The 57,671-nt window shown below is 41.7% G+C and carries 59 protein-coding genes (1 of these 59 running past the window's edge); 58 read left to right on the top strand and 1 reads right to left on the bottom strand.

Annotation, left to right across the window (positions count from 1 at the left end; translation table 11 throughout):
- The 53 genes from fliI to V7654_RS00240 all read left to right on the top strand — a co-directional run.
- Positions 1-191: the final stretch of a flagellar protein export ATPase FliI gene (gene fliI / locus V7654_RS00500; protein ID WP_335427631.1), read on the top strand. 1,123 nt of this gene lie to the left of the window's left edge; only the last 191 of its 1,314 coding nucleotides appear in the window; its start codon lies beyond the left edge, outside the window; it ends in the stop codon at positions 189-191.
- Positions 192-199: 8 nt separating this feature from the next.
- Positions 200-646, top strand: coding sequence for a flagellar export protein FliJ (gene fliJ / locus V7654_RS00495; protein ID WP_335427629.1), 447 nt, complete (start codon positions 200-202; stop codon positions 644-646).
- A gap of 4 nt (positions 647-650) precedes the next feature.
- The gene (locus V7654_RS00490; RefSeq protein ID WP_335427627.1) at positions 651-1,256 is read left to right on the top strand and encodes a MotE family protein; all 606 of its coding nucleotides are present in this window, start codon (positions 651-653) and stop codon (positions 1,254-1,256) included.
- Positions 1,257-1,286: 30 nt separating this feature from the next.
- Positions 1,287-2,522 (top strand): flagellar hook-length control protein FliK, encoded by a 1,236-nt coding sequence (locus tag V7654_RS00485; RefSeq protein ID WP_335427626.1) that lies wholly within the window; start codon positions 1,287-1,289, stop codon positions 2,520-2,522.
- Between the two features lie 12 nt (positions 2,523-2,534).
- Positions 2,535-3,167: a flagellar hook assembly protein FlgD gene (gene flgD / locus V7654_RS00480; protein WP_335427625.1), complete on the top strand. Its 633-nt coding sequence runs from the start codon at positions 2,535-2,537 to the stop codon at positions 3,165-3,167.
- Positions 3,168-3,184: 17 nt separating this feature from the next.
- Entirely contained in the window at positions 3,185-3,574 is a 390-nt protein-coding gene (locus tag V7654_RS00475; protein ID WP_335427624.1) for a TIGR02530 family flagellar biosynthesis protein, read from the top strand.
- A 75-nt stretch (positions 3,575-3,649) separates the two neighbouring features.
- Entirely contained in the window at positions 3,650-4,840 is a 1,191-nt protein-coding gene (locus V7654_RS00470) for a flagellar hook protein FlgE (protein WP_335427623.1), read from the top strand.
- 54 nt (positions 4,841-4,894) lie between these two features.
- Complete coding sequence (locus tag V7654_RS00465; protein WP_335427621.1) at positions 4,895-5,116, top strand: flagellar FlbD family protein; 222 nt, start codon at positions 4,895-4,897, stop codon at positions 5,114-5,116.
- A complete protein-coding gene (fliL, locus tag V7654_RS00460; protein WP_335427620.1) occupies positions 5,106-5,534 on the top strand; it encodes a flagellar basal body-associated protein FliL in 429 nt (142 codons plus the stop codon). Before V7654_RS00465 ends, fliL begins: the two co-directional genes overlap by 11 nt.
- A gap of 42 nt (positions 5,535-5,576) precedes the next feature.
- The gene (fliM, locus tag V7654_RS00455; protein WP_335427618.1) at positions 5,577-6,578 is read left to right on the top strand and encodes a flagellar motor switch protein FliM; all 1,002 of its coding nucleotides are present in this window, start codon (positions 5,577-5,579) and stop codon (positions 6,576-6,578) included.
- Entirely contained in the window at positions 6,565-7,803 is a 1,239-nt protein-coding gene (gene fliY, locus V7654_RS00450; RefSeq protein ID WP_335427616.1) for a flagellar motor switch phosphatase FliY, read from the top strand. Before fliM ends, fliY begins: the two co-directional genes overlap by 14 nt.
- An 18-nt stretch (positions 7,804-7,821) precedes the next feature.
- The gene (locus V7654_RS00445; protein ID WP_335427613.1) at positions 7,822-8,184 is read left to right on the top strand and encodes a response regulator; all 363 of its coding nucleotides are present in this window, start codon (positions 7,822-7,824) and stop codon (positions 8,182-8,184) included.
- Between the two features lie 74 nt (positions 8,185-8,258).
- Positions 8,259-8,915 (top strand): flagellar biosynthetic protein FliO, encoded by a 657-nt coding sequence (locus V7654_RS00440; RefSeq protein WP_335427611.1) that lies wholly within the window; start codon positions 8,259-8,261, stop codon positions 8,913-8,915.
- Positions 8,908-9,573, top strand: coding sequence for a flagellar type III secretion system pore protein FliP (gene fliP, locus V7654_RS00435; protein ID WP_335427609.1), 666 nt, complete (start codon positions 8,908-8,910; stop codon positions 9,571-9,573). The genes V7654_RS00440 and fliP overlap by 8 nt, the downstream gene beginning before the upstream one ends.
- A 15-nt stretch (positions 9,574-9,588) precedes the next feature.
- On the top strand, positions 9,589-9,858 hold the full coding sequence (gene fliQ / locus V7654_RS00430; RefSeq protein ID WP_335427608.1) for a flagellar biosynthesis protein FliQ: 270 nt from the start codon (positions 9,589-9,591) through the stop codon (positions 9,856-9,858).
- 4 nt (positions 9,859-9,862) lie between these two features.
- Entirely contained in the window at positions 9,863-10,639 is a 777-nt protein-coding gene (gene fliR / locus V7654_RS00425; RefSeq protein ID WP_335427606.1) for a flagellar biosynthetic protein FliR, read from the top strand.
- A complete protein-coding gene (gene flhB / locus V7654_RS00420) occupies positions 10,640-11,725 on the top strand; it encodes a flagellar biosynthesis protein FlhB (protein WP_335427605.1) in 1,086 nt (361 codons plus the stop codon).
- A gap of 34 nt (positions 11,726-11,759) precedes the next feature.
- A complete protein-coding gene (gene flhA, locus V7654_RS00415) occupies positions 11,760-13,796 on the top strand; it encodes a flagellar biosynthesis protein FlhA (RefSeq protein WP_335427604.1) in 2,037 nt (678 codons plus the stop codon).
- Positions 13,793-14,974, top strand: coding sequence for a flagellar biosynthesis protein FlhF (gene flhF, locus V7654_RS00410; protein ID WP_335427602.1), 1,182 nt, complete (start codon positions 13,793-13,795; stop codon positions 14,972-14,974). The genes flhA and flhF overlap by 4 nt, the downstream gene beginning before the upstream one ends.
- Complete coding sequence (locus V7654_RS00405) at positions 14,967-15,833, top strand: MinD/ParA family protein (protein ID WP_335427601.1); 867 nt, start codon at positions 14,967-14,969, stop codon at positions 15,831-15,833. Before flhF ends, V7654_RS00405 begins: the two co-directional genes overlap by 8 nt.
- 8 nt (positions 15,834-15,841) lie before the next feature.
- A complete protein-coding gene (locus V7654_RS00400; protein ID WP_335427599.1) occupies positions 15,842-16,942 on the top strand; it encodes a protein-glutamate methylesterase/protein-glutamine glutaminase in 1,101 nt (366 codons plus the stop codon).
- Positions 16,943-16,961: 19 nt separating this feature from the next.
- Entirely contained in the window at positions 16,962-19,010 is a 2,049-nt protein-coding gene (locus tag V7654_RS00395; protein WP_335427597.1) for a chemotaxis protein CheA, read from the top strand.
- 52 nt (positions 19,011-19,062) lie between these two features.
- Positions 19,063-19,518, top strand: a complete 456-nt coding sequence (locus V7654_RS00390; RefSeq protein WP_335427596.1) for a chemotaxis protein CheW — start codon at positions 19,063-19,065, stop codon at positions 19,516-19,518.
- A gap of 19 nt (positions 19,519-19,537) precedes the next feature.
- Positions 19,538-20,179: a chemotaxis protein CheC gene (locus V7654_RS00385; RefSeq protein ID WP_335427595.1), complete on the top strand. Its 642-nt coding sequence runs from the start codon at positions 19,538-19,540 to the stop codon at positions 20,177-20,179.
- Positions 20,172-20,669: a chemotaxis protein CheD gene (locus tag V7654_RS00380; protein WP_335427594.1), complete on the top strand. Its 498-nt coding sequence runs from the start codon at positions 20,172-20,174 to the stop codon at positions 20,667-20,669. Before V7654_RS00385 ends, V7654_RS00380 begins: the two co-directional genes overlap by 8 nt.
- Before the next feature lie 151 nt (positions 20,670-20,820).
- Positions 20,821-21,579, top strand: coding sequence for a FliA/WhiG family RNA polymerase sigma factor (locus V7654_RS00375; RefSeq protein WP_438825236.1), 759 nt, complete (start codon positions 20,821-20,823; stop codon positions 21,577-21,579).
- A gap of 17 nt (positions 21,580-21,596) precedes the next feature.
- A complete protein-coding gene (locus tag V7654_RS00370) occupies positions 21,597-22,973 on the top strand; it encodes a FapA family protein (protein WP_335427590.1) in 1,377 nt (458 codons plus the stop codon).
- Between the two features lie 12 nt (positions 22,974-22,985).
- Complete coding sequence (locus V7654_RS00365; protein WP_335427589.1) at positions 22,986-23,300, top strand: hypothetical protein; 315 nt, start codon at positions 22,986-22,988, stop codon at positions 23,298-23,300.
- 9 nt (positions 23,301-23,309) lie between these two features.
- Entirely contained in the window at positions 23,310-23,897 is a 588-nt protein-coding gene (locus V7654_RS00360) for a hypothetical protein (protein ID WP_335427587.1), read from the top strand.
- Positions 23,898-24,047: 150 nt separating this feature from the next.
- Positions 24,048-24,758, top strand: coding sequence for a 30S ribosomal protein S2 (rpsB, locus tag V7654_RS00355; RefSeq protein ID WP_335427585.1), 711 nt, complete (start codon positions 24,048-24,050; stop codon positions 24,756-24,758).
- A gap of 184 nt (positions 24,759-24,942) precedes the next feature.
- Entirely contained in the window at positions 24,943-25,827 is an 885-nt protein-coding gene (gene tsf / locus V7654_RS00350; RefSeq protein ID WP_335427584.1) for a translation elongation factor Ts, read from the top strand.
- An 86-nt stretch (positions 25,828-25,913) separates the two neighbouring features.
- Positions 25,914-26,639, top strand: a complete 726-nt coding sequence (gene pyrH, locus V7654_RS00345) for a UMP kinase (RefSeq protein ID WP_335427582.1) — start codon at positions 25,914-25,916, stop codon at positions 26,637-26,639.
- On the top strand, positions 26,639-27,196 hold the full coding sequence (gene frr / locus V7654_RS00340) for a ribosome recycling factor (RefSeq protein WP_335374953.1): 558 nt from the start codon (positions 26,639-26,641) through the stop codon (positions 27,194-27,196). Before pyrH ends, frr begins: the two co-directional genes overlap by 1 nt.
- A gap of 454 nt (positions 27,197-27,650) precedes the next feature.
- Positions 27,651-28,427: an isoprenyl transferase gene (locus V7654_RS00335; RefSeq protein ID WP_335427581.1), complete on the top strand. Its 777-nt coding sequence runs from the start codon at positions 27,651-27,653 to the stop codon at positions 28,425-28,427.
- Between the two features lie 19 nt (positions 28,428-28,446).
- Positions 28,447-29,235: a phosphatidate cytidylyltransferase gene (locus V7654_RS00330; RefSeq protein WP_335427578.1), complete on the top strand. Its 789-nt coding sequence runs from the start codon at positions 28,447-28,449 to the stop codon at positions 29,233-29,235.
- Between the two features lie 291 nt (positions 29,236-29,526).
- On the top strand, positions 29,527-30,669 hold the full coding sequence (locus V7654_RS00325) for a 1-deoxy-D-xylulose-5-phosphate reductoisomerase (RefSeq protein ID WP_335427577.1): 1,143 nt from the start codon (positions 29,527-29,529) through the stop codon (positions 30,667-30,669).
- A 62-nt stretch (positions 30,670-30,731) separates the two neighbouring features.
- Positions 30,732-31,994: an RIP metalloprotease RseP gene (rseP, locus tag V7654_RS00320; protein WP_335427576.1), complete on the top strand. Its 1,263-nt coding sequence runs from the start codon at positions 30,732-30,734 to the stop codon at positions 31,992-31,994.
- 208 nt (positions 31,995-32,202) lie between these two features.
- Positions 32,203-33,906, top strand: coding sequence for a proline--tRNA ligase (locus V7654_RS00315; RefSeq protein ID WP_335427575.1), 1,704 nt, complete (start codon positions 32,203-32,205; stop codon positions 33,904-33,906).
- A gap of 196 nt (positions 33,907-34,102) precedes the next feature.
- Complete coding sequence (locus V7654_RS00310; RefSeq protein WP_335427574.1) at positions 34,103-38,428, top strand: PolC-type DNA polymerase III; 4,326 nt, start codon at positions 34,103-34,105, stop codon at positions 38,426-38,428.
- Positions 38,429-38,789: 361 nt separating this feature from the next.
- Positions 38,790-39,260, top strand: a complete 471-nt coding sequence (rimP, locus tag V7654_RS00305) for a ribosome maturation factor RimP (protein WP_335427573.1) — start codon at positions 38,790-38,792, stop codon at positions 39,258-39,260.
- Between the two features lie 70 nt (positions 39,261-39,330).
- Positions 39,331-40,440, top strand: a complete 1,110-nt coding sequence (nusA, locus tag V7654_RS00300) for a transcription termination factor NusA (protein WP_335427572.1) — start codon at positions 39,331-39,333, stop codon at positions 40,438-40,440.
- 15 nt (positions 40,441-40,455) lie between these two features.
- Positions 40,456-40,737, top strand: coding sequence for an RNase P modulator RnpM (gene rnpM / locus V7654_RS00295; protein WP_335427571.1), 282 nt, complete (start codon positions 40,456-40,458; stop codon positions 40,735-40,737).
- On the top strand, positions 40,737-41,039 hold the full coding sequence (locus tag V7654_RS00290) for a YlxQ family RNA-binding protein (RefSeq protein WP_335374944.1): 303 nt from the start codon (positions 40,737-40,739) through the stop codon (positions 41,037-41,039). Before rnpM ends, V7654_RS00290 begins: the two co-directional genes overlap by 1 nt.
- Positions 41,040-41,058: 19 nt before the next feature.
- Positions 41,059-43,377: a translation initiation factor IF-2 gene (gene infB, locus V7654_RS00285; RefSeq protein WP_335427570.1), complete on the top strand. Its 2,319-nt coding sequence runs from the start codon at positions 41,059-41,061 to the stop codon at positions 43,375-43,377.
- A complete protein-coding gene (locus V7654_RS00280) occupies positions 43,377-43,658 on the top strand; it encodes a DUF503 domain-containing protein (RefSeq protein WP_335427568.1) in 282 nt (93 codons plus the stop codon). Before infB ends, V7654_RS00280 begins: the two co-directional genes overlap by 1 nt.
- Positions 43,659-43,677: 19 nt before the next feature.
- On the top strand, positions 43,678-44,052 hold the full coding sequence (gene rbfA / locus V7654_RS00275; protein ID WP_335427566.1) for a 30S ribosome-binding factor RbfA: 375 nt from the start codon (positions 43,678-43,680) through the stop codon (positions 44,050-44,052).
- 180 nt (positions 44,053-44,232) lie between these two features.
- Positions 44,233-45,150, top strand: coding sequence for a tRNA pseudouridine(55) synthase TruB (truB, locus tag V7654_RS00270; protein WP_335427564.1), 918 nt, complete (start codon positions 44,233-44,235; stop codon positions 45,148-45,150).
- Positions 45,151-45,184: 34 nt separating this feature from the next.
- Positions 45,185-46,138: a bifunctional riboflavin kinase/FAD synthetase gene (ribF, locus tag V7654_RS00265; RefSeq protein ID WP_335427562.1), complete on the top strand. Its 954-nt coding sequence runs from the start codon at positions 45,185-45,187 to the stop codon at positions 46,136-46,138.
- A gap of 124 nt (positions 46,139-46,262) precedes the next feature.
- Complete coding sequence (gene rpsO, locus V7654_RS00260) at positions 46,263-46,532, top strand: 30S ribosomal protein S15 (protein ID WP_207498390.1); 270 nt, start codon at positions 46,263-46,265, stop codon at positions 46,530-46,532.
- Positions 46,533-46,856: 324 nt separating this feature from the next.
- Positions 46,857-48,971, top strand: a complete 2,115-nt coding sequence (pnp, locus tag V7654_RS00255; RefSeq protein ID WP_335427561.1) for a polyribonucleotide nucleotidyltransferase — start codon at positions 46,857-46,859, stop codon at positions 48,969-48,971.
- A 256-nt stretch (positions 48,972-49,227) separates the two neighbouring features.
- On the top strand, positions 49,228-50,190 hold the full coding sequence (locus tag V7654_RS00250) for a polysaccharide deacetylase family protein (RefSeq protein WP_335427559.1): 963 nt from the start codon (positions 49,228-49,230) through the stop codon (positions 50,188-50,190).
- Between the two features lie 85 nt (positions 50,191-50,275).
- On the top strand, positions 50,276-51,508 hold the full coding sequence (locus tag V7654_RS00245) for a M16 family metallopeptidase (RefSeq protein WP_335427557.1): 1,233 nt from the start codon (positions 50,276-50,278) through the stop codon (positions 51,506-51,508).
- A gap of 139 nt (positions 51,509-51,647) precedes the next feature.
- Positions 51,648-51,893 (top strand): YlmC/YmxH family sporulation protein, encoded by a 246-nt coding sequence (locus tag V7654_RS00240; protein WP_335427555.1) that lies wholly within the window; start codon positions 51,648-51,650, stop codon positions 51,891-51,893.
- 43 nt (positions 51,894-51,936) lie between these two features.
- Here V7654_RS00240 and V7654_RS00235 read toward each other — a convergent pair whose 3' ends face one another.
- Positions 51,937-52,113 (bottom strand): hypothetical protein, encoded by a 177-nt coding sequence (locus V7654_RS00235; RefSeq protein ID WP_335427553.1) that lies wholly within the window; start codon positions 52,111-52,113, stop codon positions 51,937-51,939.
- Positions 52,114-52,444: 331 nt separating this feature from the next.
- Here V7654_RS00235 and dpaA point away from each other — a divergent pair, with 331 nt between their 5' ends.
- From dpaA to dapA, 5 genes are all read left to right on the top strand, one after another.
- Positions 52,445-53,347 (top strand): dipicolinic acid synthetase subunit A, encoded by a 903-nt coding sequence (gene dpaA, locus V7654_RS00230; RefSeq protein WP_335427952.1) that lies wholly within the window; start codon positions 52,445-52,447, stop codon positions 53,345-53,347.
- Positions 53,344-53,940: a dipicolinate synthase subunit B gene (gene dpaB, locus V7654_RS00225; RefSeq protein WP_335427551.1), complete on the top strand. Its 597-nt coding sequence runs from the start codon at positions 53,344-53,346 to the stop codon at positions 53,938-53,940. The genes dpaA and dpaB overlap by 4 nt, the downstream gene beginning before the upstream one ends.
- 185 nt (positions 53,941-54,125) lie before the next feature.
- A complete protein-coding gene (gene asd / locus V7654_RS00220; protein ID WP_335427547.1) occupies positions 54,126-55,175 on the top strand; it encodes an aspartate-semialdehyde dehydrogenase in 1,050 nt (349 codons plus the stop codon).
- A 46-nt stretch (positions 55,176-55,221) separates the two neighbouring features.
- Positions 55,222-56,466: an aspartate kinase gene (gene dapG / locus V7654_RS00215; protein ID WP_335427546.1), complete on the top strand. Its 1,245-nt coding sequence runs from the start codon at positions 55,222-55,224 to the stop codon at positions 56,464-56,466.
- An 81-nt stretch (positions 56,467-56,547) separates the two neighbouring features.
- Positions 56,548-57,414, top strand: a complete 867-nt coding sequence (gene dapA / locus V7654_RS00210) for a 4-hydroxy-tetrahydrodipicolinate synthase (protein WP_335427542.1) — start codon at positions 56,548-56,550, stop codon at positions 57,412-57,414.
- Positions 57,415-57,671 lie beyond the last annotated feature (257 nt).

The raw sequence follows: 57,671 nt of genomic DNA, 5'->3' as shown, positions 1-57,671 counted from the left end.
TATTGAGTACATATATAAACTCTGAGGACCTGATCAATATTGGAGCCTATAAGAAAGGTTCTTCACCCGAAATTGATGAAGCAATCATGCGTTACCCTCAGATACTCAATTTTTTAAAACAAGGTACAAGTGAAAAAGTGTCCATCGATGAAAGTATTCAGGAACTGTTGCAATTAGTAAGGAAAGGTTGATGGGTTCTATGCAATATCACTATAAATTTGATAAAATCCTGTCACTAAAGTCCAGGGAAAAAGATGAAGCGCAGGTAGTTTACCAGGATTCAGTCAAGAAATTTGAGGAAGCGGCTGACCGGCTTTACCATCTCCTCAAGAAAAAAGAGGATCTGGAAAGCTATCAATCAGGAAGACTTGTCAGCGGGCTCCCAGTACAGGAAATTCGCCATCATCAACAGTTCATCGGAAACCTTGAAAAATCGATCGAACATTACCAAAAGGTCGTCATGAATGCCAGAAATATCATGAATTTTCAACAAATGCAGCTAATGGAAAAGAATGTAGAAGTGAAAAAGTACGAGAAGATCAAAGAAAAGGATCATCATCAATTCCTCGCCGAGGAAAAGTATGCCGAAAGCAGGATGATGGACGAGATCTCGATTCAGCAATATATGAACCGGGAAATTAGGTGATTTAATGGAAAAGAGTTTTGAGGAAAAAGAGGGCCAGCCTGTCAATCGGTTCCAATGGTTTTTGTTTGTGATTGCCATTCCGGCATTATTCGCAATTGTCGTTGCTTTAGTAGTCCTATCGTTTGCGGGTATAAATGTTTTTCAGACAGCAAGTGAACTGGGCGAAAAAATCCCGTTTGTTTCAAAAATGCTGAACGAAGACGAGCAGCCATCAGTGGAAGAATACGAGAAGAATATCATTAGCCTGGAAGCGGAAATACAGGACAATGAAGCCAAGATGGAACAGCTCGAAGCAAAGATTGAAAGCAAAGACATGGAAGCAGAGCGTTTGGAGCTTGAGAAGACACAGCTTGAAGCACAGATTGAAGAGCTGACGGCCATACAGGAAGACAATAAACGAGCATTCAAAGATATCGTAAAAACCTACGAAACGATGTCAGCAAAAAAAGCTGCTCCTATCATTGCTGAAATGGAAAATGAAGAAGCACTTAAAATTTTAACAAATATAAAAGCCGAATCACTTGCAGCAATCATGGAAAAGCTTCCTTCAGATGTAGCGGCAAAATATACAGAATTGCTGACCAATGAATCTAGCAAACAGATGCCTTAATCCAACCCAGAATTGAAAGGAGGTGAAAAAGTGGAAGTTGGAGCAATAGCAGTTAAACCAAATTCTCCTGTCCGCCCTTTGGATTCCAAAACTAGTAAGGGAAAGTTTTCGGAGGCGTTGTCTGATGTTCAATCAAGAGAACCTCAATCAGACAATATTACAAAAGAGTCAGCTAAATTAGATGAAAAAAGTGAGTTGTCCAACGAAACTAAGGAAACAGCAATGTTACTTCAGCAGGGGAATTTAATAGAACTTGAAGCTGGAATGGATATCCTAGAAGGAATGGATCCTGAGGATGCGGAAGCTCTGCTTGAAAAAATTCTCGAACAATTAGGAATAAGCAGCAGCCAATTAGATGTTTTTATTCAAAAGTGGACCAGTCATAGTCATGAAGAGGCACCAATTCAGGATGATCTAATACAGCAGTTTGCTAAATTACTTTCTGGAATAGCGGAGCTGCCTCAGAAGGATTTGGCAAATAAGCTTGATAAAAATGATCTGCAAATTTTAAAGGCATTAAAAATTCATGCCCTTTTCGTAAAAAATGCTCCTTCTACAGGAGAAAAAGTCACGATTGATTTAGACGGACTTCTCCATGGAATCGGTGAGAAATTAGGGAGCCAGACCGAACCGGGAAGGATGAAAACAGACTTTATCCAAATGAGGTTTACCCGTTTAGCTGCAGAGTTAAACATGGAAAACTCTCAAACTATCACATTAGATGTGAATTTTGATGCTGAAAGTCCAGTAGTACAAAAAGCAGAAAGCAATAGTAATCAATTTGGATTCCTTCCGCAAATTGGTAAATTAGAGCAACTGAGCATCATGCGGAATAACCCGGAAAAGATGGTTTCCGGCGAGCTTTTAATGAAGCAGTTTGAGTCCATTCTTTCTAAGTCTCAGTTCTTGAACACCGGAGGGACACAAAAGCTGTTCATTAAATTATTCCCTGAGCACCTTGGGAGTGTGAGGGTTGAACTGTTCCAGAAAGACCAGACTATGATAGCGCGGATCATTACAACGACTGGAACGGCCAAGGAGGCACTGGAATCTCAGGTGAATGGGCTTAAACAGGCATTCGCAGCTCAAAACATTTCAGTGGAAAGAATTGAAATATCTCAGCAGACCTCACAGCAGGAAAGATTTTTGAACAGAGATCCACATCAGCAGCATAGACAGCCGGACAGACAGGAGCAGGACAGCAAAGAAGATCAAGGAGATTTTAACCTCACTTTTGAGGAAGCGCTTCTTAATACAGAAGCATAGGAGGTTCTAAATATGGTAAATGGAATTAATTCTTCTTATTTACTTTCAAATCTTCAGAAGGAACGAAAGAGTTCAGGGTCTGATGTTTTAGGGAAAGACGATTTTTTAAAAATACTAATGACACAGCTCCAAAACCAGGATCCATTAAATCCTATGCAGGATAAAGATTTTGTCGCACAGATGGCTACTTTCTCAACCCTTGAGCAAATAACGAATATGGGCAAATCAATAGACCGGTTTGTACAGGCTGAAGAGCAAAACAGAATGATATCATACAGCCAATTTGCCGGAAAAGAAATTACCTGGCACAAGATTGAGGAGCAGGATGGTCAGGAGATTGTAAAAGAAGGTACAGGGAAGGTTGCTTCCGTACAATTTAAGGAGAACGATGTACTGTTCATCCTTGAGGATGGAACGACACTGGAACCGGGCAATATTTCACAGATTAATGAGCTTTCCCAAGAGAATCATATGCTGCAAGCAAGCATGCTGATCGGAAAGACAATTACTTACCTTGATGCCAATAAACAAGAGCAAAAAGCCGTGGTGCAATCTGTTTCATTTAAAAACGGCAAAACCTCATATGTAATGAACGATGAAAATGGTACTAGCATTGTATATTCACAAATAACAAAAATTCAATAATGTAGGGAAGTGATGTTATGGAAAAGGCGCAGTTTCGTCCAATCCAGTCACTGCCTGTTAGCAGGAGCCACCAAAAGCCAATTAACCCTAACCAGGCTTCCCAGATGCCATTTTCTTTACAGCTTCAGTCAGCAATCCAAAGTAACAACAGGCTCATCTTGAGCAAGCATGCAGAGGAAAGGCTGGCACAGCGAGGAATTGAAATCAGCCAGGAACGCTGGACAAAGATTGAAGATAAAGTGAGACAGGCAAAGGCGAAGGGTGTAAATGATTCACTTGTGCTCTTGAAGGACGCTGCTTTAATCGTCAGTGCAAAGAACAATACCGTCATTACAGCCATGGGGCGCCATGAAGCTGCTGACCAGATTTTTACTAATATTAATGGGACTATTGTTTTGGAAAATTAAATAGGCTGGACCTTTACGGAGGCCTGGGCTGTGGACCGACAGAAACAGCTCGCAAATTAGGAAGGAGTCAAAAAAATGCTTCGTTCAATGTACTCAGGAATCAGCGGAATGAAAAACTTTCAGACAAAGCTTGACGTAATTGGAAACAATATTGCCAATGTAAATACTTTCGGCTTTAAAAAGGGCCGTGTGACTTTTAAAGATACAATGAATCAGATGGTATCTGGTGCCAGTGCAGTGCAAAACAATCGTGGCGGAAGAAACGCTATGCAGGTAGGACTTGGTTCCACAATGGCAAGCATCGATACTGTCGATACACAAGCAAGCTTGCAAACGACAGGACGAGCTCTTGACCTCGCGATCACGGGCGATGGCTATTTCATTGTCAAACAAGGGCAACAAGAACTTTATACACGCGCTGGCAATTTCTATCTTGATGACTATGGAACACTTGTAACAGGCGATGGTTTGAAGGTGCAATCTTTAAATGACAAAGGCGCTCTTGAAGACATTACAGTTAACGTTAACGCCCTCCTGCCTGCTAAAACGACTACTGAACTTGTTATGAAGGGGAACTTGCCTAAGGATGCAAAAGGTGAATCAGAAACTTTGCAGCAAATTAAGGTAGTTGATGATAAGGGAGTTGAGCATGTCATTGATATGACGATTTCTCCAATTACGCCGGCATCCGGACAATGGAAGCTTTCTTTTGTGGATAAGTCGATAGAGCCAGCGACTACACAAACCCAGAACATTACCGTACCAACCAATACACCAATTCAAAACTTCAACCTGGTTGTAAACAACGGAAATGGAGTGGGTCAGAATTTATCGGTAAAAATCTCACTTGAAGATTTGACTATTGATGGCGGCAGCATGGATGCAAACGCATACCCTGACGGAAATACTCAAGGGTTGCTCGAAAGCTTCAATATTGGGTCAAGCGGGGAAATCAACGGGGTATACTCCAACGGATTAATCATGACGATTGGCCAATTAGCGCTTGCAAAGTTCAGCAACCCTTCAGGTCTTATCAAAGCAGGGAACAATACTTTCCAGGAATCGGTTAACTCAGGACAAAGGAATATTAATGTTCCTGGTGAAGGCCGCGGGACAATAGCTGCAGGTGCCCTTGAAATGTCAAATGTTGACCTTTCTGAGGAATTCACTGAGATGATTACTGCGCAGCGTGGTTTTCAGGCAAATACTAGAATCATCACTACGTCTGATGAAATCCTGCAGGAGCTTGTAAACCTTAAACGATAGATTAAGAGAGGAGCAGGGCTGAGAGCTTAATGCTTTTAGCCCCTGTGATTTATAGTGATAAAGGTAACGAAGTTAAATGGGAAAACGTTTAGAATTAATCCGCTATTGATTGAGACTATTGAATCCTTTCCTGATACGACTATCATGCTGACTAACGGCAGGAAATACGTAGTTAAGGAAAGCGAATCACAGGTTAGCGCTTTAATAAAGGGATTTTTTCAGATTGTCGGCCTTCTTGGAAGGCGTACTTTGGAGGCACATGAAAATGAAGAATAATAAACTTGTTATGATTATGCTGATCATGCTTGTAGCGATCATGCTGGTGGGAACGATTGCTTTTGTCGTTGTAATGAAACTGACTGGCGATGAAGGAAAAAAAGAACCAACGATCGATGAGGTTTTAGAAGCATCAGTTGATATTCCAGAAGTGACGACAAACCTGGCTTCAAATGATTTTATCAAAATATCTTTCAAAATTGAGACAGACAGTAAAAAAGCGAAAGAAGAATTGCAGAAGCGAGACTTTCAGGTAAGGAATCTCATCATTTATGAGTTGTCTGAAAAGAAATCTGAGGAACTGCAAGGTAAGGAAGGCAAGAAGAATCTGGAAGAAACTCTTAAGGCCAAATTAAACAGCTTGATGCAAGAAGGCAAAATAAAGAATGTGTATATTACAGGGTCTCTCCTCCAATAAGAACTTTAACTAACCAAACATACTGAAAATGGAGGTGAGGGTATGTCGGGAGAGGTATTATCACAAAGCGAAATAGACGCTCTGCTTTCTGCATTATCAACAGGTGAGATGGATGCAGATGAATTAAAGAAAGAGCAAGTCGAAAAGAGAGTCAAAGTTTACGATTTTAGAAGGGCGTTACGTTTTTCAAAAGACCAGATCCGCAGCCTCACAAGAATACATGAGAATTTTGCGAGATTGCTTACGACTTACTTCTCGGCGCAGCTACGGACATATGTCCAAATCAGTGTTGCATCGGCTGATCAGATTCCTTATGAAGAATTCATCAGGTCAATTCCGAAAATGACCATTTTGAATGTATTTGATGTTCCGCCTTTAGATGGCAGAATCCTGATGGAGGTAAATCCTAATATCGCATATGCGATGATGGACAGGATGCTAGGTGGGCGAGGTACAAGTCATAATAAAATTGACAATCTGACAGAGATCGAAACGAAAATCATGTCAAACATGTTTGAAAAAGCTTTTGAAAACTTCCAGGAGGCCTGGGGGTCAATATCTGAAATTGATCCGCAGCTGACAGAGTTTGAAGTGAATCCGCAATTTTTGCAGATGGTTTCTCCTAATGAAACAGTAGTAGTTATTTCACTTAATACGACAATAGGCGAAGCTAGCGGAATGATCAATATGTGTATCCCGCATGTGGTGCTTGAGCCGATTATGCCGATGCTATCTGTAAAGTATTGGATGCAAACAGATAAGAAGGAAGGCTTGCCAATAGAGTATGAAGTACTGCAAAAGGAAATCCATAAGGCGGATGTCCATATCATTGCAGAAATTGGCTCTTCCGAAATCTCCATCCAGGATTTCCTGATGTTTGATATAGGAGATGTAATTGAATTAAACCAGCAGATCGACCAGCCTATGATGATAAAAATCGGTGGAATTCCAAAATTCGTCGGGCAACCAGGAAAGATTAACAAAAAATTAGCCATTCAAGTGTTAGATACATTGAAGGGAGGAGACGATGATGGTGGGCGATGATATGTTATCACAAGATGAAATCGATGCGCTTTTAAGAGGAACTTCTGAAGAATTGAATGAAATAGAGGAAACAATTAATGTAGATGATTACTTCTCGTTTATGGAAAGAGATGCGCTAGGAGAGGTAGGAAATATTTCTTTCGGTAGCTCGGCTACAGCATTATCGACTTTACTGAATCAAAAGGTGGAAATTAACACTCCAACAGTAACTGTTGTACATAAGACAAAGCTTGAGGAAGAATTTCCAGATCCCTACGTAGCTGTTCAGGTGCATTATACGGAAGGTTTTATTGGCAGCAACATGCTTGTCATAGAGCGCCAGGATGCAGCAATTATTGCGGATTTAATGCTGGGTGGAGATGGCCTGAATCCGAAGGACTTGCTTGATGAGATCCAGATGAGCGCAGTACAGGAAGCGATGAACCAGATGATGGGATCTGCCGCAACCTCGATGTCAACTGTATTCAATAAAAGAGTCGATATATCACCACCAAATATTAACCTTCTTAACGTTGCAGAAGGAGAAGGAACGGAAACGATTCCTGAAGATGATATTTTAGTCAAGGTTTCTTTTTCTTTAAAGATTGGAAGTTTAATTGATTCGAATATTATGCAACTGCTGCCTGTCAAATTCGCGAAAAGCCTTGTTGATGAATTATTGAACCCTGGTTCTTCACAAGAAACGATCACGCAGCAAACCATGCCTGATGCACATGCAAATGTGTCCTCACAGCCAGAACTGCCAACCCAGCCGCAGCAGCAAGCACCTTACCAGCCACAGCCTGAACAGGTTTATTACCAGCAGCCTGTCCAGCAAGCTATGCCTGCTGAAGCATGGAGCCACCAGCAGCCTGTTCAAACCACTGGACCTCAGCATTTTGGCAGCGTGATGACCGGTGCTCAGCCAACTGTACAGCCAGCGGTTTTCTCAAGCTTTGAGACTTTCCAGCCGCAGCAAGCGGAAACGAAAAACCTTGATATGCTTCTGGATATTCCTTTACAGGTAACGGTTGAATTGGGAAGAACCAAACGGTCTGTAAAGGATATACTCGAACTTACTTCAGGATCGATTATCGAACTGGACAAGCTCGCTGGAGAGCCCGTCGATATCCTCGTTAACAATCGGCTGATCGCCCAGGGAGAAGTTGTGGTCATTGATGAGAATTTCGGAGTACGTGTAACAGATATTATCAGCCAGAGTGACAGAATCAAAAAATTGAGATAAAACACAGGAGGAACTTCAATGGCAAAGAGAATTTTAGTCGTGGACGATGCGGCTTTCATGAGAATGATGATCAAGGACATCTTAAGCAAGAATGGTTTTGAGGTCGTAGCTGAAGCAGCTGATGGGATGCAGGCACTTGAAAAATATAAGGAATTACAGCCGGATCTTGTAACGATGGATATAACGATGCCGGAAATGGATGGAATCACATCTTTAAAGGAAATCAAAAAAGTGAATCCAAACGCAAAGGTTATCATGTGTTCCGCTATGGGTCAGCAAGCGATGGTTATCGATGCGATCCAGGCGGGAGCGAAGGATTTTATTGTAAAACCGTTCCAGGCAGACCGAGTGATTGAAGCGATCTCAAAAGCATTAAGCTAATAATCTTTTAAGTTCCTAAATAGGGTCAAAAAATCTTAAGGTTATGAAAAGAGCCTACTTAGAGGGTGCGGCAAATGTTAAATTTAATACGAACTGCCTCAATAGTCCTTTTCCTATTAGCTGCTCTGTTGAGCCCGCTCAGCATGGCATATGCGGAGCAGCTAAATACAAGTGTAAAGGATTGCCTGGAAAAACCGGATTCTTGTGATGACGGCCAGGCAGACAAAACAAAGAATCAAGCAGAAGATACAGACACAAAAATAGGGGTTACATTTTTAGATTTTCTAAGAATGATTCTTGCCACCGCATTTGTAGCAGGGCTTTTATATTTCCTGCTTAAATTCATCAATAAAAAAAGCATGTCATACAAGAGCTCGCAGCTGGTAGAAAATCTTGGGGGGACAAGCCTTGGGGCTAACAGGTCAATCCAGATTGTCAAAGCAGGCAATAGGCTGCTCATTGTTGGTGTTGGTGAAAATATACAACTGTTAAAAGAAATTGACGATCCCGAGGAGTACAGTCAAGTCATCCAGGAATATAACAACAAAGTGGAACAGCTTGTACAGCCAAGCGATATTGTGACAAAGTTCCTTAAAAGAACGAATAAGGATGGCAGCAAGGAAAGTTCAACTTTTTCCGCCTTACTAAAGCATCAGCTGAATGACATGGCAAGCGGAAGAAAGAAAATGCTTGAAGAGATTCAAAAGAAAGGGTCAGAAAAAGATGAATGAGTTTATGGAGTTTTTCAACAGCAGCGCTCCTGAGAATGTATCAACTTCTGTAAAGCTGATGCTCCTTCTGACTGTACTTTCTCTTGCGCCAAGCATCTTGATTTTAATGACGAGTTTTACAAGGATCATTATCGTTCTTTCCTTTGTCAGAACGGCGCTTGCAACCCAGCAGATGCCGCCAAACCAAGTGTTGATTGGGTTAGCCTTATTCTTGTCATTCTTCATCATGGCCCCTACCTTCCAGGAAGTGAATGAACAGGCGCTGACACCATTGTTCAACGAAGAGATTAATTTGGAGCAAGCTTATGAAAAAGCATCCATTCCATTTAAAGAATTCATGAGCGCTCATACAAGACAGAAGGACCTTGCTTTATTTCTTGAGTATTCAAAGGCAGAACCTCCTAAATCAGTCGAAGACATACCATTGACTTCACTTGTTCCCGCCTTCGCGATTAGTGAAATCAAAACAGCTTTCCAAATAGGATTCATGATTTTCATCCCTTTTTTGGTCATTGATATGGTAGTAGCAAGTGTCCTGATGTCAATGGGAATGATGATGCTTCCGCCGGTAATGATTTCACTTCCATTTAAGATCCTTCTATTTGTAATGGTAGATGGTTGGTATTTAGTCGTGAAATCCTTATTACAAAGTTTTTAAGCAGGTGATTAATTAATGACTTCAGAAGCAGTCATCTCAATAGCTGAACGGGGAATCTATACGGTGCTGATGATTTCTGGCCCGTTGCTCGCACTTGCACTGGTAGTGGGCTTGATTGTCAGCATTTTTCAGGCAACAACACAAATCCAGGAACAGACATTGGCTTTTGTTCCAAAAATTGTTGCCGTATTGCTTGGCATCGTTTTTTTCGGTCCATGGATGCTCAGCTATATGCTCTCATATGCCAGCGAGATTTTCTCAAATTTGACCAGGTTTGTAGGATGAAGCCATGATTGATTTTATTCCTTCTTTTCCGGCATTTTTGCTTATTTTCGTCAGGGTCACATCATTTTTCTTGATGATGCCGTTGTTTTCATACAGAACGATTCCAGCTTCGCATAAAATCGGGCTGGGTTTCTTCCTTTCTATTATTATGTTTTCGTCTGTAGGAGCTCCTGAAATCGTAATAGACGGTACTTATTTTTTACTGATTATTAAAGAAGCCCTTGTTGGCTTGCTCATCGGTTTTATAGCTGCTCTGATGATGTCAGCAATACAAATTGCCGGTGGATTGATCGATTTCCAAATGGGCTTTGCAATCGCTAACGTCATTGATCCCCAGACGGGTGCCCAGAGCCCCTTGATGGGACAATATTTATATACAATCGCTCTGTTATTTTTGCTGACAGTTAATGGACATCACTTACTGATTGATGGTATTTTTTATAGCTATAATTTTATACCGATTGATCAGGTGATGATTCCTTTCGGTAATCAAAATATAGCCGAGTATATCATCCTGGCATTCAATAAAATGTTCATCATTGCATTCCAAATGTCTCTTCCTGTAGTCGGCAGCCTGTTCCTGGTGGACGTTGCTATGGGAATTGTAGCAAGGACCGTACCTCAGCTGAACATTTTCGTTGTCGGACTGCCTGTAAAAATAGGAGTCAGTTTTGTAGTCCTTATCGCGGTTATGGGTGTGCTGTTGATGGTCATTTCCGATCTGTTTGCTACCACACTGGCAACTATGAGAGGTTTGATGGAGTTAATTGGAGGAGCTTAAATGGATTTTTTAACATTGGATCTGCAGTTCTTTGCTGGCGAGAAAACTGAGAAAGCCACTCCTAAAAAGAAACAGGATGCTAGAAAAAAAGGACAGGTTGCTAAAAGTCAGGATGTCAACACTGCAGTTGTTCTTCTAGCAGTCTTTTTATTTTTGATGTTCTTTGGAAAAACGATGACTGAGAGGATGATTGGAGTTCTCCGTCATTCCTTGCAAAATTATATGCTTATGGATCTTACTGAAAAAAATATTGAATCGATATTGTTTGAAATCCTTGCTGAGCTCGCGATTTTTCTTGGCCCAGTGATGATGGTTGCTCTGGTAGCTGGGGTGGCTGCAAACTATGCACAGGTTGGCTTTATGTTTTCAACAGAAGCCATTCAAATGAAATTAGAGAAAATTAACCCGATCAGCGGATTTAAACGAATCTTTTCGATGAGGGCGATTGTCGAATTAATTAAGTCCATTCTTAAAATCAGCTTCATTGGTCTGATTGCCTTCTCGGTCCTATGGTCAAGGATGGATGAGGTTCTGCTGCTATCGAGCAAGAGTATGGCGACGGCACTGGGGACAATTGCCGGTCTGACTCTTCAAATGGGACTTTTTGCTTCCGGAGCATTGCTATTTTTATCATTAATGGATTATCTATACCAAAAATATGATTTTGAAAAAAGTATCCGCATGTCTAAACAGGACTTAAAGGATGAGTATAAGAACATCGAAGGAGATCCACTCATCAAATCAAAAATCAAACAAAGACAAAGAGAGATGGCAATGCGGCGGATGATGCAAGAGGTGCCCAAGGCAGATGTGGTCATTACGAATCCAACGCATTTTGCCATAGCCCTGAAATATGACGATCAGAAATCGGATGCGCCGATCGTTGTGGCAAAGGGTGTAGACTTCGTTGCCCAAAAAATTAAATTAATTGCCAAGGAAAATGAGATTGTCACCGTTGAAAACCGGCCGCTAGCAAGGGCGTTGTACAGCCAGACAGAAATCGGAGATGCCATTCCGGAAGAATTTTTCAAGGCAGTGGCTGAAATCCTCGCTTTCGTTTACCAGGCAAAAAATAAAGTACTGTAAGTTCTAGGTTATGCAGTGTTAGGAGAGAAGAAATATGTCAGCAAGAGATTTATCCGTCATATTTGGTGTCATTTTAATAGTGGCGATGTTAATTATTCCTTTTCCATCATGGCTATTAAGTATACTGATCATGATAAATATTTCCATCGCGCTTTTAGTGCTGTTGAACACAATGAATATGACGGAACCTCTGCAATTTTCTGTTTTTCCTTCATTGCTGTTAATTTTAACTTTATTCCGTTTGGGCCTGAACGTCTCGACGACACGTTCAATCCTTTCACATGGGGAAGCAGGTGGAGTAGTCGAGGTTTTCGGCTCGTTCGTAGTCGGAGGCAATGTAGTAGTCGGGATGGTTGTTTTCCTCATCTTGATCATTATCCAATTTATTGTGATCACGAAGGGTTCTGAACGTGTATCAGAGGTTGCAGCCAGGTTTACGCTCGATGCGATGCCAGGTAAGCAAATGAGTATTGATGCGGATTTGAATGCTGGAATGATTTCTGAGCAGCAGGCACGTGAACGGCGCGAAAAAGTAAGCCGAGAAGCTGACTTTTACGGGGCTATGGATGGTGCCAGCAAATTTGTAAAGGGTGACGCGATTGCCGGCATTATTATCGTGTTGATTAACTTAATCTTTGGAATAGTCATAGGAATGACTCAACAAGGATTAGCAATTGGTGAAGCGGCTCAAAGATATTCACTGCTGACTGTAGGGGACGGAATCGTAAGCCAAATTCCTGCGCTGTTGATTTCTACTGCAACAGGTATTGTTGTCACACGTGCAGCATCTGATGGAAACCTGGGGTTTGATATCACATCTCAGCTTACGGCATATCCAAAAATGCTATATGTAGCCGGTGGAACCATCTTTCTCCTAGGCTTATTCACTCCCATCTCTGACTTATTGACGATTCCTCTAGCGGCATTGATGGCAGTCGGAGGCTATACCTTCTCGCGTGTACCTGAACCTGATAAACAACAGCTTGAGGACATGGAAGAAGACATCCAGATGGATGAAATGAAGAGTCCGGAAAGTGTTGTCAACTTGCTGAATGTTGATCCAATCGAATTTGAATTTGGTTATGGTTTGATTCCGCTGGCAGATACAAATCAGGGAGGAGACTTGCTCGACAGGATTGTCATGATCAGAAGACAGCTCGCGATTGAGTTAGGTCTCGTTATACCCGTTGTCAGGATTCGCGACAATATCCAGCTCCAGCCGAATGAATACAGACTAAAAATCAAAGGTAATGAAATGGCCAGGGGTGAGTTGCTTCTAGACCATTATCTGGCGATGAGCCCGGGAATCGATGATGAATCCGTGGAAGGTATCGATACAATCGAGCCAAGCTTTGGACTGCCAGCAAAGTGGATTACCGAAGAAATGAAGGAACAGGCTGAAATATTTGGCTATACAGTAGTCGATCCACCATCGGTAGTTTCAACGCATATTACCGAGGTCATCAAAGCGAATGCGCATGAACTGCTTGGCAGACAGGAAACGAAGCAGCTGATTGATCATTTACGGGAAAGTTATCCAATCCTCGTGGAGGAAGCGACACCAAATCCATTGTCTGTCGGTGAGATCCAAAAGGTACTAGGAAAACTGCTTAGGGAAAACGTTTCAATCAGAAACCTTCCGATCATTTTCGAAACACTTGCTGATTATGGGAAGGTGACAACTGATACGGAGATTTTGGCAGAATATGTTCGCCAGGCACTTGCTAGACAGATAACTAACCAGTATTCAAGAGTGGGAGATACGCTGAAGGTCATTACACTGTCAGGCCGGGTGGAGAAATTAATTGCTGAAGGTGTTCAGCAAACCGAGCATGGCAATTATTTATCGCTTGACCCAGCTGTTTCGCAGGGAATACTAGAATCGGTGGCAAGTCAGGTGGAACAATTGAGCATTATGGAACAAACTCCAATCGTCCTCTGCTCTCCTGCAGTCAGGATGTACGTCCGCCAATTGACGGAAAGATATTTTTCGCAAATCCCAGTATTGTCTTATAACGAATTAGAAGCAAATGTTGAAGTCCAAAGTGTCGGAGTGGTGAATGTAGAATGAAAGTGAAAAAGTATACAGCTTCATCCATGCCCGAAGCAATGAAACAAGTTAGAGCGGAACTGGGAAGCGATGCGGTGATTTTAAATTCACGCGTCATCCAGACAGGCGGTTTCATGGGTTTTTTCAGTAAAAATAATATAGAAGTAATCGCGGCTATAGATCCTGATACAGAAATAAGCATGGAACCTGCTAAGCAGGAGAAGTCTCAGAGAGAACCTTTGATAAAAAAATCTTTAAAAGCCAATGAGCATCAGCCTGTTCTGCAGCAGGCAAATCCAGCAGTTCAGATTTCAAATGGAAATAGTGAGTTGATAAGAGAGATTGCACTGTTAAAGGAATTGCTGAAAAGTAAAAGTGCACAGCCTGATATACCGGTGTCTTTGCCTGAGCCGGTCAGCAGGCAGCTGCAGTACTTTAAAACTCAGGAGCTGGAGACAGAATTAATCGATGAGCTCTCGGCTACTCTTCTAGAAAGATGGTATTTAGGCGGGGCAGCTGCGAACACTGAAGAAATAAGAAAATGGAGTGCGGAAGCCGTCACTCAAAAGTTGGCTGACCAATCATTTGGAGGGATTTCTTTTCAAAAGAAATTCGTGAATGTAATCGGCCCAACTGGTGTGGGGAAAACGACGACTCTTGCAAAGATTGCAGCTGAATGTGTATTGAAGCATCAGAAAAAAGTAGCGTTTATCACGACCGATACATATCGGATTGCTGCAATTGAACAATTAAAAACATATGCAAAAATTCTCGATGTACCGATTGAAGTCTGCTATAACATCGATGACTTTCAGACAGCGACAAATAGGTTCAAGGAATATGATGTCGTTTTTATCGATACAGCCGGAAGGAACTTCAGAAATCAAAAATATGTCAGCGATTTAAAAAATGCGATTGATTTTAATAATGACATGGAAACCTTCCTTGTGCTTGCGTTAACTTCGAAACAAAGGGATATGGAAGAAATCCGAAACCAATTTTCGCTCATCCACATCGACAAATTCATTTTTACTAAATTAGATGAAACGTCTGTTTATGGAGCGATGCTGAATATGTCACAGAAGTTCTCGACCGGCATCGCCTATTTGACGAATGGCCAGGACGTGCCCGATGATCTGATAGAAGCAAATCCGGAAATCATCGTAAATACCATTCTTGGAGTCAGCAGCTATGAGTGACCAGGCAGAGAAACTAAGAGAACGGCTAAAACAAACAATCCCGGATAAGGAAGCGAAAACGCTAGCTGTTGTAAGTGGAAAGGGAGGGGTTGGCAAGTCCAACTTTTCACTGAATTTTTCAATATCCTTAGCCAGGAAAGGATATAAAGTGTTGTTATTTGACCTTGATATCGGGATGGGGAATATTGAGATTTTGATGGGAAGAAGCACTCATCTATCAATCGCCGATTTTCTTTCGGGAAAGTCTTCTCTGGAAGAAATTATTTTTCAGGGACCAGAAGGAATCGAATATATTTCCGGTGGTACAGGCTTAAGCCAGTTAATTAAAATGGATCATAATTCCGTAGATTATTTCACATCAAGCCTCGGAGAAGTCCTGAAAAAATATGATTATCTTATTTTTGATATGGGAGCAGGGTTGAATGAAGAAACGCTGTCAATCCTTCTATCAGTCAATGAAATCTTTGTTATTACTACAACAGAACCTACATCACTCATGGATGCCTATGCGACCATGAAATATATCCATATGGCTGATTCAACTTTACCATTTTATTTAGTTGTCAACAGGGCTGGATCCGTAAAGGAAGGAAATGAAACCCTTTCCCGGCTGGAGGATGTTTTAAAGAAGTTTCTCGGCCGATCAACTATTAAGCTAGGGATGCTTCCGGATGACAAAAGTGTTCATGAGGCGGTAAAAAGGCAAATTCCATTTGTATTGTTCAATGAACGGTCACAAGTTTCAAAGGGAATGGCCGCTATATTGGAAAAATATATGGACAAAGTGAGCTACAATGCCGAAAAGAGAGATAACAGAAGTTTTACAGCAAGATTAAAGCAATTCCTTTTCGAAAGGTAGTGGTCGAATTGGCAAAAATTAAGGTTCTCATCGTAGATGATTCGGCTTTCATGAGAAAGCTGATTAGCGACTTTCTATCTGAACATTCCAAGATTGATGTTATTGGCACTGCACGAAATGGAGAGGACGCAATAAAGAAATGGCGGACCTTATGTCCGGATGTTGTTACTCTAGATGTCGAAATGCCAATCATGAACGGATTGGAAGTTTTGAAGGTATTCATGAAGGAACAGCCGATACCTGTCGTCATGCTGTCTAGCACAACGATGGAAGGTGCGGATACGACCTTTCAGGCAATACAGGCTGGTGCAGTGGATTTCGTAGCAAAACCGTCCGGCTCCATTTCAATCGACCTACATAAAATCAAGGCGGAGCTGATTGAAAAGGTTCTCTCGGCCAGTAAAGCTAATCTGCGCAAAATAATGCATAATCACCAAGATAATATCTTTTCCTCTTCAAAGGAAACGAAAAAATTCATCACCTCTGAAAAAAAAGCGTCGGAAAAGCAGTCTATTAATGGAAGCAGACGTGATACCAATGCGAAAAAAATTGTCTGTATTGGTACTTCGACTGGTGGCCCAAGAGCTCTGCAGCAAGTGTTGACATCATTGCCAAAGGATTTTGGCTCACCGATCCTGGTTGTACAGCATATGCCTGCAGGTTTTACGAAGTCCCTGGCTAACAGGCTTGATTCCTTAAGTGAAATTAAAGTAAAGGAAGCGGAGGACGGTGAGCTGCTGCAAAAGGGAACAGCCTATATCGCTCCAGGCGGAATGCATCTTGAGGTAAAAAGTATTGGAACGAGCCTCGCTGTCAGTCTTGGGCAATCTGCTCCACGCAATGGGCATCGCCCCTCAGTGGACGTTCTGCTTGAGTCGGTTAGCAGCTTGAAGCATGTTTCAAAAATAACAGTCATCATGACGGGAATGGGATCGGACGGAGCCAAGGGTCTTATCGAAATGAAGAAAAACGGAAATGTAAAAGCGATTGCTGAATCACAGGAAACTTCTATTGTCTTTGGGATGCCAAAATCCGCTATTGCAACGAATTTGGTGGATGAAGTGGTGAATGTAGAAAATATAGCAGAATCAATCATGAATTATATTTAAGGCCGGGGGTGCGGAGCACATGGAATTAAATCAATATCTTGAAGTTTTTATTGAAGAAAGTAAAGAGCATTTGCAGTCCTGTAATGAACAATTATTAGAACTTGAAAAGAATCCTGAAGATTTGACGATCATTAATGAGATATTCAGATCAGCACATACCTTAAAAGGGATGTCAGCAACAATGGGTTATGAAGATTTGGCAAGCTTGACTCACCAAATGGAGAATGTTCTGGATGCAATCCGGAACAGCCGTCTGAAAACGAGCCCTGAACTACTTGATGTCATTTTCCTTGCGGTTGACCACCTTGAAGAGATGGTCCAATCGATTGCAGCAGGCGGAGACGGGAAAATGGACGTCGCTGAAGCTGTGGCCAAATTGAAATTGATTGAGATGGGTGAGCATCCTCTTACACATGCTAATGCAGAGGCTGCAGCAGCACTTGCTGTAGAAGCTCCATTGCATTCAAACTATGATGAATTTGAGCTTACGGTGCTGAAGCAATCAAAGGAGCAGGGTTTTGGCGTTTATGAGGTATCGATCGGGTTGCGTGAAGATTGTCTTTTAAAAGCAGCCAGGGTATATATGGTTTTTGAGGTTTTGGAACAGATTGGCGAAGTAATTAAAGCAAATCCTTCTGTAGAGCAGCTGGAAGAAGAACAATTTGATTCTGAATTTTCTGTGACGATTGTGTCTAAAGAAAACCAGGATGACATTAAAGGGAAAATCATGAAGGTATCTGAAGTCGTCAAAACGAATGTGAGATCACTTGAATTGGATGACTTTAAAACTATGACAAGTGACCTAGAACCACATGTGAACCAGCAGAATGAAAACACTGCTGAGATAGTCATGAGAGAGTCTTCAGTTGAGGCAGAAGTTCTTCCTGCAGGAGAAAAGAAGAATAATAGTAAGAATAACAGCAGCAAGACAATCCGAGTAAATATAGAGCGTTTGGATATTCTGATGAATTTGTTTGAAGAACTGGTCATAGACAGAGGCAGGCTTGAACAAATATCAAAGGAACTCGAAAATACTGAACTTACCGAAACTGTCGAGCGCATGTCAAGGATTTCTGGTGACTTGCAAAATATCATCTTGAATATGCGTATGGTTCAAGTAGAAACTGTATTTAATAGATTCCCTCGAATGATCCGCCAGCTCGCGCGTGATCTGAACAAAAAGATCAATATGGAAATCGTTGGTGCAGAAACGGAATTAGATCGTACGGTTATTGATGAAATCGGTGACCCGCTTGTCCACCTTCTGAGAAATTCTGTTGACCATGGAGTAGAGTCACCTGAAGAGCGCCGGGCGAAAGGGAAGAGCGAGGAAGGAACGGTAGTCTTAAGAGCCTTCCATAGCGGAAACCACGTATTCATAGAAATAGAAGACGATGGAGCTGGGATCAGCAGAGAGAAAGTATTGAAAAAAGCTGTCAGCAAAGGGATTGTATCTGAGCAAGCCGCGCCTTCTATGACTGATAAACAAGTGTATGAATTAATCCTTTCCTCCGGTTTTTCAACAGCTGAGAAAATCTCCGATATCTCAGGCCGGGGAGTGGGGTTAGATGTTGTCAAAAATACAATCGAATCATTAGGCGGCTCCATTTCAATTGATTCAAAAGAAAACGCCGGAACTATTTTCTCTATACAGCTTCCGCTTACATTATCAATTATTTCTGTCATGCTCGTTGAGATTCAGAAGGAAAAATTTGCGATTCCTCTTTCATCTATTATTGAAACAGCAATAATCAAAGATAAAGATATTCTAAAAGCCCATAACCAAAAAGTTATCGATTTTAGAGGAAAAGTTGTTCCACTTCTGTTTTTGAAGGAGATCTTTGAAGTTCCTACTGAACCACAAGATGACCAATTCCATTCTGTGATTATTGTCCGGAAGGGTGATAAAATGGCCGGATTGGTTGTGGACTCTTTTATCGGCCAGCAGGAAGTAGTGCTGAAATCACTGGGAAACTATTTAACAAATGTCTTTGCAATTTCAGGTGCAACAATCCTCGGAGATGGACAGGTAGCATTAATCGTAGACTGCAATGCATTAATTAAATAATCGCTGAGCTAATGATCTATATGTGCATGCTGAAAATATAGGAGTGAACAAAATGGCTGAAATGCTGGTATCAGACTTGAAAGTAATTGTCTTCCAATTAAATGAAAAAGAATATGCTGTTCCCGTCGGTCAAGTGAAATCGATTGAAAAAATCATGCATTTCACAAGAGTGCCCCACACTTCACCTTATGTAAAAGGTGTCATGAATCTTAGGGGAGTCGTCACACCACTGATCGATTTGCGCGTCCGTTTTGGCATTGAGGAACAAGGTTATACAGATAGCTCTCGGGTAATTATTGTTTCGGTTGCGGAAGCTGAAGTTGGCCTTATTGTCGATGGAGCAAACGATGTAATCGATATTCCGTCTAGCATCGTCGAACCGCCTCCTGAAATTGTTGGTGCTGAAGCAGCAGATTTTATCAACGGAGTAATCAAACTAGACAAACGCCTGTTAATATTAATTGATTTAGAAAATATTCTTGGTGTTTTAGAGGAAAAAGACCTCTAAAGACTGAAGGGATCATAATATGTCGTTTCATATAAAAATATCTGATATGCATATTGATATATTAAAGGAAGTTGGCAATATCGGAGCAGGGCATGCAGCTACGGCACTTTCTACACTATTAAATAAAAAGATTGATATGAAGGTTCCCAATGTCAGGGTTGTCAGTTTTGATGAAATGATGGAAATGGCTGGTGGAGCAGAAAGTGTCATTGCGAGCGTATTCTTGAGAATTGAAGGAGACGCTCCGGGAAGCATGTTTTTTGTCCTTCCATTACAGCAGGCGGAGAAATTTATCCGTCTGTTGATTGGAGATCAGACATTTTCATTTTCAGATTCGGAAGTTAATGAATTGGCGCTTTCTGCAATGCAGGAAATGGGTAACATCCTGTCAGGTTCATACCTGAGCTCATTATCTGATTTTACGCAGTTAAATCTTATGCCGTCAGTTCCTGCACTGAGTATTGACATGGCTGGTGCTGTCATAAGTTTTGGACTGCTTGAACTATCGCAGGTCAGCGATTACGCAATTGTGATTGATACAGCATTAAATGAAGATGAAGGTCAGACTGATGAGAGTGTAAAAGGACATTTCTTTCTCCTGCCAGATCCTGAATCCTTTAATACCATTTTCAAAGCATTGGGAGTACTGGTTGATGTATAGTACTGCAGAGATCATAAAAGTTGGTATTGCTGATCTGAACACGGTGAAAGCGCCCCATTTAATCAAGACAACCGGTCTGGGGTCATGTGTAGGAGTTGTTTTGTATGACCAGGGCAGGGAATTAGCAGGACTAGCCCATGTAATGCTTCCGGATTCATCCCTGTCAAAATCGGGTCCAGTTAATGAGGCAAAATATGCTGACACAGCAATAAAAGCGCTATACGGCAAGCTGCAAAAAATGGGAGCAAGGCCAGCCTGGATGAAAGCTAAGCTTGCAGGTGGAGCTCAAATGTTCCAATTTTCCGGCAGCAGCGATTTGATGAGAATTGGCCCGAGGAATGTGGATGCAGTCCTTCTTGAACTAAAGTTATTAAGAATTCCGGTAGTTGCCAAGGATGTTGGCGGAAACAGCGGGCGAACGATCGAATTTGACCCAAAAACAGGTTTGATGCAAATCAGGACAGTTAATAAGGGTAATAGTGAGATATGATTTTATTTAAAAAAGCTTGATTGTGCAAGCTGGATCAAAGCACTTTTTGAAAGAAGACATCATCAAGGCTTACTTCGTAAACTTGCAGCAAGCAAATGCGAAAACCCACAACAAAGAATAATGCGGTATGCGCGTGAGGAGGATTACAATGGTGCGGGGATCGACTTCGGAAGATCAGATAACATGGGACAAATGGGTGCAATCCCGTGATCCGGATGCAGGTAATTTACTGATAAAAAAATATATGCCGCTTGTATCCTATCATGTGCAGCGAATATCGGTAAATCTTCCAAAAAGCGTTTCAAGGGATGATCTAAAAAGCCTAGGGATGATTGGCTTGTATGATGCTCTTGAAAAATTTGATCCGAAACGGGATTTGAAATTTGATACATATTCTTCGTTTCGCATTCGTGGTGCCATTTTAGACGGGTTAAGAAAAGAAGATTGGCTCCCCAGGAGTACGCGGGAGAAGGCGAAAAAGATTGATGCAGCAATTGAAAAGCTGGAACAGCGTTATATGCGCAACGTAACAGTAGAGGAAATTGCCCAGGAATTAAGTATGGATGAAGGTGAAATTTGCACCACCATCAACGAACATTTTTTCGCTAATGTTCTATCAATCGATGAACAGCCTAATGACCATGATGACCGTGACAATCAATCCTTTTCCATCAAAGATGAAAAATCGGAAATTCCAGAGGAAAAGCTGATTAAAGCTGAAATGATTGAAGAAATGACGGCAATGGTTTCTCAATTAAATGATAAAGAGCAGCTTGTACTAAGTTTATTTTATAAAGAAGAATTGACACTTACGGAAATAGGTCAAGTTATGGACTTATCTACATCCAGGATTTCTCAAATACACTCTAAAGCAATCTTCAAATTAAGGAAATGGCTAGAGAAAGTGTAGCAGGGCAGGGGATAAAGATGGTAAAAGCGTTCGAGGTAAAGCTAACAAAGGACCGATTGACAGCAGTGCTGGATTTAAAGGAACACGAAAAGATAGATTTGGTTTCAGTCGACAGTCTTTCAGAGCTGTTAATGGAAAATCACATCACCGTTGGAGTAAAGCAGGATATATTGGAGTCAGCCGCTGCCAATCCTACCTCCGTCAAATATCCCATTACTGTTGCGGAAGGAAAGCCAGCGATAAATGGAACAGATGCATATTTACGCAATGAAATAAAAGAGATGAATCATGCAGATAAGGAAGCATTCAATTTTCGCGTCGTCCTTCATATACCGTCAGTTACAAAAGGCCAGCTCCTTGCAACCGAGATTCCAGCTGGCGAGGGGATAGATGGTCTTGATGTAACAGGGCGGCTGATTCGTGGCAGGAATGGCCGTCCTCTGAGAATCAAGGCGGGAAACAATGTTTTATATAAATCAGGTAAGTTTTATTCTATGATAGACGGCAAGGTCAGCATGACGAATACATCAATCTCCGTTAACCCGGTTTTCGAGGTTAAGGGTGATTTGGATTTAAAAACGGGTAATCTTGATTTTGTTGGAAATATCACAATTAGAGGGAATGTACCTAGTGGATATGAGCTCAAGGCTGGTGGAGACATCTGGGTTCATGGCCTTGTGGAAGCATCATCACTGGAAGCTGCTGGCAATATCATCATTCACGGCGGAGTGGCCGGCGGCATGAAAGGAAGTATAACCGCAGGCGGTAATGTACTCGTTAATTACCTTAATCAGGCGAATGTTAAAGCGGGACAAGATGTGATTGTTAAAACATCGATCCTCCATAGCAGAGTGACCGCAGGCGGAAATATTGACTGCAGAACAGGAACGTTGATCGGCGGCACTATTTCTGCAGGAAGGAATATTTTCGTTAAGGGATTAGGGAATGAACTGTTTACAAAAACAGAGCTCGCAGTAGGATGGGATCCTACGCTGGAAAAATCAGAAATGGAAATTATCCAGTCTATCGAAAAAGCAAAAGAAAACATAAAAAAGCTTACTGAGATAGAAGTGAAGATTACTGAAATTGTTAAACAGACAGGTAAACTTACAGATGAGCAGCAAAAGATGATCAGTAAGCAGCGAGCCACAAGACAGAGCATAGAAAACAGCTTATTAGATCAAAGTGATGAACTACACGTCTTGCAAGCTGAAAAACAAGATCGCTTAAACTCTACGTTAATGATTTTTGATAGAGTTTTTCCAAATACAAAGGTGTATTTTGGGAAGTACGCCCAAGTGACAAACCAGGTTTACAAGCAGGTTAGATTTAGTCTTGAAAATAGTGAAATCAGCATCCATCCATTAGCAGAAGCAGAAAAAGTCAACCATTAAGGAAGTGACAGGATGAGCCTCAAGGCAATCGAAATGCAGATTGCACTTCCGAGGACACAGGATGCCGGCAAGATTCAGGAACAACTTCAGCAGCGTGGGCAGCACCTTCAGGAACATGCCGCACAAAGTGTAACAAAGGAAGATGAATTAAAACGCAAAACAGTGATCAAGAATAATCCAAAGCAAGAAGCCCATCTAACTAAAGATGATGGATCTTCAAATCAAAATCAGGAACAAAGTAATCCTGACAAAAAGAAAAATAGCGAACACCACCACATACAGCAGAACCATCCCTATAAGGGAAAGGTAATTGATTACAGCGGATAGAGGGATGTTATGACCACTTTTCTACTACTCCTAAGCCTCATACTAAACGCAGCAGCCATCTTCGCAATTATCCTTTTATATCTAAGGCAAAACAGGCTTGTTGAAGCAGAGAAAAAACAGGAAAGAATCATTGGGGAGATTGAAGAAGTATTTTCCTCGTACCTGCTGGAGATAAAGGAAGAAAACGAAAAATTCATCGAAAATATGAAGACTACGAATAACGTTAGAAAAACCGGAATCAAATTTGATAGCCAAATACAACCAAAATCATTAAATCCGGATTTGGAACCTAATACTAGCGACAAAGGACAAAAGGAGGAACTCCCCCCGAGAATTGGCAGAGGGGTTTCCTATCATGCAGCAAAGAAAGCCTATCAGCAAAATAGCGAACCATCGTCAATGAAGGCAGACGAGGCAGAAAGCAACTTGGAAGATCTGCTCATCATTGATGAGTCCTCAGAATTGCAGCAATTAAGCTTTATCGACCAAGTGTTTCTGAAGAAAAATCAAGGATTATCCATTGAGGAAATTGCGCGTGATCTTGATAAAGGCAAAACGGAAATAGAACTTTTGCTTAAATTTCGTCAAAATAAGTAAGAATAACTTGATTGTCAGTTTTATATATGCTATATTATCTCATGGTGTTAATACACACGTTCATTGATTTGGCCAGATGGTGCTGTTTCGACAGTTGCTGGCTGAAGATGAAATGGACGGAGGAAATCAAAACCATTAGGAGGAAACAACATGTCAGTAATTTCTATGAAGCAACTGCTTGAAGCTGGTGTACACTTCGGTCACCAGACTCGCCGTTGGAACCCAAAGATGAAGAAGTATATCTTCACTGAGCGTAACGGCATCTACATCATCGACCTTCAAAAAACAGTTAAGAAGGTAGAAGAAGCTTACAACTACGTGAAAGAGCTTGCTGGTAACGGCGGAACTGTTCTTTTTGTAGGAACTAAGAAACAAGCTCAAGATTCTGTTAAAGAAGAAGCAGCTCGTTCTGGTATGTACTATGTTAACCAACGCTGGTTGGGTGGTACTTTAACAAACTTCGAAACAATCCAAAAGCGTATCACACGTCTTAAGAACATTGAAAGAATGTCTGAAGACGGAACTTTTGAAGTACTTCCTAAGAAAGAAGTAGTTCAATTGAAGAAAGAGCAAGAGCGTTTAGAAAAATTCTTAGGCGGAATCAAGGACATGAAGGGCCTTCCAGATGCTCTTTTCATCATTGACCCACGCAAAGAGCGCATTGCTGTTGCTGAAGCTCGCAAATTAAACATTCCTATCGTTGGAATTGTTGATACAAACTGTGATCCGGATGAAATCGACGTAGTTATCCCTGCGAACGATGACGCTATCCGCGCTGTTAAATTGCTAACTGCTAAAATGGCTGATGCTATTATCGAAGCTAAGCAAGGCGAAGAAACTACAGAAGCTGTAGAAGCTTAATTTGAAAAAGGTGATATAGGGAAGCGCCCTTTATCACCTTTTTTTAAGACTTGGCTCTATAAAAGGTTATTTTTTAGAGCCTAAGTCTAATAATCCTTTATAACTCCTGTTAGGGTTTATATTGGCTGAATGAAGTTAAAATTAAGTATAGTTACATAATCATGATTCTAGGAGGAATTTCATTATGGCAATTACTGCACAAATGGTTAAAGAACTACGTGAAAAAACTGGCGCAGGTATGATGGACTGCAAAAACGCACTTACTGAAACAGATGGTGATATGGACAAAGCGATCGATTACCTTCGTGAAAAAGGTATCGCTAAGGCTGCTAAGAAAGCTGACCGTATTGCTGCTGAAGGAACAACTTACATCCTTGCAGAAGGTAATGAAGCTGTAATCCTTGAAGTGAACTCTGAAACAGATTTCGTTGCAAAGAACGAAGGCTTCCAAGTACTTGTTAAAGAACTTGCTGAGCACCTTCTAAAAAACAAGCCGGCATCTGTTGAAGAAGCAAACGCTCAAACAATGGAAAACGGTGCAACAGTTGAAAGCCACATCAATGCTGCTATTGCTAAAATTGGTGAAAAGCTTTCACTTCGCCGCTTTGAAATCAAGACTAAAACTGACAATGATGCATTCGGTGCGTACCTTCACATGGGCGGACGCATTGGCGTATTAACTGTTCTTGAAGGAACTACTGAAGAAGCAGCTGCTAAAGATGTTTCTATGCATATCGCTGCATTAAGACCTAAATATGTATCTCGTGACGAAGTTTCTCAAGAAGAAGTTGAACACGAGCGCCAAATTCTTACTCAACAAGCTCTTAACGAAGGCAAGCCAGAAAACATCGTTGCTAAAATGGTTGAAGGCCGTCTAAGCAAATACTTCGAAGATGTTTGTGTTCTTGACCAGACTTTTGTTAAGAACCCAGATCAAAAGGTACGTCAGTTCGTTGAATCAAAAGGCGCAACTGTACGTGAGTTCACTCGTTACGAAGTAGGCGAAGGCATCGAAAAGCGTGAAGATAACTTTGCTGAAGAAGTAATGAACCAAGTTAACAAGAAATAATTATTACTAGCCTATGTAATTGCGGGGAACACTTTGTGTTCCCTGTTTTTGGACATAGCTTTATAAATTACATATGGAGGTACCCTATGACCAGCCCAAAATACAAAAGAGTTGTTTTAAAGTTAAGTGGAGAAGCTTTAGCCGGAGAACAAGGATTTGGCATCAATCCGTCGGTAATCAAAAATGTTGCAGACCAGGTAAAAGAGATTGCGGAGCTTGGTGTTGAAGTCGCCGTTGTAGTAGGCGGGGGAAATATCTGGCGAGGTAAAATCGGTGAAGAAATGGGAATGGACAGAGCGACGGCAGACTATATGGGCATGCTCGCTACGGTCATGAATTCCCTGTCTTTACAGGACAGCCTGGAACAAGCGGGGATCGAAACAAGGGTTCAAACTTCCATTGAAATGCGCCAGGTGGCCGAGCCTTACATCAGAAGAAGAGCAATCAGGCATCTAGAGAAAACGCGCGTTGTCATTTTCGCAGCAGGAACAGGAAATCCATACTTCTCAACGGATACCACAGCTGCGTTACGTGCTGCCGAAATTGAGGCGGATGTAATCCTGATGGCGAAAAATAATGTTGATGGCGTATATTCTGCAGACCCGCGGGTTGACAAGAATGCGACTAAATATGATGAACTATCTTATTTGGATGTCTTAAAGGAAGGCTTAGCTGTTATGGATTCCACAGCTTCATCATTATGCATGGACAATGATATCCCATTAATTGTTTTCTCTATCATGGAGAAAGGTAATATCAAAAGGGCAGTAATGGGAGAAACAATCGGAACAATTGTGAGGGGGAAAAACTAATGCCAAAACAAGCGATTGCTAATGCAAAAGAAAGAATGACAAAAGCGATTCAAGCATATACTCGCGAACTGGCCAGCATTCGTGCGGGCAGAGCCAGCGCCTCTCTTCTTGACAGAATCCAGGTTGATTATTACGGAGCACCTACTCCAGTAAACCAGCTTGCAGGTATTTCCGTACCTGAGGCTCGTCTGCTTGTAATCCAACCGTATGACAAGACAATTCTTGGAGAAATTGAAAAAGCGATTTTAAAATCTGACCTAGGATTGAATCCATCAAATGACGGTTCGATCATCCGACTTGCTATTCCTCAGCTTACAGAAGAACGCCGTAAAGAGCTTGCGAAGCTTGTCAAAAAGGAAGCAGAAGATGCAAAAATTGCAGTCCGCAATATTCGCCGAGATGGCAATGAAGATTTGAAAAAGCTAGAGAAAAACGGTGAAATCACCGAAGATGATCTGCGCGGCTACTCTGATGACATTCAAAAAATGACTGATGAACACATCGCTAAAATCGATCAAATTACAAAAGAAAAAGAAAAAGAACTATTGGAAGTATAATTTTGGCTTGAATTTAGCCGGCTTCTAGTAAGTCTGCTTCCGCACTATGCATCATTTACGAAAACCCTCTGTTTTCCAGGGGGTTTTTTCTCTATACATATATTCACTAGAAAAGGACTAAGCTTCCGGCATAAAAGATAGACTATAATAATGCTGGTTCTTATTCTTTATCACATAACATGTACATAATCTTTATGTAAGGCTCTTTCTGTATAAAAAGAATGTGATAAGCCGGATTAAAACAATTGCTTGATGCCATCCATTTATAGAGATATCTTTTTTCTTTTTTGGTATGATAGTGGCATGCGGAATAAGCAGAGATTAATAAGAAATTTCATTAAATGTTTTTCTTCGAGAGTTGTCCAGCTTTAGCGCCTGATCTTAAATATTCCATTCAGGCGTTTACGCTTTTCTGATCGGAGCTAAAGATTATCTTTTTGGGGGAGCTGTCCTAATGTTAAATAAAATGAATCTATGGAAGAACCAGAATAATTCTTCCAGTCTCCGAGATCGTATTCATCAAATTAAAGACCATGAAGTACCTTCCCATGTAGCTATTATTATGGACGGGAATGGTCGATGGGCCAAAAAGCGGGCTTTGCCTCGAGTCGCTGGCCATCATGAAGGTATGAAGGTTGTCCGAAAAATTACAAAACTTGCAAGCGAACTTGGTGTTAATACTCTAACAGTATATGCTTTTTCAACTGAAAACTGGAAACGACCGAAAATGGAAGTTGATTTTCTTATGAAACTGCCAGAAGAATTTCTGGGAACTTTCCTGCCCGAACTGATCGAAGAAAATGTACGGGTTGAAATGATTGGCTATATGGATAAGCTTCCGGAGCACACCAGGAGAGCAGTTAGTAAGGCGATGGAAGATACAAAGGGAAATACAGGACTGATCCTCAATTTTGCGCTTAACTATGGGAGTCGTGCAGAAATTCTTGATGGTGTCAAGAGAGTCTTGGCTGATGTTGAAAGTGGTATAATGAAGGAAGATGAACTAAACGAGGAAGTTTTCTCTTCCTATTTAATGACAAAAGAGCTTAATGATCCAGACTTATTAATCAGGACAAGCGGAGAGATCCGTTTAAGCAATTTTATGCTATGGCAGCTTGCGTATTCCGAATTCTGGTTCACGGATGTTCTGTGGCCTGATTTTAACGAAGAGCATTTTGTTGAAGCAATCGAAGCATTCCAGAGCCGCCAGAGGCGTTTTGGAGGAGTATAAAAAAGGTGTGAATGAATAGATGAAGCAGAGAATCATTACAGCAGTCGTTGCAGCAGCTGTTTTTCTTCCAATCGTTATATTTGGAGGCTGGCCATTTATTGCAATGGTTTATCTTATCGCTTCCATTGCTTTATATGAAGCACTAAAAATGAGGAAGTTAAAACTGTTTTCAGTTTCTGGAATTATATCATTAATACTACTCTGGATTTTCATGATTCCAGAGCAGTACCAGGGCATCTTTGATAGCTTAAGTTATGCAAAATCAGAGCTATTCCTTCTTGGTGTGCTTTTATTTTTGACCTACACAGTCATAACCAAGAACCGTTTCACATTTGAGGATGTAGCATTTTCGATTCTGTCCGTATTATATGTTGGACTAGGCTTTTTCTTCTTCATTGAAACTAGAGAAGCGAGTTTAACGTACGTGTTCTATTCACTGTTCATGATATGGGCTACCGATTCTGGAGCATATTTTATCGGCCGGGCGTTTGGCAAACATAAACTTTGGCCTGAAATCAGCCCGAATAAAACGACTGAAGGCTTTTTTGGTGGCGTACTATCCGCATTAATTGTTGCAGTATTGTTCAGCGTTTTCGCTGACATGGAAGTATCCGCTATCCTGCTGATTGCTGCGACAGCATTCTTATCCGTTTTTGGACAAATCGGAGACCTTGTGGAGTCAGCTATGAAAAGGCATTATAATGTGAAGGATTCCGGCAATATTTTGCCAGGACACGGAGGAATGCTTGACCGTTTTGACAGCTTGCTGTTTGTATGGCCGTTAATCCACCTTTTCCATTTGCTATAGGTCTTTATGTTAATTTTGTTGTTCTTACACTTGATATTAAAACTCTGTCGATGGGGAAATCAGCAACTAATGCGAAAAGATACATGTGTCTCCTTAATTTAGCTGCCCCCCGCGGAAAGCGAGTGACTGGACCGGAAATCAACAGACAAGTTTAACAAAGCCTTAATTTTAAAAAAAATTACAGAAAATCAATGTATTTATGAAGCCATCGGCTATGTTTCGGTGAAGTCGAATAGGGAAAGAACTGGTGAAGCCAGCAATACCCGTTTATGTTGTTTAGGAGTGAAGTTTGTGAAGAAAATCAGCTTGTTAGGTGCTACAGGATCGATTGGAATTCAAACCCTCGATGTAATCAGGGAGCATCCAGAAGAATTTAAATTAGTATCAATGTCTGCTGGCCGAAATATGGAACTTACCAGAAAAATTATTAGTGAATTCTCCCCGGAGCTAGTTTCCGTCCAGGAAAAGTCAGATGCTGAAACTTTAAAGAGTGAATTTGGGAAGATAAAGATTGTTTATGGGAGTGAGGGCCTTAAAGAGGCCGCTGTCTTCCATAAGTCCGAAATCCTTGTTAACGCAGTCCTAGGCAGCGTGGGTTTAAGCCCGACATTAGAGGCGATAAAAGCGAAAAAAACGATTGCCATTGCCAATAAGGAAACACTAGTCACAGCCGGGCACATTGTCATGGAGGAAGCGAAGCGCCATAATGTTTCCATTTTGCCTGTAGACAGTGAGCATTCTGCTATTTTTCAAGCCTTGCAGGGCGAGAAAGAAAAAAATATTGAGAGGCTGATCCTGACTGCTTCAGGAGGCAGCTTCAGAGACAAAACGAGGGATGATTTAAAAGGTGTAACTAAGGCAGATGCCTTGAACCATCCAAATTGGTCCATGGGGGCGAAAATAACCATTGATTCAGCTACAATGATGAATAAAGGACTTGAAGTAATTGAAGCACATTGGCTATTTTCATTGCCATATGACAGAATCTCAGTCCTGCTCCATCGAGAAAGCATCATCCATTCAATGGTTGAATTTCACGATACGAGCATCATTGCCCAGCTTGGAACCCCCGATATGAAGGTTCCTATCCAATATGCTCTTACATATCCAGACAGGCTGCTTCTAAGATCGGGAACAAGGTTGAATCTTGCTGAAATCGGCAAGCTGCATTTTAAGGAAATGGATTTTGACCGTTTTCGATGTCTAAAATTTGCATACGAAGCCGGAAAAGCGGGCGGAACATTGCCGGCAGTTATGAATGCGGCTAATGAAGCAGCAGTCGCTGCCTTTTTGGAGGACAAAATCACTTTCCTGCAAATTGAAGACATGATCGAAAAAGCAATGGACGGCCACGAAATTATAAAGAACCCAAGCCTTGAAATGATTCAAGAGGCTGATAAAGAGACGAGAAGCTTTATACATTCACTGTTATAAAGCATAGATTCTCTCAGATTGAAAGAAGTGGATTCTTATCCTTAAAAAGGTGGTTAGATAATTTGAATACAGTTATTGCCTTTATTGTCATTTTTGGAGCCCTTGTATTCTTTCATGAATTGGGGCACTTAATCTTTGCCAAGCGCGCTGGCATCCTATGCCGAGAATTCGCAATCGGCTTCGGCCCAAAGGTATTTTCACATAAGAAAAATGAAACTACCTATACCATTCGTCTGTTGCCAATCGGCGGATTTGTCCGTATGGCTGGCGAAGATCCAGAAATGATTGAGATAAAACCCGGTCACAGGGTAGGCTTATTGTTCAATGGCAACGAAGAAGTTACCAAAATCATCCTCAATAACAAGGAAAAGTTTCCTGATGCACGAATTATTGAAGTTGAGAAAGCTGATATCGAACGCGATCTCTTTATTAAAGGGTATGAAGAGGGCGAGGATGACACGCTTATCAAATCGTTCCCGATCAGCAAGACAGCAGTGTTAGTCGAAAATGGGACTGAAACCCAAATCGCCCCGTATGACAGACAATTCGGTTCTAAGACATTAGCTCAAAGGACAATGGCCATTTTTGCAGGTCCAATGATGAATTTCTTGCTTGCTATGGTCATTTTTATCATTCTTGCCCTTTTTCAGGGTATCCCGTCTAATGAACCTGTATTGGGTAAATTGACGCCCGATGGCACTGCGCTCGATGCAGGCTTAAAAGAAGGCGATATCGTGAACAGTATTGAAGGCTCTGAAGTGTCGAGCTGGCAGGATGTTGTTGAAATCATTCGGAAGAATCCGGGAAACGAACTTGATTTTTCCATTGTCCGTGACGGAGAAAATATCGAGCTGCCTGTAACACCTGAATCAAAAACAGTTGAAGGTGAAAAAATCGGGCTGATTGGGGTATATAGCCCTGTTGAAAAATCACCTTTGAAATCTATTTCATATGGAATTAAAGAAACCTATTTCTGGACGACAGAAATCTTTTCTATGCTTGGAAAACTGATTACCGGCCAATTTTCGATTGATGCGCTATCAGGACCGGTCGGGATTTATGTTTCAACAGATACAGTTGCCAAGTCAGGGATCTTCTATTTAATGAAGTGGGCAGCGATCTTGAGCATTAACCTTGGTATCATGAATCTCTTGCCTTTCCCTGCCCTTGATGGCGGAAGGCTGACATTCTTTGCAGTCGAAGCATTAAGAGGAAAGCCAATCGACAAGCAAAAAGAAGGCATGGTTCACTTTATCGGATTCGCTCTTTTGATGCTATTAATGTTAGTTGTCACATGGAACGACATCCAGAGATTCTTTTTATAATATTGTTTTCGTAATCTAAGCAGTTATTTTTTCCTGTCTGGTTAATACCAGGCAGGACAATTTTTTAATACGTAGGCTGTGTTTAAGTTCAATGTGATTTAGCACCTTTTGAATAGAACGGAAAGCGAGTGCCTGGAGCGGAGATCAACAGACAACTTTAACACAACCAATAAGTAAAATCTTCTATATCCTAATGAGGTGTAAATCAATGAAGCAAAGTATGACGCTTATTCCTACTTTAAGAGAAGTACCATCAGACGCAGAAGTAAAAAGTCACCAGCTGCTGCTGCGTGCGGGTTTCATCCGCCAAAATGCCAGCGGTGTGTATACATATATGCCTATGGGCCGGAAAGTCCTTCAGAAGGTTGAAGCGATTATCAGAGAAGAAATGAATAATGCAGGTGCTGCAGAATTGTTCATGCCTGCATTGCAGCAGGCAGAACTTTGGCAGGAATCAGGCAGATGGTATTCCTATGGTCCGGAGCTAATGAGATTAAGAGACCGTCATGATCGTGAGTTTGCTCTTGGAGCAACCCATGAAGAGGTCATCACTAGTCTTGTTCGTGACGAAGTTAAATCTTATAAGCGTCTGCCTTTAACTCTGTATCAAATCCAGACAAAGTTCCGTGATGAAAAACGTCCTAGATTTGGTCTTTTGCGAGGCCGTGAATTTATCATGAAGGACGCATATTCCTTCCATGCAACTCAGGAAAGCCTTGATGAAGTATACGAGCGTCTTTTCCAGGCATATTCAAATGTATTTAAGCGCTGCGGGCTGAACTTCCGTGCAGTAATAGCCGATTCAGGAGCGATGGGCGGAAAAGATACACATGAGTTTATGGTTCTTTCCGATATCGGAGAAGATACAATTGCATACTCAGACACATCCGAGTATGCTGCCAATGTTGAAATGGCTCCAGTAACCGCTGTGTATGAAAAGAGCGGGGAACAAGAAAATGAGCTGGAAAAGATCCATACAGAAAACAAGAAGTCAATTGAGGAAGTATCCGCGTTCCTGCAAGTAGAGGAAAAGGACTGCATTAAATCATTACTGTTTAAAGTAGATGACCGATATGTACTAGTTTTAGTCAGAGGCGACCATGAAGTGAACGATATCAAGCTGAAAAACTACTTTGAAGCATCAGTTGTAGAATTGGCAGATGCCAATACAACTAAGGAAGTTCTCGGCTGCTCAGTTGGTTCACTTGGTCCTATTGGAGTTGAAAACGTAGAGGTTGTTGCTGACCATGGTGTTGAAGCGATTGTCAACGGAGTTTGCGGTGCGAACGAAGAAGACTACCACTATCAAAATGTAAATCCTGAACGTGACTTTAAAGTGAGCGCATATGCTGATTTCCGCTTCATTAAGGAAGGAGATCCTTCTCCGGATGGAAACGGAACAATCGTTTTTGCCAAGGGCATTGAAGTTGGACATGTCTTCAAGTTAGGAACAAGATACAGCGAGGCAATGAACGCTGTAATCCTTGATGAAAACGGCAGGACACAGCCAATGATCATGGGCTGCTACGGTATCGGTGTTTCCCGTACAATGGCAGCTGTCGCGGAACAATTCAATGATGAGAACGGTCTAGTTTGGCCGCAGAATATTTCTCCATTCGATGTCCATCTTATTGCTATTAATATGAAGGATAGTGAGCAGGCTGCTTTAGCAGAGGAGCTATATGCTAATTTGAAGACTTCCGGACTGGATGTACTTCTGGATGACCGCCAAGAACGACCAGGTGTAAAATTCGCTGATTCCGACCTGATTGGCCTGCCTGTCAGGGTAACGGTTGGTAAAAAAGCGAGTGAGGGCATTGTGGAAGTGAAAATCCGTAAAAATGGCGAAATGCAGGAAATCCATAAGGATCAGCTTGCTGAAGCGCTTAAGAATATTTTGCAAGAACTTTAGTAATTTAGCGGGTCCTATTTCGGGATCCGCTTTTTAAATGGAAAATCCAAACACAGGTAACGGCATCGTCATTTTGTGATATAATAGCTTTTGCTTATAGTAAACAACTATTAAATTTAGTGATTTATATATTAGGCTACATGCCTATCAGATAGAGAGATAGTTCATGCTTTTTTAGATGGGAGGAGATGTAACCATGGGTGATCTTTCTACGGGGAAAAAAGAAAGGTTTCAGCTCCTGCTGCAGCAGCTGCAGCTTACAGAAGATGCAATTGTCACTCATTTTCAGAATGCTGAAATTGAAAGAGTGATTGTTGAAAAACAAGCGAGGAAGTGGCATTTTTATTTTCAGTTTGAAAGAATAATTCCTTGTGATCTATATAGCACATTCACCATGCAGCTAGAACGAACCTTTTCACATATAGCTAAAATTTCTTTCACTGTAAAAGTGCTTGAACAAGCAATTAATGACCAGGTAATACTGGAGTACTGGAAGTCTTGCGTAAAAGAAATAGATGGGATCGCACCTCCGCTTTTAAAACTTTTAAATGAACAAAATCCAAAAATCCAGGGTACGAAAATCATCTTGAGTGTTAGAAATGAAACAGAAGGTCTTGCTCTAAAAAGAAAATATGCAAGCGTCATTACTGATATATACCAGAGTTTTGGTTTTCCTTTATTGACTATTGATACGGAAGTGAGCGAAAACAGCACTTCTGATGAATATGAAAAGTTCATGAAGGCGAAAGAGAAGGAAGATCAGGAACGCGGATTGATGGCCATGATTGAAATGCAGAAGAAGGAAGCGGAAAAAGCACAAGGTGATGGTGCAGCGCAAGATGGCCCTCTTACAATCGGCCTTACGATCAAGGATGATGCTGACTTCCGCAAGCTGGATGAAATCGTGGATGAAGAACGCAGAGTTGCAATCGAAGGATATGTTTTCTTTGCAGAAACGAAGGAACTGCGAAGCGGCCGAACTTTGTTAACATTTAAAATTACAGATTATACGAGCTCCATCATGGTTAAAATGTTCTCTCGCGATAAGGAAGATGCAGCTCTTTACCAGCGAGTTTCTAAGGGAATGTGGCTAAAGGTTCGCGGCAGCATCCAGAATGACACTTTTGTACGGGACCTTGTCATGATTGGTAATGATATCAATGAAATTAAAGCGAAGGGTAGAATCGATACAGCTCCTGAGGGAGAAAAAAGAGTAGAACTACACCTTCATTCACCGATGAGCCAGATGGATGCAGTCACACCTGTCAGCGCACTAGTCGCACAGGCTGCAAAGTGGGGGCACAAGGCAGTTGCGATAACAGATCACGCAGTGGTTCAGTCATTCCCTGAAGCTTTCGGGGCAGGCAAGAAAAATGATATCAAGATTTTGTACGGTGTTGAAATCAACCTTGTAGATGATGGTGTACCAATTGCTTATAATGATGCGCACCGCATGCTAACAGAAGATACCTATGTTGTATTTGACGTAGAAACAACAGGTCTTTCTGCAGTATATGATACAATCATTGAACTTGCGGCTGTTAAAATCCGCAATGGCGAAATCATTGACCGCTTTGAGTCATTTGCCAACCCACATCACCGATTATCGGCGACAACCATCAACTTAACCGGAATCACAGACGATATGGTCCGCAATGCACCGGAAGTAAGTGAGGTGATTCAGAGATTCCATGATTGGACCGAAGATAGCGTCCTGGTTGCGCATAATGCTTCCTTTGATATGGGCTTCCTGAATGTTGGCTATAAAAAAATTGGTTTGGGAAAAGCTCCTAATCCGGTTATAGATACACTAGAATTAGGTAGATTCCTATATCCAGATATGAAGAACCACCGGTTGAATACTTTGGCAAAGAAATTCGATATCGAGTTGACGCAGCATCACCGTGCGATTTACGATGCTGAGGCAACCGGCTACCTTATGCTGAGGATGCTAAAGGATGCCGCTGAAAAAGGGATTGAATACCATGACCAATTAAATGACAATATGGGTCAGGGGAAAGCTTACCAGCGTGCGCGTCCCTACCACGCTACTTTGCTGGCACAAAACGAAGTTGGTATGAAAAACATCTTTAAATTAGTTTCAATTTCACACATTGATTATTTTTATCGTGTCCCTAGGATCCCTAGATCTGTTCTGAATAAGCACAGGGAAGGTATCCTGATTGGGTCTGGTTGTGATAAAGGTGAAGTGTTTGAGGGCATGATGCAGAAGGGCCCCGAAGAGGTGGAAGAAGCAGCACATTTTTATGATTATTTAGAAGTTCACCCTAAACAGGTTTATGCCCATCTGCTTGAAATGGAATTGGTGCGTGATGAAAAAGCGCTCGAGGACATCATTTCAAATATTGTCAAACTGGGAGAGAAACTAGAACTGCCGGTCGTAGCAACGGGAAATGTCCATTACCTGAATGAAAATGATAAAATCTATCGCAAGATTTTAGTCAGCTCACAGGGCGGTGCCAACCCGCTGAATCGCCACGAACTTCCGGACGTTCATTTCAGGACGACAAACGAAATGCTAGATGCCTTTAAATTTTTAGGTGCTGAAAAAGCGAAAGAAATAGTTGTAGAAAACACAAATAAAATCGCTGATATGATTGATGTTATTAAGCCGATTAAAGATGATCTTTACACACCGAAAATAGAAGGTGCAGATGAAGAGATGCGGAGCATGAGTTATGGAATGGCCCGCAGTATCTATGGAGACGAACTTCCGGAAATAGTAGAAGCACGGCTTGAGAAAGAACTGAAAAGTATAATTGACAACGGGTTCGCAGTTATCTATCTGATTTCGCATAAGCTTGTTAAGAAATCGCTAGATGATGGATATCTAGTTGGATCACGTGGATCGGTCGGCTCTTCCTTTGTAGCAACGATGACAGAGATTACTGAGGTAAATCCGCTTCCGCCTCATTATGTATGCCCTAAATGCAAAAAGTCTGAGTTCTTCAACGATGGATCTGTCGGCTCTGGTTTTGACCTGCCGGATAAGGATTGTCCAGACTGCGGCATTAAATACAAAAAAGACGGGCATGATATTCCGTTCGAGACTTTCCTTGGATTCAAAGGGGACAAGGTTCCCGATATTGACTTAAACTTCTCAGGGGAATATCAGCCTAGAGCGCACAATTACACGAAGGTTCTGTTCGGGGAAGAATATGTTTATCGCGCAGGTACGATTGGCACGGTCGCTGATAAAACTGCGTATGGATATGTAAAGGGTTATCAGGGTGACAATAATCTTCAGCTCAGGGGAGCTGAGATTGACCGCCTGGCATCAGGCTGTACCGGTGTTAAAAGAACAACAGGACAGCATCCGGGGGGAATTATCGTAGTTCCGGATTATATGGATATTTATGATTTTTCACCTATTCAGTTTCCTGCGGACAGTAACACCTCGGAATGGAAAACGACCCATTTTGACTTCCATTCCATCCATGACAATCTATTAAAACTTGATATTCTTGGACACGATGACCCAACCGTTATCAGGATGCTTCAGGATCTGAGCGGTATCGATCCAAAGACCATCCCAACTGATGATCCAGAGGTCATGAAGATATTCAGTGGTACGGAATCACTAGGGGTTACCGAACAGCAAATTATCTCTAAAACTGGTTCGCTTGGTATCCCGGAATTTGGTACACGCTTCGTTCGCCAGATGCTTGAAGATACAAAGCCAACCACTTTCTCTGAGCTAGTACAGATATCAGGTCTTTCCCACGGAACAGACGTATGGCTGGGAAATGCCCAGGAATTGATTCATAACAAAACCTGTAATTTAAGCGAAGTTATCGGCTGCCGTGATGATATCATGGTTTATCTAATCTACCAAGGATTGGAGCCGGCATTTGCTTTTAAAATCATGGAATCAGTTCGTAAAGGTAAAGGCTTGAGTGATGAAATGGAAGAAGAAATGCGTAAAAATAAGGTGCCAGAATGGTATATTGATTCCTGTAAAAAAATCAAGTACATGTTCCCTAAGGCCCACGCAGCTGCCTATGTATTGATGGCAGTAAGGATAGCGTATTTCAAGGTCCATCATCCGCTCATGTATTATGCAGCATACTTTACTGTGAGAGCAGACGACTTTGACGTTGATGCAATGGTACGCGGTTCTGAAAGCATCCGCGCAACGATTGAGGAAATAAATGCAAAGGGACTTGACGCCTCTACGAAGGAAAAGAACTTGATGACTGTAATGGAACTTGCCCTTGAAATGTGCGAGCGTGGATTCAACTTTGCGAAAGTTGATCTATATAAATCCAGTGCATCTGAATTCATCATTGAGGGGAACACCTTGATCCCGCCATTCAATGCAATACCTGGACTCGGCACTAATGCTGCCATCAATATAGTCAAGTCAAGGGAAGAGGGAGAATTTCTATCGAAGGAAGACCTTCAGCAGCGCGGGAAGATTTCCAAGACAATTCTTGAGTACCTTGACAACCATGGCTGCTTGCAGGGGATGCCTGACCAGAATCAGCTTAGCTTATTCTAAAGGCTGGAAAAAGGTCAATGTTGATTTTTAGCACCTGTTGCCTGGAGCGGAAATCAACAGGTAAGATTAACAGAGCCATTCTAAAATATTTTCTGATAGTGACAAAAAGCCAGTATAGCCAGGAAGCAATATCTTGTAAAACAGCTAAACGATTAGCCTTGACAATGCCTTTGGATTGGTATGTATTTGCATTAAATACCTGGTTATGTTATATTTTTATTGGAAATACTACGGATAACTCTGGCAGATGAGAGTGGGGAAACCCACTCTTTCGTGTTGTTACGCACTTTTTCGTGATAAAGAGTCATTAAGTATTGATGCTAATGAATGGTAAAAGATGTTGTGTCAAAGGAGGGATTTTATGAGCAAGGTTACCGAAACAGTGGAAGAGCTAGTAACTCCCATCTTAACTGAAAATGGACTAGAATTGGTAGACATCGAATACGTAAAAGAAGGAAAGAACTGGTTCCTGCGCGTATACATTGATAAGGACAACGGTATTGATATTGAAGAATGCGGCATAGTCAGTGAGCGACTGAGCGAAAAGCTTGATGCCCTTGATCCAATCCCGCATAACTACTTTTTGGAAGTTTCATCACCTGGTGCAGAACGTCCGCTTAAAAAGGAAAAAGATTATCAAAGAGCAATTGGGAAAAATGTCTTCATTAAAACTTATGAACCATTTGATGGTGAAAAGGCTTTCGAAGGAATTTTAACCGATTACAATGGTGAAACAGTAACTGTTGAAGTTAAAATCAAGACGCGCAAGAAAACGGTTGTACTCCCATTTGATAAGATTGCCAGCGCAAGGCTTGCAGTCACTTTTTCATAATCTGTCTAGAAATAATCTATAGTCAATTTATAAATAAAGTTGGGAAGTAAAAAAGGGGGATTTTTATCTCATGAGCAGCGAATTGTTGGATGCTTTTACGGTACTTGAAAAAGAAAAAGGCATCTCCAGGGACGTTTTAATTGAAGCGATTGAGGCAGCGCTTATCTCTGCGTACCGCCGTAACTTCAATCAGGCGCAAAACGTCCGAATTGATTTAAATCTTGGCAATGGTTCAATGCGCGTTTTTGCGAGAAAAGAAGTTGTGGATGAAGTATTCGATCCACGCCTGGAAATTTCATTAGAAGATGCCCAGAGAATCAATCCAAATTACCAGGTTGAGGATGTAGTTGAGCTTGAAGTTACGCCTAAAGACTTCGGTAGGATTGCAGCGCAGACAGCGAAGCAGGTTGTTACTCAGCGTGTGCGTGAAGCCGAAAGAGGCATCATCTATTCTGAATTTATCGATCGTGAAGAAGACATCATGACAGGTATCGTTCAGCGTCAGGACCCGAAATTCATCTATGTTAGCTTAGGGAAAATCGAGGCAATCCTGCCTGCAAATGAACAAATGCCTAATGAACATTACAAACCTCACGACCGCATCAAAGTATTTATCACCAAGGTTGAAAAAACCACTAAAGGTCCGCAAATCTTCGTTTCCAGAACCCACCCGGGACTGTTAAAGAGACTTTTCGAGATTGAAGTTCCTGAAATCTATGATGGTACTGTTGAAATTAAATCGGTTGCACGTGAAGCTGGAGACCGTTCAAAAATCTCCGTACATTCCGATAATGCAGAAGTCGATCCCGTCGGTTCATGCGTTGGACCAAGAGGAACGCGTGTACAGGCAGTAGTAAATGAGCTAAAAGGCGAAAAGATCGACATCGTCAAATGGTCTGAAGATCCAGTTGTTTTCGTAGCCAATGCATTGAGCCCATCTAAGGTTCTTGATGTCATTGTCAATGAAGCAGAGAAAGCTACTACAGTCATCGTTCCGGATTACCAGCTTTCGCTTGCGATTGGAAAGCGCGGACAAAATGCTCGTCTTGCCGCTAAATTGACTGGCTGGAAGATTGATATTAAAGCAGAGGCTGAGGCTAGAGAGTTAGGTATCTATCCTCGTGACAATGAACCATTGTTATCAGCGAATGATGATTATGATGACGAAGATATTGATTAATTGAGGTGAATGATCGTGAACAGCCGTAAAAAAGTTCCTATGCGAAAATGTGTCGCTACCGGTGAAATGAGACCGAAAAAAGAACTCGTTCGCATCGTTCGCTCCAAAGAGGGAGAAGTGTCCATTGATCTGACAGGAAAAAAATCAGGCCGTGGTGCTTACCTTTCAAAAGATAAAGAAGCTATTCAGCTAGCAAAGAAACGTAATATATTGTCCAAACAACTAGAATCAGCTGTGGACGATGCAATATACGATGAGCTCAATGAACTTATCGAAAAGGAGAACAGACTATCCTGATGAATTCGAATCAATGGATGTCATTGCTTGGCTTAGCCAATCGAGCACGGAAAATTATTTCAGGGGAAGAGCTTTCCGTAAAAGAAATCCGAAGCGGCAAAGCGAAACTCATTTTGCTTTCAGCGGATGCATCCGCAAATACTACAAAGAAAATTACAGACAAGTGCAATTCCTATAAAGTACCTTGCAAGGTGGTACCGGACCGGTATCAGCTTGGTCAGGCTATTGGGAAGGATGCCCGTGTTGTAGTAGCCCTACTGGACGAGGGTTTTGCAAAAAAACTGTTGACGTTGCTCGATTAATTCTAGCGGGGGTGAAAATATGAGTAAAACACGCGTTTACGAATATGCAAAGAAGCATAATTTATCGAGTAAAGACGTGATTATAAAATTAAAAGAAATGAACATCGAGGTTTCAAACCACATGACTGCCATGGAAGATGAAACTGTGAGGAGACTAGACGCCATTTATAATACAAAAGAAGAAAAACAACCAACACAAGCTAAACCTCAGCAGCAAAGCCAGCCGAAAGCTGCACAGGTACAGAACCAAGGACAGAATCAAAATCGCAACCAAAACCAAAATCAAAATCAAAACCAAAATCGCAGCCAAGGCCAAAACCAGCAGAGAAATAATCAGGTTCAGCCTAAGGCACAGCTAAAAACAACAGCAAGTGCTTTTTCCGATGACGAGCGCCGTGCAACAACTCCTGAAAAAGTAAAAAGCGGAGTAGCAGCTAAAAAACCTGCAAATTCACAGCCTTTTAATAAAAACAATAAGAACAAACCAAACAACAACAACAACAGAAATAGAAACCAGCAAAACCAGAACAGAGGCAAACAAAACCAGCAGCAAGCTGCACAGCCTCAAGTAAAGAAAGTAAAAGAGCTTCCAGCAAAAATTACTTTCATTGAGTCTTTGACAGTTGCTGAGCTTGCTAAAAAGCTATATCGTGAGCCTTCAGAAATCATCAAAAAGTTATTCATGCTTGGTGTCATGGCAACGATCAACCAGGATCTTGATAAAGACGCAATTGAATTGATTGCTTCAGATTATGGTGTTGAGGTTGAAGAAGAAATCAAAATCGATGCAACTGACCTTGATGTTTACTTCACTGAGGATGAAGCAGCATCATTAATTGAAAGACCATCTGTTGTAACGATCATGGGCCACGTTGACCATGGTAAAACAACACTTCTTGACTCAATCCGTAACACTAAGGTTACCGCGGGAGAAGCTGGCGGAATCACTCAGCATATCGGTGCGTACCAGGTAGAAGAGAACGGCAAAAAAATCACTTTCCTTGATACACCAGGACACGCAGCCTTCACAACAATGCGTGCGCGTGGAGCAGCAATCACCGATATCACAATCTTAGTTGTAGCGGCAGATGATGGCGTTAAACCGCAGACGGTTGAAGCTTTAAACCATGCAAAAGCTGCTAATGTACCAATCATCGTAGCTGTAAATAAGATGGACAAACCAACTGCAAACCCTGACCGTGTTATGCAGGAACTTACAGAATATGGTCTAGTTCCTGAAGCATGGGGCGGAGAAACCATCTTTGTTCCGATTTCAGCATTAACAGGAGAAGGTCTTGATAGCCTTTTAGAAATGATTTTACTTGTTGGTGAAGTTGAAGAATACAAAGCGAATCCTAATAGAAATGCAATTGGTACTGTAATTGAAGCACAGCTTGATAAAGGCCGTGGCTCAGTTGCGACGTTGCTTGTTCAGAACGGTACACTAAAAATCGGTGATCCGATTGTAGTAGGTAATACTTACGGCCGTGTACGTGCGATGGTAAATGATCTCGGACGCCGTGTTAAAGAAGCAGGTCCGTCTGCTCCTGTTGAAATCACTGGCTTAAATGATGTTCCCCAGGCTGGAGACCGTTTCGTTGTATTTGATGACGAAAAGACTGCACGCCAGGTTGGAGAAATCCGTTCATCACAAGCAGTACAGGCGCAAAGAAGCGAAAAAGCGCGCGTAAGTCTGGATACTTTGTTTGAACATATGAAACAAGGGGAAATGAAAGACTTAAATCTAATTATTAAAGCTGACGTTCAAGGTTCAGTAGAAGCACTTGCAGCAGCATTGCAAAAGCTGGACGTTGAAGGTGTCAATGTAAGAATCATTCACACTGGTGTTGGTGCGATCAATGAGTCTGATATCACATTAGCTGCAGCTTCTAACGGTATCGTTATCGGTTTCAACGTTCGCCCTGATAATAATGCGAAGCGCGCTGCGGAATCAGAAAAGGTAGACATCCGTCTGCACCGCATTATTTACAAGGTAATCGAAGAAATTGAATCTGCCATGAAGGGGATGCTTGATCCAGTTTATGCCGAAAAGGTTATTGGGCAAGCTGAAATCCGCCAGACTTTCAAGGTTTCAAAAATCGGAACGATTGGTGGTTCATATGTCACTGACGGTAAAATTACCCGTGACAGCGGTGTTCGCTTAATTCGTGACGGTGTAGTAATCTTTGAAGGACAGATTGATGCATTAAAACGATTCAAAGATGATGCGAAGGAAGTTGCACAAGGCTATGAGTGCGGTATTACCATTAAAAACTTCAATGACCTCAAAGAAGGCGATGTTGTTGAAGCATATATCATGGAAGAAGTGGAACGTTAATGGTAGTAGGCTTAGCAGCCTGTGAATGCATCATTTATGATGCTCACTCTCTAAAAGAAAAGAGAGCAGTACTGCAGCGGATTATTTCAAGGCTGAAGCAAAAATATAATGTTTCAGTATCGGAAGTTGACCATCATGATGTGTGGCAGCGGACAACAATTGCCGTTGCCGCTGTTTCATCATCAAAGGTTGCGACTGAAAGGGAGCTGCAGAATGCTATTAAAATGATTGACTCTTTTCCGGAGATCGAACGTACCATCACCGAAATAGAATGGCTTTAATAGAACGAGGTGATCGAAAATGGGTCATAGAGTAAATCGTGTTGGGGAACAAATGAAGAAAGAACTAGGCGATATCATCAGCCGCAAGATAAAGGATCCGCGCATTGGATTTGTAACAGTTACGGATGTACAAGTTACAGGCGATCTACAGCAGGCAAAGGTGTATATATCTGTTTTAGGCGACGAGGAACAGAGAGAAAATACTTTAAAAGGATTAGCAAAGGCAAAAGGTTTCATTAGAACCGAAATTGGCCAAAGAATCCGCCTTAGAAAAACGCCTGAACTGATATTCGAATTTGACGAAACAATGGCATACGGAAACAGAATTAATTCCCTGATTCATGAGCTGCAAAGAGAAGAGCAAACTGATGAAGAAAAGGAAGAAAAAGAATGATTATTCTGGCCAGCTTAACTGCAGGCCGTTTCATCAGGTAAAAGAGATGGATAGACACCTAGTCTATCCATTTTTTTGAATAAAGCTTCGTCATATAGAAGTAATTAACGTAAAACAACAAATATAGAGTAAACAACGAGAATAGAGGATACATACAACAAAAAACAGGGGGGAAAGAGCATGGAAGGGATTCTGCCTCTTTTTAAACCAGCGGGCATGACTTCGCATGATTGTGTCTTTAAGCTTAGGAAGCTGTTAAGGACCAAAAAGGTAGGCCATACGGGAACACTTGATCCGGATGTAACAGGTGTCTTGCCAATATGCGTTGGCAAGGCAACTAAGATTGCTGAGTACATCACGGATGCTGGTAAAGCTTATGAAGGTGAAGTGTCTCTTGGATATACAACAACTACTGAGGATGCCTCCGGAGAAAAAGTAGAAGAGAAATCAGTTGATCGAGTCATTACCCGAAGCGAAATTATAAAGGTTCTGCAATCCTTTATTGGAGAAATTGAGCAGACCCCGCCGATGTACTCCGCAGTGAAAGTGAATGGAAAGAAATTATATGAATATGCAAGGCAAGGAATTGAAGTGGAACGGCCCACCAGAAAGGTAACCATCTACAATATTGAGCTTCTCGATGACAGGGATGAATTTGAGGGTGAAACAGTAAGCTTTAAATTTCGGGTATCCTGCAGCAAAGGTACTTATATCAGAACGCTTGCCGTCATGATTGGTGAAAAGTTGGGATATCCGGCTCATATGTCTTCGTTAATCAGAATACAATCTGCGGAGTTTACTTTGGAGGATTGTTTCACATTCGAGCAGCTTGAAACAATGGCTGAGGATGGAAGCGTCCGGAAAGCTTTACATCCCTTGGAAGTCGGTATTTCTTATTTGCCGAAATATCGCATAAATGATACAGTAGCAGAGAAAGTGAAAAATGGGGCATTGCTCGAGATTCCACAAAATTTGTCGGAGACTGGCGGCCCTATCGTAGTAGAAACAGATGACGGAGTAGCGCTCGCTATTTACAGGAAGCATCCGACCAAAAATGGGTTGATGAAGCCTGATAAAGTGTTAAGAAATGAGCAGTAATTGAGCAGCTGGGTCAGAAAAGGTGTGTAAAATCGTGGAATTGATTAAGCTAAACCATCCTCTTGAATATGAGAAACTGGATTTCCCTTCTATGGCAATGGCACTTGGGTATTTTGATGGTGTCCATTTAGGGCATCAGCAGGTTATCATGGAAGCAAAACGTATTGCCGACGATAAAGGGATAAAAAGTGCTGTCATGACATTTGATCCCCATCCTTCTGTTGTGCTTGGGAAAAGTGTGCAGCATATAGAGAACATAACACCTCTGGATGAAAAAGCAAATGTAATTAGGAATATGGGTGTGGATTATTTATTTGTCGTCCATTTTACGACCGAATTCTCCAGCCTGCTTCCTCAGCAATTTATAGATCAGTATATTATCGGATTAAATGTCCAGCATGTTGTTGCGGGATTTGATTATACTTACGGGAAAATGGGCAAAGGAACGATGGAAACACTTCAATTCCATTCGCGGAACAAGTTTGAATTCACGGTAGTTTCGAAGTTGGCAAGAGCTAATGATGAAAAGATCAGTTCGACATTGATCCGCAGCTTGCTTAGAGATGGGAAAGTGGATTCAATGCCGGCACTGCTGGGAAGGTTCTACAAAACACAAGGCACAGTCGTTAACGGTGAAAAACGAGGCCGGACAATAGGCTTTCCGACGGCAAATGTTCAAATGGATGATCAATATATTCTGCCGCCAACTGGGGTTTATGCGGTAAGGATCCAGATTGATGGCTTATGGTACGAAGGTGTCTGCAATGTTGGATATAAGCCTACATTCCATCGTGAAAAGAAGGAAAAGCCATCTGTTGAGGTCCATATTTTTAATTTTAACGAAGAAATCTATGGGAAAACTGCACATGTTGAATGGCATTTACGTCTTCGCAGTGAACGAAAATTCGACGGTATTGAACAGCTCGTATCCCAAATAGATAAAGATAAGCAGGAAGCCATTCTCTACTTTGAAAAAAACAAGAGTTAGACTTGCTTTTTGTCGTAAAAAGATGTATTCTTATTAACGTATCAAAAAAGAACCTTTGCTTGGCAAGTCGAGTCACCGACGCTTGCTCGGTAACAGGGGATTATAATTCAGGAGGTGAACACGGATGGCAATCACAAAAGCACGTAAAAACGAACTTATCAACGAATTCAAGGTTCACGAAAGTGACACTGGATCTCCAGAAGTTCAAATCGCTGTCCTTACTGCAGAAATCAACACATTGAACGATCACTTACGCGTTCACAAAAAGGACCACCACTCACGTCGCGGTCTTTTGAAAATGGTAGGTAAGCGTCGTAATCTTTTGACTTACCTTCGTAACAAAGACGTTTCTCGTTACCGCGATTTAATCAACAAGCTTGGTCTACGTAGATAGTCTGTCAAAGCGGGATTTATCCCGCTTTTTTATTAGGAAAAATTTTGGAAGATACATAACAAACTCATGATATTAAGCGTTGTTAAATAGCGCATACTATAACATAAAAGTTGTTTAAGTAAGCTCTTTTCGGAAAGTAATGCTGCAGGTTCGAATCAGCTCTAAATGTGACTAAACAAGGTCGATGCTGGTTATGCCTTGCATTGAAGAGTTTAATTTTAATTATTAAGGATATTTGTTAATAAGACAGGCATAGGTGCTGTTTTAAATAATTCCCAGGCATCAGTCCTGGATGGATTTTATGGTAGAGAGGGGCCTAAAAGCATGGAACAAGAAAAACAAAGTTTTTCCTTAGACTGGGCAGGGCGTAAGCTTACAGTCGAAATCGGACAGCTTGCAAAGCAAGCAAATGGCGCAGTGCTTGTCCGTTATGGCGATACAGCTGTTCTAAGTACAGCAACTGCTTCAAAAGAACCAAAGAATTTAGATTTTTTCCCGCTTACAGTCAATTATGAGGAAAGATTATATGCTGTCGGTAAAATTCCAGGCGGTTTCATTAAGCGTGAAGGACGTCCAAGTGAAAAGGCTATTCTTGCAAGCCGGTTGATTGACCGTCCAATCAGACCATTATTCGCAGATGGATTCCGTAATGATGTTCAGGTTATCAGCATTGTTATGAGCGTCGATCAGAATTGCTCATCTGAAATGGCTGCAATGTTTGGTTCTTCCCTTGCTCTTTGTGTTTCTGATATTCCTTTTGAAGGACCGATTGCTGGTGTTACAGTTGGCAGAGTTGATGGTAATTTCATCATCAATCCTACTGTTGAAGAAACAGAAAAAAGCGATATGCACTTAGTTGTTGCAGGTACAATGGATGCGATCAACATGGTTGAAGCTGGTGCTAACGAAGTTCCAGAAGAAGTCATGCTTGAAGCGATCATGTTCGGCCATGATGAAATTAAGCGTTTAATTGCTTTTCAACAGAAAATCGTAGCTCAGGTTGGTAAAGAGAAGAGAGAAATCACTCTTTATGAGATCGACAAAGAACTTGAAGCTGAAGTTCGCGGAATTTGTGAACAAGATATGCTGGCTGCCATCCAGGTGCAAGAGAAGCATGCACGCGAAGACGCAATCAAAGAAGTGAAAAATGCCGTTGTTGCTCGTTATGAAGAGCAGGAAGTCGACGCAGACAAGTTTAAAATGGTTAAACAAATCCTTGATAAAATCGTCAAAGGCGAAGTCCGCCGTTTGATCACTGAAGATAAAGTCCGTCCAGATGGACGTAAATTAGAGCAAATCCGCCCGCTTTCATCTGAGGTTGGATTGCTTCCTAGAACTCACGGTTCAGGATTGTTCACTAGAGGACAGACACAGGCTTTGAGCATTTGTACGCTTGGAGCAATGGGTGATGTGCAAATCCTTGATGGACTTGGAATCGAGGAAGAAAAACGTTTTATGCACCACTATAACTTCCCGTTATTCTCAGTTGGTGAAACTGGCCCGATCCGGGGTCCAGGCCGACGTGAAATCGGGCACGGAGCATTAGGTGAAAGAGCTCTTGAACCTGTGATTCCAAATGAAAAAGATTTCCCTTATACTGTCCGCCTGGTTTCAGAAGTTCTTGAATCAAACGGTTCTACTTCACAGGCTAGTATTTGTGCAAGTACATTAGCTTTGATGGATGCTGGTGTGCCAATTAAGGCACCAGTTGCTGGTATTGCAATGGGTCTTATTAAATCAGGAGAGCACTATTCAATCCTGACTGATATCCAGGGGATGGAAGATCATTTGGGTGATATGGACTTTAAAGTAGCAGGTACGTCAAAAGGTGTTACAGCATTGCAGATGGATATCAAGATTGAAGGCTTATCACGCCAGATTCTTGAAGAAGCATTGCAGCAGGCAAAAATCGGCCGTATGCAAATTCTTGATTCAATGCTAGCTACTATTCAAGAACCACGCGAACAGCTATCTAAATATGCACCTAAGATTATTTCAATGTGGATTAAGCCGGATAAAATCCGTGATGTCATTGGACCAAGCGGAAAACAGATCAATAAAATCATTGAAGAAACTGGCGTAAAAATCGATATCGAACAAGATGGTACGGTATTTATAGGCTCAGTTGATGAAGAAATGATTCAAAAGGCTAAGAAAATTATTGAAGACATCGTCCGCGAAGTTGAAGTCGGAGAGATGTACCTTGGTAAAGTACGCCGCATCGAAAAATTTGGTGCTTTCGTTGAAATCTTCCCAGGTAAAGATGGACTTGTACACATTTCCGAACTAGCTGAAGAGCGAGTTGGAAAAGTGGAAGATATCTTGAAGCTTGGGGATGAAATTCTTGTGAAGGTTACTGAAATCGATAAACAAGGAAGAGTAAATCTTTCACGTAAAGCGGTTTTAAAAGAGCAGCGTGAGAAGGCTGAAAAAGAATAATGATTAAAAAAGGCCAGGGGCAACCCTGGCCTTTTTATATGTATTTTTCTTATTGAGGTTCATACCTTTCGTTCTACCTTGTCCTCCGGTTTCATATTTTTTAATAAGGCTTTTGTTGCTCATGTTGTTGCTTTTTAGATGCAGTATTCACTTAGCTGTGTTTGTAGATTTCCGCTCCAGGCGCTCGCTTTCCACCTGCTAAAAACAACAAACTGAGCCATCAACTTATATAGCTTATTAAAGGGAGGATAGAAATATGAGAAAGATTATGTTAATTTCAGTTTTGATAATTGGAGCCTGGCTCTCAGTTAACAATCCATATTCCAATACATATGTTGCTAACCTTAAAACTGATGCTGTGCCTGTTTCTGGACAGGAGCATTCGTTGATTAGAGAAATTGAAGAGAAAGCGAAGGAGTACGAAGTGGAGCCTTCAAATGCAAGGAAGGATCCGGTGTGGAAAGCCATACCCGGCTATAATGGACTGAAAGTGGATATAGAGGATTCCTATAAAAAGATGAAAAAGGATGGCGAGTTTAACCCGGATAAGCTTGTTTACAAACAAATATCTCCGGATGTCCATTTATCTGATCTTCCGCCAATGGCTATTTATAAAGGCCACCCAGAAAAACCGATGGTCAGTTTCATCATTAATGTAGCCTGGGGAAATGAATATTTGTCAGGAATGCTGGCTACGCTTAAAAAATATAACGTTTCAGCCAGTTTCTTTCTCGAGGGACGCTGGGTAAAAAATAACCCGGGAATGGCTAAAATGATTGCCGAGGCTGGACACGAAATTGGCAATCATTCCTTTACCCATCCAAACATGAAGCAGCTTTCCGCTCCGGAAATTAATGAAGAAATCAAAAAAACCAATGATGTTATAGAGGCTGTAACAGGAGTACAAACAAAGTGGTTTGCTCCCCCAAGCGGATCTTATAAGGAAGAAGTAGTCCAAATTGCTGCTGCGCATAAGTTAGGTACCGTAATGTGGAGCGTTGATACGATTGACTGGCAAAAACCTTCACCTGAAAAATTGATTAGCAGGGTAATGGGTAAGGTCCATAATGGGGCGTTAATTTTGATGCATCCAACCGAATCTACAGCAGCTTCTCTTGAACAATTAATCATTCAAATAAAGGATAAAGATATGCAAATTGGGACAGTTTCAGATATGTTGAGTGAAAATAGGGTATTGGCAAAAAAAATGAAAGAATAGCTTTGTATTTGGAAAAAGTAAGATAAATGAACTATACTTATTAAATGCAGTATTTTTAGCAGCAGGTTCCAGAGGAGGAATATAATTGATTAAGAAATATACATGCCAAAACGGTGTAAGAATCGTCCTTGAACAAATCCCTACTGTTCGTTCTGTCGCAATCGGAGTATGGATTGGAACAGGATCACGTAATGAGAATCCAGAGAATAACGGAATCTCACATTTCCTTGAGCATATGTTCTTTAAGGGAACGAAGACAAGATCTGCAAGGGAGATAGCTGAATCGTTCGACAGCATAGGCGGACAGGTAAACGCGTTCACATCAAAAGAATATACTTGCTACTATGCAAAGGTTCTGGACAATCATGCACAGTTTGCATTAGAAGTTTTAGCTGACATGTTCTTCAATTCCACTTTTGTTGCTGAAGAATTGAATAAAGAGAAAAACGTAGTAAATGAAGAGATTAAAATGTATGAAGATACACCTGATGATATCGTGCATGATTTGCTCAGCAAGGCAATTTACAACGAGCATCCGCTTGGTTATCCGATTTTAGGAACAGAGGAAACGCTCCAAACATTTACGGGAGAAAAATTGGAGCAGTATATGCATGAAACATATACTCCGGAAAACGTGGTCATTTCGATTGCAGGAAACGTCCCAGAAGCCTTCATTAAGAATGCAGAGGAATTCTTTGGCTCATATGAGGCTAGCAAAGAAAAAATTGAACATGTAAAGCCAGGATTCCATGCAAATAAGATTTCGCGCAAAAAAGAAACCGAGCAGGCGCACCTTTGCCTTGGCTTTGAAGGGTTGCAAATCGGCCATAAGGATGTATACAGTCTGATTGTCCTTAATAATGTCCTAGGAGGCAGCATGAGCAGCCGTTTGTTCCAGGATGTTCGTGAACAGCGCGGTCTTGCCTATTCAGTATTCTCCTACCATTCAGCTTACCTTGACAGTGGGATTGTAACAATTTATGGAGGCACTGGAGCAAAACAGCTCGATGTATTATACGAGACGATTCAAGAGACACTTTCAAAACTGACCGCTGATGGCATTACCGAGAAAGAGCTTAACAACAGCAAGGAACAGCTAAAAGGCAGCCTGATGCTCAGCCTGGAAAGCACTAACAGCCGCATGAGCAGAAACGGTAAGAATGAACTTTTGCTTGGAAGGCACAGATCACTAGATGAAATAGTTGAACAAATTGACCAGGTGACTAAGAATAGTGTTGATAGTATGGCTAACAGCATCTTTACAGACAACTATTCTGTTGCACTGATCAGCCCGGATGGCGAATTGCCAAAAGTATAATTCGTACAGCAGCTTCCTGAGGAAGCTGCTGTTTTTTATGTTGGCGATGTTCCGCAGTGCCTTTTTATATAGTTGGGTATTCTAAATCAGCGCGTTCATCGATACATATATAGTAAGGACAAAGATTCGGGAGGGCACGATGAAATTAAGTGAACTTGGCGGAAAGGAAATTGTCGATGTAAAAAGGGCTGAAAGATTGGGAATCCTCGGGCAGACAGATTTGGAAATCAATGAAAGAACAGGTCAGATTGAGGCCTTGATTATTCCATCGCTAAAGTGGTTCGGATTGCGTAAGCAGGGCGGTGAAGTAAGGGTACCATGGAGGCATATAAAAAAGATTGGGGCCGACATGATTATTATTGATATACCAGATGAAGAAGAATGAAAGCCAGCTGCCATGCTGGCTTATTTTTTTTTGCTTTGTAAAATTAGACTGTTGATTTCGCTCCAGGCACTCGCTTTCCGCGGGGCATCCAGTGAACTTCCTCGTCACTTTGCTCCTGCGAGGTAAAATGGTCCTTCTGGCGGCCCCTTTCTACCTGGGTCTCACTTGGGCCGATGATCCGGCAGGACTTTGAAAAGCTTCCTCGAATCTGCCCACGCACGATGGAAATGCGTTATCATTTTCGGAGGAGTCGAGTACCCTTCGCTCCAATCAACAGGTGCCAAAACCAAAATAATTTTAATAGCCCTGTTAATTGGCTCTTCGAAAATGCTGGGGAAGTTCCTTAGTTTAGTCGATTTCATAATTGAATAATGAAACTCATCAAACGAGCACTAAAAAAACTATTTACCACGCTGTCCAACTTCAGCTCGGGCAGCTTTTCTTTTTTGTGGAAAACTCACCTATTTCTAGGTAGATACATATGATGTTGAAGTAGTTCTAAATGATTGATATTTATTCCAGGATTAATGGAAAAGAAGGTGATTGTTCTCATGCTGACAGGTATGCAAATCGCGGTTATTGGCGGTGATGCGAGACAGCTGGAGATTATTCGCAAGCTGACAGAGCTTGATGCAAAGCTTTCTTTAATAGGCTTCGAGCAGTTGGATCATGCTTTTACAGGTGCCTCAAAAGAAAAGATAGATGAAGTGGATTTTTCAGTCCAGGATGCTTTGGTATTGCCAGTTCCAGGAACAAGTCTGGAAGGGCAGGTCGAGACGATATTCTCGAATGAAAAGGTAGTGCTTATTAAAGAAATGCTTGAACGTACTCCGGCACATTGCACGGTTTATTCAGGCATTAGCAATGCATATTTGACTGGAATTACCAAACAGGCCGACCGCAAACTCGTGCAGCTATTTGAACGTGATGATGTGGCGATCTATAACTCTATTCCAACAGTGGAAGGCACGATCATGATGGCCATCCAGCATACAGACTTCACAATCCACGGATCTAAGGTAGCTGTCCTCGGTCTTGGCCGAGTCGGTATGAGTGTAGCACGTACATTTCATGCACTTGGTGCCAAAGTGAAGGTTGGAGCGCGAAAAAGCGAGCATATCGCAAGGATTGCGGAAATGGGACTTGAACCTTTCCATCTAACTGATTTAGGCAGTGCTGTCAGGGATACAGACATTTGTATCAATACGATACCGCATCTAATCGTAAATGCTTCTGTGATTTCAAGGATGCCAGCTCATACTTTAATCATTGACCTTGCATCTAAACCAGGTGGAACGGATTTTCGCTATGCAGAAAAGCGGGGAATTAAGGCATTGCTTGCTCCTGGTTTGCCAGGAATCGTAGCACCGAAGACTGCTGGACAAATTTTAGCTAACGTTCTTTCTCAGCTGCTTATGGAAGACTTTAATGACCGAAAGGAGAAAGAAGCATGAGTTTACAAGGTAAGAAGATCGGATTTGGTTTAACTGGATCCCACTGCACGTATGATGCAGTCTTCCCGGAAATTGAAAAGCTGGTGAATGCAGGAGCCGAAGTTTTGCCGGTTGTTACTTTCACCGTGCAAAATACAGAAACACGTTTCGGCAAGGGTGAAGACTGGGTACACCGAATTGAAGAATTGACAGGTAATAAAGTAATCGATTCAATTGTAAAAGCAGAACCCCTTGGCCCTAAAATTCCGCTTGATTGCATGGTGATAGCCCCATTAACAGGAAATTCAATGAGTAAATTTGCGAACGCAATGACTGATTCACCAGTTCTGATGGCAGCTAAAGCGACACTGCGAAATGGCATGCCTGTAGTCCTTGGTATTTCCACTAATGATGCATTGGGGCTGAACGGGGTAAATCTTATGAGACTAATGGCAACGAAAAATATTTATTTCATTCCATTTGGTCAGGATGATCCTGTTAAAAAACCAAATTCAATGGTAGCAAGGATGGGAATGCTATCAGAAACAATCATTTCGGCAATGAATGGAAGCCAAATACAGCCAGTACTTGTTGAGCGATACAAGGATAGTTAAATCTGGTAACGCTTTTCTCCGGCAGTGAAGCAAAATGTTTCTTTCCTTAATGATTGATTATGATAAAATATAGGATAATAAACAAGGCGGTTATTTCGTATGAACCGCCGTTTTATACTTATATTACAACCAGCCGGTAAAAGCCGGATTAAAAAACGATATTCGTAGTGGAAGGGGAAACAGCAATGTCAGAGAGAAAAGGTTACAGAGTAGCAGTGGTTGGAGCAACAGGAGCAGTCGGTCAGCAAATGATCCAGACACTTGAGAATCGTGATTTTCCTGTGTCAGAACTATTATTACTGTCATCGTCAAGATCAGCTGGAACAAAGGTTACTTATAAAGGGAATGAAATAACTGTTCAGGAAGCAAAGCCTGAAAGCTTTGAAGGAGTAGATATCGCTCTTTTCAGTGCTGGAGGAAGTGTATCAAAGGCTTTGGCACCAGAAGCGGTTAAGCGTGGTGCTATAGTAGTCGATAACACAAGTGCTTTCCGGATGGATGAGAATATTCCGCTTGTAGTGCCAGAAGTGAACGAGGCAGACCTGCATTCCCATAATGGAATCATCGCGAATCCAAACTGCTCAACAATCCAGATGGTTGTTGCATTAGAACCTTTACGCCAGAACTTTGGCCTTGAGAAAATCATCGTCTCTACGTACCAGGCTGTTTCTGGTGCTGGAGCAGCTGCAGTACAGGAGCTTGAAGAACAGACTCAGGCAATCCTCAACGGCGACCAGTATGAACCGAAAATCCTGCCTGTAAAATCTGCAGATAATCATTATCAAATCGCGTTCAATGCCATCCCGCAGATCGATACGTTTGTGGATAATGGTTTCACATATGAAGAAATGAAAATGATTAACGAAACAAAGAAAATCATGCACATGCCAGAGCTTCAAGTGGCTGCAACATGTGTCCGCCTGCCGGTAGGCACTGGCCATTCTGAATCAGTATATTTTGAAGTGGGTCAGGGCGGAGTAACTGCTGCCCAGGTAAAAGAATTATTGGCAAATGCTCCAGGAGTCGTCCTGCAGGATGATCCTGAACAGCAGCTTTATCCTATGCCTGCCTTCTGTGTAGGCAAAAACGATGTATTCGTTGGCAGGATCAGGAAAGATCTCGATAACGATAAAGGCTTCCATATGTGGGTCGTTTCCGATAATCTGCTAAAAGGTGCAGCATGGAACTCAGTTCAAATTGCTGAGAGCCTTGTTGAGCTTGGAATAGTAAAATAAGTAAAAATTTACCTGAATTAATGACAGAAACTCTTGAGGTGTTACGATGAAAATAATCGTTCAAAAATTTGGCGGCACTTCTGTGCGTGATAAGGAAAGCCGAAGTCACGCCATGAGCCATATTAAAAAGGCGATTTCAGAAGGTTATAAAGCTGTCGTTGTAGTATCCGCGATGGGAAGGAAAGGCGATCCTTACGCAACAGATACGCTTTTAAGCATGATCGGAGGCAATAACAGTTTGATCAGCAAGCGGGAGCATGACCTGCTCCTCTCTTGCGGAGAGACGATTTCCAGTGTGGTTTTTTCCAATATGCTTCTGGAAAACGGAATCAGTGCGACCGCTCTTACTGGATCCCAGGCAGGGTTTAGGACAAACAACGAGCATACGAATGCAAGGATTCTAGACATGAAATGCGATCGGCTTCTCCGTGAATTGGAGCAGGTGGATGCAGTTGTTGTCGCAGGTTTCCAAGGCTCAGCTAAAAATGGTGACATCACAACGATTGGCAGGGGCGGCAGTGATACGTCCGCAGCTGCGCTAGGTGCAGCTTTGAATGCCGAATGGATTGATATTTTTACAGATGTAGAAGGCATCATGACTGCTGATCCGAGAATTGCCGAAAATGCTAGACCTCTATCAGTTGTCACGTATACTGAGGTGTGCAATATGGCATACCAGGGTGCCAAGGTTATCCATCCGCGTGCAGTGGAGATTGCCATGCAAGCCAAAGTTCCAATCAGGATCAGGTCAACTTATTCTGAAAGTCCCGGTACGCTTGTGACGTCTTTAAACCGTGAAAATAAAGGTACCGATATCAAAGAGCGCCCGGTAACTGGAATTGCACATGTTTCCAATGTAAGCCAGATTAAGGTGTTTGCGAAAAAAGATCAATACAATCTCCAATCTGAAGTTTTCAAAGCCATGGCTAATGAAAACATCAGTGTCGATTTTATCAATATTTCACCAAATGGCGTCGTATACACTGTTTCTGATGAAATGACCAGCCGTGCAGCAAAGGTGCTTGAGGGGTTGGGGCATATTCCACAGATTGAGAGAAACTGTGCGAAAGTTTCAGTTGTTGGAGCGGGCATGGCAGGTGTGCCTGGTGTAACATCGAAAATTGTTACTGCGCTTTCTGAAAAAGGAATCCGAATTCTGCAGTCTGCAGACAGCCATACAACAATTTGGGTGCTCGTGAAGCAAGATGATCTCAGCAAGGCTGTAAATGGTTTGCATGATGCATTCCAGCTTGATGAAGAAAAAGCAGAATTTGAGCGCCATGATATTTAAAGTGATTATCTTGTTTTTACTGCCGGAGGCTCAGTAGGTGCCGACCGGCCGTAGAAGCCAGAGAGAAGAGGAGTGAACAGAATGGTTCAATTCGGAAGAATATCTACAGCAATGGTAACCCCATTTGACCACAAGGGGCACATTGATTTCGCAAAAACTACACAGCTAGTAAACCATTTGATTGACAATGGAACTGATTCCCTCGTAGTAGCAGGTACAACAGGAGAATCTCCAACCCTTTCTAAAGAGGAAAAAATCGCTCTATTCCAGCATGTAGTAAAAGTTGTTGATAAGCGAGTACCTGTCATTGCAGGGACAGGGAGCAACAACACTTATGCTACCATTGAATTGACAAAAAAAGCTGAACAGCTTGGTGTGGACGCTATCATGATTGTTGCGCCATACTATAACAAACCCAACCAGGAAGGATTATATCAGCACTTTAAAGCAGCAGCTGAGGCAACATCTCTCCCTGTTATGGTTTACAACATTCCGGGAAGATCCGTAGTCAATATCCATCCGGAAACGATTATTAAACTGGCGGAAATTCCGAATATCGTAGCGGCTAAGGAAGCCAGCGGCGATTTGAATGCCATGACGAAAATCATTGCCGAAACTCCAGATGATTTCCTTCTTTACAGCGGGGATGACGGCCTAACTCTGCCTGTCCTTGCAATTGGCGGTGTCGGAATTGTATCTGTCGCCTCCCATGTGATTGGAAATGAAATGCAAGCCATGGTAGATGCGTTCTTGAGTGGAAGGAATGCTGATGCAGCAAAACTTCACCAGCGCCTTCTGCCAATCATGCAGGGACTCTTTGCAGCTCCAAGCCCGGGCCCTGTTAAAACTGCATTGCAGCTTAAGGGCCTGGATGTTGGCTCAGTAAGATTGCCGATGGTACCTTTAACAGAACAAGAACGAAGTGCAATAGCAAAATTATTCTCTTAATGAATTATTAAACCAACCTTTAACTTTAAGGTTGGTTTTTTTATTATTGGTATTATTCCTAAATCTAATTTTCCTCTGAATGTGTTTCTTGCGATTGAATCGGTAAATGAAAAAAAGTTTTTTTTCACGTTATAGTGTGCTCGAAGGAAAAAAGGGGAAAAGAAGGGGGATATTTCACCCGATTCTTACTTTTGAATTTTTTTCGAAAGGTTCACATAAAACCTTGCTGCGAACTTTTCCTTATGAGTTGTTCTCGT

This window comes from Bacillus sp. JJ1609, from assembly GCF_036967045.1.
Classification (GTDB): domain Bacteria; phylum Bacillota; class Bacilli; order Bacillales; family Cytobacillaceae; genus Mesobacillus.
The sequence above is the reverse complement of the archived record's forward strand: the minus strand, read 5'-3'. Positions and strand labels throughout refer to the sequence as shown.

Excerpts from the sequence above, each read along its gene's own strand:
- fliJ (WP_335427629.1), top strand. The coding sequence starts at position 200 with ATGCAATATCACTATAAATTTGATAAAATCCTGTCACTAAAGTCCAGG.
- V7654_RS00490 (WP_335427627.1), top strand. The coding sequence starts at position 651 with ATGGAAAAGAGTTTTGAGGAAAAAGAGGGCCAGCCTGTCAATCGGTTC.
- flgD (WP_335427625.1), top strand. The coding sequence starts at position 2,535 with ATGGTAAATGGAATTAATTCTTCTTATTTACTTTCAAATCTTCAGAAG.
- V7654_RS00475 (WP_335427624.1), top strand. The coding sequence starts at position 3,185 with ATGGAAAAGGCGCAGTTTCGTCCAATCCAGTCACTGCCTGTTAGCAGG.
- V7654_RS00470 (WP_335427623.1), top strand. The coding sequence starts at position 3,650 with ATGCTTCGTTCAATGTACTCAGGAATCAGCGGAATGAAAAACTTTCAG.
- fliL (WP_335427620.1), top strand. The coding sequence starts at position 5,106 with ATGAAGAATAATAAACTTGTTATGATTATGCTGATCATGCTTGTAGCG.
- fliM (WP_335427618.1), top strand. The coding sequence starts at position 5,577 with ATGTCGGGAGAGGTATTATCACAAAGCGAAATAGACGCTCTGCTTTCT.
- fliY (WP_335427616.1), top strand. The coding sequence starts at position 6,565 with ATGGTGGGCGATGATATGTTATCACAAGATGAAATCGATGCGCTTTTA.
- V7654_RS00445 (WP_335427613.1), top strand. The coding sequence starts at position 7,822 with ATGGCAAAGAGAATTTTAGTCGTGGACGATGCGGCTTTCATGAGAATG.
- V7654_RS00440 (WP_335427611.1), top strand. The coding sequence starts at position 8,259 with ATGTTAAATTTAATACGAACTGCCTCAATAGTCCTTTTCCTATTAGCT.
- fliP (WP_335427609.1), top strand. The coding sequence starts at position 8,908 with ATGAATGAGTTTATGGAGTTTTTCAACAGCAGCGCTCCTGAGAATGTA.
- fliQ (WP_335427608.1), top strand. The coding sequence starts at position 9,589 with ATGACTTCAGAAGCAGTCATCTCAATAGCTGAACGGGGAATCTATACG.
- fliR (WP_335427606.1), top strand. The coding sequence starts at position 9,863 with ATGATTGATTTTATTCCTTCTTTTCCGGCATTTTTGCTTATTTTCGTC.
- flhB (WP_335427605.1), top strand. The coding sequence starts at position 10,640 with ATGGATTTTTTAACATTGGATCTGCAGTTCTTTGCTGGCGAGAAAACT.
- flhA (WP_335427604.1), top strand. The coding sequence starts at position 11,760 with ATGTCAGCAAGAGATTTATCCGTCATATTTGGTGTCATTTTAATAGTG.
- flhF (WP_335427602.1), top strand. The coding sequence starts at position 13,793 with ATGAAAGTGAAAAAGTATACAGCTTCATCCATGCCCGAAGCAATGAAA.
- V7654_RS00405 (WP_335427601.1), top strand. The coding sequence starts at position 14,967 with ATGAGTGACCAGGCAGAGAAACTAAGAGAACGGCTAAAACAAACAATC.
- V7654_RS00395 (WP_335427597.1), top strand. The coding sequence starts at position 16,962 with ATGGAATTAAATCAATATCTTGAAGTTTTTATTGAAGAAAGTAAAGAG.
- V7654_RS00390 (WP_335427596.1), top strand. The coding sequence starts at position 19,063 with ATGGCTGAAATGCTGGTATCAGACTTGAAAGTAATTGTCTTCCAATTA.
- V7654_RS00385 (WP_335427595.1), top strand. The coding sequence starts at position 19,538 with ATGTCGTTTCATATAAAAATATCTGATATGCATATTGATATATTAAAG.
- V7654_RS00380 (WP_335427594.1), top strand. The coding sequence starts at position 20,172 with ATGTATAGTACTGCAGAGATCATAAAAGTTGGTATTGCTGATCTGAAC.
- V7654_RS00370 (WP_335427590.1), top strand. The coding sequence starts at position 21,597 with ATGGTAAAAGCGTTCGAGGTAAAGCTAACAAAGGACCGATTGACAGCA.
- V7654_RS00365 (WP_335427589.1), top strand. The coding sequence starts at position 22,986 with ATGAGCCTCAAGGCAATCGAAATGCAGATTGCACTTCCGAGGACACAG.
- V7654_RS00360 (WP_335427587.1), top strand. The coding sequence starts at position 23,310 with ATGACCACTTTTCTACTACTCCTAAGCCTCATACTAAACGCAGCAGCC.
- rpsB (WP_335427585.1), top strand. The coding sequence starts at position 24,048 with ATGTCAGTAATTTCTATGAAGCAACTGCTTGAAGCTGGTGTACACTTC.
- tsf (WP_335427584.1), top strand. The coding sequence starts at position 24,943 with ATGGCAATTACTGCACAAATGGTTAAAGAACTACGTGAAAAAACTGGC.
- pyrH (WP_335427582.1), top strand. The coding sequence starts at position 25,914 with ATGACCAGCCCAAAATACAAAAGAGTTGTTTTAAAGTTAAGTGGAGAA.
- frr (WP_335374953.1), top strand. The coding sequence starts at position 26,639 with ATGCCAAAACAAGCGATTGCTAATGCAAAAGAAAGAATGACAAAAGCG.
- V7654_RS00335 (WP_335427581.1), top strand. The coding sequence starts at position 27,651 with ATGTTAAATAAAATGAATCTATGGAAGAACCAGAATAATTCTTCCAGT.
- V7654_RS00330 (WP_335427578.1), top strand. The coding sequence starts at position 28,447 with ATGAAGCAGAGAATCATTACAGCAGTCGTTGCAGCAGCTGTTTTTCTT.
- V7654_RS00315 (WP_335427575.1), top strand. The coding sequence starts at position 32,203 with ATGAAGCAAAGTATGACGCTTATTCCTACTTTAAGAGAAGTACCATCA.
- V7654_RS00310 (WP_335427574.1), top strand. The coding sequence starts at position 34,103 with ATGGGTGATCTTTCTACGGGGAAAAAAGAAAGGTTTCAGCTCCTGCTG.
- rimP (WP_335427573.1), top strand. The coding sequence starts at position 38,790 with ATGAGCAAGGTTACCGAAACAGTGGAAGAGCTAGTAACTCCCATCTTA.
- nusA (WP_335427572.1), top strand. The coding sequence starts at position 39,331 with ATGAGCAGCGAATTGTTGGATGCTTTTACGGTACTTGAAAAAGAAAAA.
- V7654_RS00290 (WP_335374944.1), top strand. The coding sequence starts at position 40,737 with ATGAATTCGAATCAATGGATGTCATTGCTTGGCTTAGCCAATCGAGCA.
- infB (WP_335427570.1), top strand. The coding sequence starts at position 41,059 with ATGAGTAAAACACGCGTTTACGAATATGCAAAGAAGCATAATTTATCG.
- V7654_RS00280 (WP_335427568.1), top strand. The coding sequence starts at position 43,377 with ATGGTAGTAGGCTTAGCAGCCTGTGAATGCATCATTTATGATGCTCAC.
- rbfA (WP_335427566.1), top strand. The coding sequence starts at position 43,678 with ATGGGTCATAGAGTAAATCGTGTTGGGGAACAAATGAAGAAAGAACTA.
- truB (WP_335427564.1), top strand. The coding sequence starts at position 44,233 with ATGGAAGGGATTCTGCCTCTTTTTAAACCAGCGGGCATGACTTCGCAT.
- rpsO (WP_207498390.1), top strand. The coding sequence starts at position 46,263 with ATGGCAATCACAAAAGCACGTAAAAACGAACTTATCAACGAATTCAAG.
- pnp (WP_335427561.1), top strand. The coding sequence starts at position 46,857 with ATGGAACAAGAAAAACAAAGTTTTTCCTTAGACTGGGCAGGGCGTAAG.
- V7654_RS00250 (WP_335427559.1), top strand. The coding sequence starts at position 49,228 with ATGAGAAAGATTATGTTAATTTCAGTTTTGATAATTGGAGCCTGGCTC.
- V7654_RS00240 (WP_335427555.1), top strand. The coding sequence starts at position 51,648 with ATGAAATTAAGTGAACTTGGCGGAAAGGAAATTGTCGATGTAAAAAGG.
- dpaA (WP_335427952.1), top strand. The coding sequence starts at position 52,445 with ATGCTGACAGGTATGCAAATCGCGGTTATTGGCGGTGATGCGAGACAG.
- dpaB (WP_335427551.1), top strand. The coding sequence starts at position 53,344 with ATGAGTTTACAAGGTAAGAAGATCGGATTTGGTTTAACTGGATCCCAC.
- asd (WP_335427547.1), top strand. The coding sequence starts at position 54,126 with ATGTCAGAGAGAAAAGGTTACAGAGTAGCAGTGGTTGGAGCAACAGGA.
- dapG (WP_335427546.1), top strand. The coding sequence starts at position 55,222 with ATGAAAATAATCGTTCAAAAATTTGGCGGCACTTCTGTGCGTGATAAG.
- dapA (WP_335427542.1), top strand. The coding sequence starts at position 56,548 with ATGGTTCAATTCGGAAGAATATCTACAGCAATGGTAACCCCATTTGAC.